General features: G+C 33.4%; 40 protein-coding genes and 1 pseudogene. 12 read left to right on the forward strand and 29 right to left on the reverse strand.

Annotated elements, in window-relative coordinates:
* The 4 genes from ACIQ2Z_RS05900 to prfB all read right to left on the reverse strand — a co-directional run bounded on the left by ACIQ2Z_RS05900 (position 1) and on the right by prfB (position 5,083).
* Positions 1-1,671 carry a pseudouridine synthase gene (locus tag ACIQ2Z_RS05900; RefSeq protein ID WP_396183225.1) on the reverse strand — a complete coding sequence of 557 codons (1,671 nt, stop codon included), beginning with the start codon at positions 1,669-1,671 and terminating at the stop codon, positions 1-3.
* 47 nt (positions 1,672-1,718) lie between these two features.
* Positions 1,719-2,147, reverse strand: a complete 429-nt coding sequence (locus ACIQ2Z_RS05905) for a hypothetical protein (protein WP_396183226.1) — start codon at positions 2,145-2,147, stop codon at positions 1,719-1,721.
* 41 nt (positions 2,148-2,188) lie between these two features.
* A complete protein-coding gene (locus ACIQ2Z_RS05910) occupies positions 2,189-3,817 on the reverse strand; it encodes an acyl-CoA carboxylase subunit beta (protein ID WP_396183227.1) in 1,629 nt (542 codons plus the stop codon).
* Between the two features lie 170 nt (positions 3,818-3,987).
* A protein-coding gene (gene prfB, locus ACIQ2Z_RS05915; RefSeq protein ID WP_396183228.1) for a peptide chain release factor 2 occupies positions 3,988-5,083 on the reverse strand; the annotation gives its coding sequence in 2 pieces (ribosomal slippage) (positions 3,988-5,019 and positions 5,021-5,083; 1,095 coding nt in all).
* Positions 5,084-5,131: 48 nt separating this feature from the next.
* Here prfB and ACIQ2Z_RS05920 point away from each other — a divergent pair.
* Positions 5,132-6,157 carry a threonine aldolase family protein gene (locus tag ACIQ2Z_RS05920; RefSeq protein ID WP_396183229.1) on the forward strand — a complete coding sequence of 342 codons (1,026 nt, stop codon included), beginning with the start codon at positions 5,132-5,134 and terminating at the stop codon, positions 6,155-6,157.
* A gap of 9 nt (positions 6,158-6,166) precedes the next feature.
* Here the strand turns inward: ACIQ2Z_RS05920 and ACIQ2Z_RS05925 are convergent, their stop codons facing one another.
* Positions 6,167-6,490, reverse strand: coding sequence for a YbaB/EbfC family nucleoid-associated protein (locus tag ACIQ2Z_RS05925; protein WP_396183230.1), 324 nt, complete (start codon positions 6,488-6,490; stop codon positions 6,167-6,169).
* 141 nt (positions 6,491-6,631) lie between these two features.
* Here ACIQ2Z_RS05925 and ACIQ2Z_RS05930 point away from each other — a divergent pair, with 141 nt between their 5' ends.
* On the forward strand, positions 6,632-8,692 hold the full coding sequence (locus ACIQ2Z_RS05930) for a S9 family peptidase (protein WP_396183264.1): 2,061 nt from the start codon (positions 6,632-6,634) through the stop codon (positions 8,690-8,692).
* Positions 8,693-8,770: 78 nt separating this feature from the next.
* Positions 8,771-9,811: a PLP-dependent cysteine synthase family protein gene (locus ACIQ2Z_RS05935; RefSeq protein WP_396183231.1), complete on the forward strand. Its 1,041-nt coding sequence runs from the start codon at positions 8,771-8,773 to the stop codon at positions 9,809-9,811.
* Between the two features lie 72 nt (positions 9,812-9,883).
* On the opposite strand, the gene ACIQ2Z_RS05940 is transcribed toward ACIQ2Z_RS05935, so the two are convergent.
* The 3 genes from ACIQ2Z_RS05940 to gcvT form a co-directional block, all read right to left on the reverse strand.
* Entirely contained in the window at positions 9,884-11,668 is a 1,785-nt protein-coding gene (locus ACIQ2Z_RS05940) for an ABC transporter ATP-binding protein (RefSeq protein WP_396183232.1), read from the reverse strand.
* A 123-nt stretch (positions 11,669-11,791) separates the two neighbouring features.
* Positions 11,792-12,502: a YebC/PmpR family DNA-binding transcriptional regulator gene (locus tag ACIQ2Z_RS05945; protein ID WP_396183233.1), complete on the reverse strand. Its 711-nt coding sequence runs from the start codon at positions 12,500-12,502 to the stop codon at positions 11,792-11,794.
* A gap of 89 nt (positions 12,503-12,591) precedes the next feature.
* Positions 12,592-13,674 (reverse strand): glycine cleavage system aminomethyltransferase GcvT, encoded by a 1,083-nt coding sequence (gene gcvT, locus ACIQ2Z_RS05950; RefSeq protein WP_396183234.1) that lies wholly within the window; start codon positions 13,672-13,674, stop codon positions 12,592-12,594.
* Between the two features lie 213 nt (positions 13,675-13,887).
* On the opposite strand from gcvT, the gene ACIQ2Z_RS05955 reads away from it, so the two are divergent.
* The 4 genes from ACIQ2Z_RS05955 (at position 13,888) to ACIQ2Z_RS05970 (ending at position 18,344) form a co-directional block, all read left to right on the forward strand.
* Positions 13,888-15,027, forward strand: a complete 1,140-nt coding sequence (locus tag ACIQ2Z_RS05955) for an alpha/beta hydrolase (protein WP_396183235.1) — start codon at positions 13,888-13,890, stop codon at positions 15,025-15,027.
* Positions 15,028-15,073: 46 nt separating this feature from the next.
* Positions 15,074-16,483 carry a leucyl aminopeptidase family protein gene (locus tag ACIQ2Z_RS05960; RefSeq protein WP_396183236.1) on the forward strand — a complete coding sequence of 470 codons (1,410 nt, stop codon included), beginning with the start codon at positions 15,074-15,076 and terminating at the stop codon, positions 16,481-16,483.
* 3 nt (positions 16,484-16,486) lie between these two features.
* Positions 16,487-17,704, forward strand: a complete 1,218-nt coding sequence (locus ACIQ2Z_RS05965) for an acetyl-CoA carboxylase biotin carboxylase subunit family protein (RefSeq protein WP_396183237.1) — start codon at positions 16,487-16,489, stop codon at positions 17,702-17,704.
* A 94-nt stretch (positions 17,705-17,798) separates the two neighbouring features.
* Complete coding sequence (locus ACIQ2Z_RS05970) at positions 17,799-18,344, forward strand: hypothetical protein (RefSeq protein WP_396183238.1); 546 nt, start codon at positions 17,799-17,801, stop codon at positions 18,342-18,344.
* Between the two features lie 63 nt (positions 18,345-18,407).
* Here ACIQ2Z_RS05970 and ACIQ2Z_RS05975 read toward each other — a convergent pair whose 3' ends face one another.
* From ACIQ2Z_RS05975 to ACIQ2Z_RS05995, 5 genes are all read right to left on the reverse strand, one after another.
* Positions 18,408-19,598, reverse strand: coding sequence for a hypothetical protein (locus ACIQ2Z_RS05975; protein WP_396183239.1), 1,191 nt, complete (start codon positions 19,596-19,598; stop codon positions 18,408-18,410).
* A 71-nt stretch (positions 19,599-19,669) separates the two neighbouring features.
* Positions 19,670-20,497 (reverse strand): type 1 glutamine amidotransferase, encoded by an 828-nt coding sequence (locus ACIQ2Z_RS05980; protein WP_396183240.1) that lies wholly within the window; start codon positions 20,495-20,497, stop codon positions 19,670-19,672.
* 277 nt (positions 20,498-20,774) lie between these two features.
* The gene (locus ACIQ2Z_RS05985) at positions 20,775-21,884 is read right to left on the reverse strand and encodes a carboxylate-amine ligase (RefSeq protein WP_396183241.1); all 1,110 of its coding nucleotides are present in this window, start codon (positions 21,882-21,884) and stop codon (positions 20,775-20,777) included.
* A gap of 49 nt (positions 21,885-21,933) precedes the next feature.
* Entirely contained in the window at positions 21,934-22,890 is a 957-nt protein-coding gene (locus ACIQ2Z_RS05990; protein WP_396183242.1) for a RimK family alpha-L-glutamate ligase, read from the reverse strand.
* Positions 22,891-22,933: 43 nt separating this feature from the next.
* Positions 22,934-23,647 (reverse strand): esterase family protein, encoded by a 714-nt coding sequence (locus tag ACIQ2Z_RS05995; RefSeq protein WP_396183243.1) that lies wholly within the window; start codon positions 23,645-23,647, stop codon positions 22,934-22,936.
* A 424-nt stretch (positions 23,648-24,071) separates the two neighbouring features.
* On the opposite strand from ACIQ2Z_RS05995, the gene ACIQ2Z_RS06000 reads away from it, so the two are divergent.
* Positions 24,072-24,746, forward strand: coding sequence for an META domain-containing protein (locus tag ACIQ2Z_RS06000; RefSeq protein ID WP_396183244.1), 675 nt, complete (start codon positions 24,072-24,074; stop codon positions 24,744-24,746).
* Here ACIQ2Z_RS06000 and ACIQ2Z_RS06005 read toward each other — a convergent pair.
* Entirely contained in the window at positions 24,743-25,147 is a 405-nt protein-coding gene (locus ACIQ2Z_RS06005; protein WP_396183245.1) for a glyoxalase, read from the reverse strand. The genes ACIQ2Z_RS06000 and ACIQ2Z_RS06005 overlap by 4 nt on opposite strands.
* Before the next feature lie 78 nt (positions 25,148-25,225).
* Positions 25,226-26,527, reverse strand: coding sequence for an OmpA family protein (locus tag ACIQ2Z_RS06010; protein ID WP_396183246.1), 1,302 nt, complete (start codon positions 26,525-26,527; stop codon positions 25,226-25,228).
* Positions 26,528-26,812: 285 nt separating this feature from the next.
* Here ACIQ2Z_RS06010 and ACIQ2Z_RS06015 point away from each other — a divergent pair.
* A pseudogene (locus ACIQ2Z_RS06015) lies at positions 26,813-27,175 on the forward strand (hotdog domain-containing protein).
* Between the two features lie 35 nt (positions 27,176-27,210).
* On the opposite strand, the gene ACIQ2Z_RS06020 reads toward ACIQ2Z_RS06015, so the two are convergent.
* Genes ACIQ2Z_RS06020 through nhaA form a run of 3 tightly spaced genes read right to left on the reverse strand, consistent with a single transcriptional unit; the run spans position 27,211 to position 29,466 of the window.
* Positions 27,211-27,489 carry a DUF3817 domain-containing protein gene (locus ACIQ2Z_RS06020; RefSeq protein WP_396183247.1) on the reverse strand — a complete coding sequence of 93 codons (279 nt, stop codon included), beginning with the start codon at positions 27,487-27,489 and terminating at the stop codon, positions 27,211-27,213.
* A gap of 1 nt (position 27,490) precedes the next feature.
* Positions 27,491-28,102, reverse strand: a complete 612-nt coding sequence (locus ACIQ2Z_RS06025) for a YqaA family protein (RefSeq protein WP_396183248.1) — start codon at positions 28,100-28,102, stop codon at positions 27,491-27,493.
* A 2-nt stretch (positions 28,103-28,104) separates the two neighbouring features.
* Positions 28,105-29,466, reverse strand: coding sequence for a Na+/H+ antiporter NhaA (gene nhaA, locus ACIQ2Z_RS06030; RefSeq protein ID WP_396183249.1), 1,362 nt, complete (start codon positions 29,464-29,466; stop codon positions 28,105-28,107).
* Positions 29,467-29,660: 194 nt separating this feature from the next.
* On the opposite strand from nhaA, the gene ACIQ2Z_RS06035 reads away from it, so the two are divergent.
* The 3 genes from ACIQ2Z_RS06035 (at position 29,661) to ACIQ2Z_RS06045 (ending at position 34,277) form a co-directional block, all read left to right on the forward strand.
* Positions 29,661-31,199, forward strand: coding sequence for a DEAD/DEAH box helicase (locus tag ACIQ2Z_RS06035; RefSeq protein ID WP_396183250.1), 1,539 nt, complete (start codon positions 29,661-29,663; stop codon positions 31,197-31,199).
* Between the two features lie 541 nt (positions 31,200-31,740).
* The gene (locus tag ACIQ2Z_RS06040) at positions 31,741-33,660 is read left to right on the forward strand and encodes a DUF294 nucleotidyltransferase-like domain-containing protein (RefSeq protein ID WP_396183251.1); all 1,920 of its coding nucleotides are present in this window, start codon (positions 31,741-31,743) and stop codon (positions 33,658-33,660) included.
* Positions 33,661-33,662: 2 nt separating this feature from the next.
* The gene (locus ACIQ2Z_RS06045; RefSeq protein ID WP_396183252.1) at positions 33,663-34,277 is read left to right on the forward strand and encodes a PolC-type DNA polymerase III; all 615 of its coding nucleotides are present in this window, start codon (positions 33,663-33,665) and stop codon (positions 34,275-34,277) included.
* Positions 34,278-34,280: 3 nt separating this feature from the next.
* On the opposite strand, the gene ACIQ2Z_RS06050 is transcribed toward ACIQ2Z_RS06045, so the two are convergent.
* The 11 genes from ACIQ2Z_RS06050 to acs all read right to left on the reverse strand — a co-directional run bounded on the left by ACIQ2Z_RS06050 (position 34,281) and on the right by acs (position 45,844).
* Positions 34,281-35,969 (reverse strand): putative transporter, encoded by a 1,689-nt coding sequence (locus ACIQ2Z_RS06050; protein WP_396183253.1) that lies wholly within the window; start codon positions 35,967-35,969, stop codon positions 34,281-34,283.
* A gap of 106 nt (positions 35,970-36,075) precedes the next feature.
* Complete coding sequence (locus ACIQ2Z_RS06055) at positions 36,076-36,564, reverse strand: 4'-phosphopantetheinyl transferase superfamily protein (RefSeq protein WP_396183254.1); 489 nt, start codon at positions 36,562-36,564, stop codon at positions 36,076-36,078.
* Positions 36,561-36,815: an acyl carrier protein gene (locus ACIQ2Z_RS06060; RefSeq protein ID WP_396183255.1), complete on the reverse strand. Its 255-nt coding sequence runs from the start codon at positions 36,813-36,815 to the stop codon at positions 36,561-36,563. The genes ACIQ2Z_RS06055 and ACIQ2Z_RS06060 overlap by 4 nt, the downstream gene beginning before the upstream one ends.
* Before the next feature lie 31 nt (positions 36,816-36,846).
* A complete protein-coding gene (locus ACIQ2Z_RS06065; RefSeq protein ID WP_396183256.1) occupies positions 36,847-38,118 on the reverse strand; it encodes a beta-ketoacyl-[acyl-carrier-protein] synthase family protein in 1,272 nt (423 codons plus the stop codon).
* A 1-nt stretch (position 38,119) separates the two neighbouring features.
* Entirely contained in the window at positions 38,120-38,593 is a 474-nt protein-coding gene (locus ACIQ2Z_RS06070; RefSeq protein ID WP_396183257.1) for a 3-hydroxyacyl-ACP dehydratase FabZ family protein, read from the reverse strand.
* Positions 38,571-39,353 (reverse strand): enoyl-ACP reductase, encoded by a 783-nt coding sequence (locus ACIQ2Z_RS06075; protein ID WP_396183258.1) that lies wholly within the window; start codon positions 39,351-39,353, stop codon positions 38,571-38,573. The genes ACIQ2Z_RS06070 and ACIQ2Z_RS06075 overlap by 23 nt, the downstream gene beginning before the upstream one ends.
* Entirely contained in the window at positions 39,347-40,399 is a 1,053-nt protein-coding gene (locus tag ACIQ2Z_RS06080; RefSeq protein WP_396183259.1) for a type III polyketide synthase, read from the reverse strand. Before ACIQ2Z_RS06080 ends, ACIQ2Z_RS06075 begins: the two co-directional genes overlap by 7 nt.
* A gap of 34 nt (positions 40,400-40,433) precedes the next feature.
* Positions 40,434-41,144: a methyltransferase domain-containing protein gene (locus tag ACIQ2Z_RS06085; protein WP_396183260.1), complete on the reverse strand. Its 711-nt coding sequence runs from the start codon at positions 41,142-41,144 to the stop codon at positions 40,434-40,436.
* Positions 41,144-42,262, reverse strand: coding sequence for an NAD(P)/FAD-dependent oxidoreductase (locus ACIQ2Z_RS06090; RefSeq protein WP_396183261.1), 1,119 nt, complete (start codon positions 42,260-42,262; stop codon positions 41,144-41,146). The genes ACIQ2Z_RS06085 and ACIQ2Z_RS06090 overlap by 1 nt, the downstream gene beginning before the upstream one ends.
* 168 nt (positions 42,263-42,430) lie before the next feature.
* Positions 42,431-43,681 carry a T9SS type A sorting domain-containing protein gene (locus ACIQ2Z_RS06095; RefSeq protein WP_396183262.1) on the reverse strand — a complete coding sequence of 417 codons (1,251 nt, stop codon included), beginning with the start codon at positions 43,679-43,681 and terminating at the stop codon, positions 42,431-42,433.
* Positions 43,682-43,936: 255 nt separating this feature from the next.
* Positions 43,937-45,844, reverse strand: a complete 1,908-nt coding sequence (gene acs / locus ACIQ2Z_RS06100) for an acetate--CoA ligase (protein ID WP_396183263.1) — start codon at positions 45,842-45,844, stop codon at positions 43,937-43,939.
* Between the last annotated feature and the right edge of the window lie 373 nt (positions 45,845-46,217).

Here is a 46,217-nt window from a genome sequence, read left to right on the forward strand (position 1 = left end):
TCAAAACCCAACCTCATCCACAACTTCCATTTCCTTCCCCAAAACCGGATGCCAAAACCCAATCAGTTCCGCATGCAAATACAAGCGGTCGGCTTTGGTGCCGTATAAATCATCGCCAACTATTGGGGTGTTCAAACCTTCGGGGTGGGCGGCATGCACCCGCAACTGGTGGGTGCGACCCGTGATGGGGTGAAAGTGAATTAAGGTGGTGTTTTCGCGTCGCTCAATCACGTTCCATTGTGTTTTGGCGGGTTTGCCGTGTTGATAGCAAACCAATTGATTGGGGCGGTTGTCTAAATCTACTCGCAATGGCAAGTTGATTTCACCGCTGTTTTGTTCAATTATTCCGGAAAGTACCGCAACGTATTTTTTTTGTACCGTTCGCTTCATGAACTGAGCTTGCAAATTCAAATAAACTTCGGTGGTTTTTGCAATAACTAAAATACCGGAAGTCGACATATCCAAACGATGCACAATCAGCGGACCGGTAGCTTCCGGAAATTTTTCTTTGTAGCGACTGTACACCGAATCTTGTATTGATTTTCCGGGAACGGATAAAAATTCTGCCGGTTTATGAACGACGGATAAGTAGTCGTCGTCGTATAAAAAAGTGAGTTCTTTTCCTTCTGCCGGATTTTGAATCAGAGGGTTTTCATCCATTGCAATGCCTTCCAACATATGAGCCAAAATAGGTTTGCATTTTCCCGTACAAGCCGGATAAAAATGTCCGTGTTTACGTATTTCCGATTTCGGTGATTGTCCCCACCAAAATTCGGCCATCGCAATCGGTTGGAGTTGGTGAGCAAATGCATACTTCAACAATTTCGGAGCCGCACATTCACCCGCACTTGCCGGCGGATTGTCTTCAAAAATAGCTCCAAGACTTTTGGAAACGCCGTATTGATTCAAAAAGGAATACTGTTGAAACAATTTCTGTTGCAACGCTGCCGAATTCGCTTTGCGTTCCTCTTTTAACTGATTGATTTTGGATTGAAAATCAGCCACTTTTTGTTGGGATTTGGCAATTTCTTGGTTCCAAAAGTGGTTCATTTGTTTGAGTTGAATGCTTTCTAATTGGCTTTCTTTACTCAACCTTTTTTGCAAGGTTTTATAGGATTCAAAATCCAATTCCTGTTCTGCTTTTTCTCGCAAGGAATCGCGAATAATTTTGTTTTGTTTGCTGAGTTCTTTCTTTTCGGCTTTGTCTTTTTCGGCATTCACAAGGGTAGAGGTGAGTTCATTTTGAAACAAAATAAAATCGTCATCGTTTTCTAATGCTTCGATTTTTCTATTGTATTCGTTTAGGATTTTTTCTTCTTGTTTAAAGAAACCGTCTTGTTTCAACATGTCAAAAACGGGTGGAACAAAGTGTTGGTGTTCGTTGCTGTCGGCTAATTTTCCGGAGAATGCGGCTAAATAACCGATTTCGCCTACTTGATTTTGCACGACCAAAACGCCAAACATTTTTCCGATTACTAAGCCTTTTTGTCCTTCTTGTAAACCAAAATTGTGTTCCCAATCGGTTTGGGTTTGCAGATAGTCTTGCAATTCGGAAGCCGCTATTTTACTCAATTGATGCGGTTCGTAGTAAAACGGAAAAGTGAATTTTTGAGGTAAATTGATACCGGAAATGTTTTGTTTGAAAGCGATAAAATGTGAGTGGTTTTTCATCGCTGTAAAGCTATAAAAGGAAATCGGAATTTTGTTCGTTTTGGATTTTATTCCTTCTTTGAAATTTTTAAGTTTTCAATCCAAAAAATGTTGGATTTATAGAATTGAAGAGCGGTAGGCACAATTTTGTCTGTTAAGTCTCTTGGTGATTTTTTGATTAAACGGGCTATTGTTCCTGCAAAGTTTAACGTGTTTTTTGTATCCAAATCATCCTCATTGGTTGAAAAATGAAGAATTTTATTTTCAATCTTCCAATCTCCTTTACCGTAACTGTTTTCTTCTTTGCAAACCGAACAAATGATGTTTCGGTAAAAGTGAAAAGTAAACGTTTGATCAGTGTTTAATTTTAATTCATACTTAATCACATCCCCTTTTACATCTTTACTATAAAATTCATAAGTCCCTATATAGTCTTCGTTTTGAGCAGCAACTGAAGCTGAAATGAAAGTAATCAGCAAAAAGAGAATTTTTTTCATTGCAATTGATTTTCATTTTTTAATTCAAAAACTAAGCCAATTTATACCTGAATCACACCCAAATTAAATTTCTTTTCAATAGGAGCGTGGTTGGCGGCTTCAATACCCATGGAAATCCAAGTTCGGGTTTCTAAAGGATCAATTATTGCGTCGGTCCACAGTCGTGCCGCTGCATAATAAGGTGAAACCTGTGCATCGTAACGTGCTTTGATTTTGTCGAATAGTTCTTTTTCTTTGATTTCATCAACCACCTCACCTTTTGCTTTTAAGGAAGATGCTTCAATTTGTGCCAATACTTTAGCGGCTTGTGTGCCTCCCATAACGGCCAATTCGGCACTTGGCCAAGCCACAATTAATCGAGGATCGTAGGCTTTTCCACACATGGCGTAGTTTCCGGCACCGTAGGAATTACCAATTATCACTGTGAATTTAGGTACGACGGAATTGGCCACGGCATTCACCATTTTAGCACCATCTTTAATGATTCCGCCGTGTTCGGATTTGCTGCCGACCATGAATCCGGTGACATCTTGTAAAAAAACTAACGGTATTTTCTTCTGATTGCAATTCGCAATAAAACGAGTCGCTTTATCTGCTGAATCGGAGTAAATGACTCCTCCAAACTGAATCTCTCCTTTTTTTGTTTTGGAAACCGTTCGTTGATTGGCGACAATTCCAACCGCCCAACCGTCAATTCTCGCATAACAGGTGATGATGGATTGTCCATAACCATCTTTGTATAAATTCATTTCCGAATTGTCTACCAAGCGTTTAATCACTTCCATCATGTCGTATTGATCGGCTCTTGATTTTGGAATAATACCAAAAATATCATCTTCTTTTAATGCGGGTTTTTCCGCTTTTTCACGGTTGAAACCGGCTTTGTCATAATCACCAATTTTTCCAACAATACTTTTGATGCGGTCTAATGCATCTTTATCATCTTTGGCTTTATAATCCGTTACACCTGATATTTCGCAGTGTGTTGTGGCACCGCCTAATGTTTCATTGTCAATATTTTCGCCAATAGCGGCTTTTACTAAATAACTTCCTGCTAAAAAAATGCTTCCGGTTTTGTCTACAATCATCGCTTCGTCACTCATAATAGGCAAGTAGGCACCACCGGCCACACAACTGCCCATTACAGCCGCAATTTGCGTAATTCCCATGCTACTCATCACCGCATTATTTCTAAAGATGCGTCCGAAATGCTCTTTGTCAGGAAAAATCTCATCTTGCATCGGTAAATACACACCGGCACTGTCCACCAAATAAATAATTGGCAAACGGTTTTCCATAGCTATTTCTTGGGCACGTAAATTCTTTTTTCCTGTGATGGGAAACCACGCTCCGGCTTTTACAGTCGCATCATTGGCCACCACAATACATTGTTTTCCTTTGATGTATCCTATTTTCACAACGACACCTCCGGACGGACAACCGCCGTGTTCGGCATACATTCCGTCGCCCACGAAACCGCCAATTTCAATGTTTTTTGCTTTCGCATCTAATAAATAATCAATCCGCTCACGGGCTGTCATTTTTCCTTCGGCATGTAGCTTGGCAATTCTTTCTTCGCCACCACCTAGTTTCACTTGGGCAAAACGTTGTCTTAAGTCGGATAGTAAAAGTTTATTGTGGTCTTCGTTTTTGTTGAAGTTGATGTCCATAGGTTTTTTGGTAATTTTTTACAGATTGCTAAAATACAAAAACGATTGAGAAAAGGAAAAAGAGAATAGAAGAAAGAGGAAAGAAAAAAGACCATTGAAGGTAGAGCGAAGGTAAAAGAAACTTAAAGACCTAATTTAGAACCTCAGAACCTTAATACCTTAGAACCTTTCTATTCCTCTTTTTGTCCCATCATCATCAAATAGGCTTTTAAAAATTCATCTATTTCGCCGTTCATGACGCCGTCAACATCGCTGGTTTCACAACCGGTACGAACGTCTTTCACCAATTTATAGGGTTGCATGACATAGTTTCGGATTTGTGAGCCCCATTCAATTTTCATTTTTCCGGCTTCAATATCGGCACGTTGAGCCATTTGTTTTTTCAATTCAATTTCATATAATTGAGAACGTAACATTTGCATCGCCCGTTGACGGTTGTCTTGTTGCGAACGCGTTTCTGAACACTGAATTTGAATACCGGTCGGTTTGTGGAATAATTGCACTTTCGTTTCCACTTTATTCACATTCTGACCACCGGCTCCACTGGAACGAGAGGTAATAATCTCTAAATCGGCGGGATTGATGTCAATTTCAATGGTGTCATCTACTAAGGGATAGACATAAACAGATGCAAAAGAAGTATGTCGTTTAGCATTACTGTCAAAAGGAGAGATTCGAACCAATCGGTGCACTCCATTTTCACCTTTCAAATAACCGAAGGCATAATCACCTTCAATTTCTAGAGTTACAGTTTTTATGCCAGCCACATCACCTTCTTGAAAGTTTAACTCTTTTAATTTATAACCTTCCTTTTCAGCCCACATCAAATACATACGCATCAATATGGAAGCCCAATCACAACTTTCAGTACCACCGGCACCGGCAGTTATTTGTAATACGGCACTCATGCTGTCTCCTTCTTCGGAAAGCATGTTTTTGAATTCCAGGTTTTCAAGCAAGGAATTAGTTTGTTCAAAAATTGAATCTACTTCCTCATCAGTGGCATCACCGTCTTTATAAAACTCAAAAACCATTTGAAGTTCTTCAGCCAGGTTAGTTCCTTTTTGATAATCTTCTACCCATTTTTTCTTTGAACGCAAGTCGCGGACAACAATTTCTGCTTCTTTGGGATTGTTCCAGAAAGTAGGGTCAAAGGTTTTTTCTTCTTCGTTAGCGATCTCAATTAATTTCTTGTCGATGTCAAAGATACCTCCTTAACGCACCAAGACGCTCTACAATACCTTTTATTTGTTCGGTATTTGTCATAAATTATGTAATTTTGTTTTCGCAAAAATAAGCTATACTTTTCAAATTATGGAAATAAATTTAGTTAGTGATACCGTTACACGTCCGAATCAAGAAATGCTTCAAGCCATGTTTCATGCAAAAGTGGGTGACGACGTATTCAAACAAGACCCTACGGTCAATGAGTTTGAAACTAAAGTAGCCCATTTATTTGGAATGGAAGCGGCACTTTTTTTTCCATCAGGAACGATGGCAAATCAAACAGCTATAAAATTACATACTAATCCGGGCGACCAAATCATTTGTGATAAATGGACCCACATTCACTTATATGAATCAGGAGGTGCTTCTTCTAATAGCGGCGTTAATTTCAATCTCTTAGATGGTGAAAGAGGTATTATTACTGCCGAGCAAGTAGAAGAAGGAATAAACGATCCTAATTTTTATCACATGCCTTTGTCTAAACTAGTTTGCATTGAAAACACAACCAATAAGGGCGGTGGAGCTTGTTATGAACTGGAAGAATTACATAAAATTAAGCGAGTTTGTGTTAAACACAATTTAAAATATCATTTAGATGGTGCACGATTGTGGAATGCTATGGTTGCTAAAAATCAATCACCAAACCAATACGGTGAGCTTTTCGACTCGATTTCGGTTTGTTTTTCAAAAGGACTAGGTTGTCCTGTTGGTTCAGTCTTGTTATCAGATAAAGAAACAATTGTTAGAGCCTTACGTGTTCGAAAAATTTTTGGGGGAAACATGCGTCAATCTGGTTATTTAGCTGCAGCTGGAATTTATGCTTTGGAAAATAATATAGCAAAATTAGCTGACGATCACCGCAGAGCTAGAGAATTAGAAAGCAAACTTGCCAGTTGTTCTTGGATTGAAAAAGTGGAGCCGGTGGAAACAAACATCATTGTTTTTACACCAAAATCGTTTGTTTCCGATGCAGTTGTCATAGAAAAATTAAAACAGAAAAACATTCACATTAGTTTGTTGGGTAAAGGGAAATTAAGAATCGTCACTCACTTAGATTATAAAGAAGTGATGCACACGTATGTGTTAGAAGTGCTTGAAAAAATGAGTTTTTAAACTAATACTTTATTTAAACAAATCCATACCCGGAATATTAGGCATGCCATCTTTGGTAACAGCAGCTAGTTCGGTCTCATTTAAATTGGAGGCTTTTGCTATTGCTTTGTTCATAACCAAAACCAAATAATCTTCTAATTGCTCTTTATCGTCTAATAATGCCGGTGCAACTTCGATAGATTTTATTAATCGATTAGCGGTTAAGGTTACTTTCAAAAGGCCGTCATTACTTTGTTCATCAATCAAAACGGAATCTAATCGCTTTTTTGTTTCTTCTATTTTTTGCTGGGTTTCTTTCAGTTTTCCCATCATTCCCATGAGGTCTCCAAACATGTTAATAATTTTTATAGTTAATGAATTACAAAAGTAGTATATTGCATAGTTTTGAAATAATATTTTTTTATGAATTATAAAGGAGTCATGAGTTTAGTTTGTATTATTTTTGCAACTTCTTGTGCAAAAAAAGAGACAAACATGTTAGAAAATAGTATACCGCCTGTTGCCGCAAAAAAAGATACCGTTCTTGAAAAACACGGAGACAAACGCATAGATTCTTATTATTGGTTTAACAACCGTGAAAACCCGGAAGTAATTCAATATTTAAAAGATGAAAACGCCTATTATGAGCAAATGACTGCTCATACTAAAGCGTTTCAAAAAGAACTTTTTGAAGAAATGAAGTCGAGAATCAAAGAAGATGATGAATCGGTTCCATACCTGTATAATGGGTATTATTACATAACCCGTTTTGAAAAAGGGAAAGAATATCCCATTTATTCCCGAAAAAAAGGAAGTCTTACTGCAAAGGAAGAGATTATGTTTGATTGCAACGAATTCGCAAAAGGCAAATCTTATTTTAAACTTAGCGGGTTGAGTGTGAGTGAAGACAATAAATTAGTCTCTTTTGCCACGGATGAAAAGGGAAGAAGAATCTACACATTGCAAATAAAGAATTTGGAAACGGGTGAAATTTTAGCGGATAAAATTGAAAATACAACCGGAAATTCTGTTTGGGCAAATGACAACAAAACGTTGTTTTACTCCACACAAGATAAAAAAACGTTGCGTTCAGATAAAATATTTAAACATGTTTTAGGAGATGATGAAAAAAAAGCAACCTTAGTTTTTCATGAAAAAGACGATACATTCGCTACAATTATTCTGAAAACAAAATCAAAAAAATACCTTGTAATTAACAGTAATAGTACTTTAACAACCGAATATCAAATTTTAAATGCCGATAAACCACAGGAAAACTTTAAAGTTTTTCAACCAAGAACAAGAGGTTTAGAGTATGATATTTCACATTTTAATAATCATTTTTACATTGTAACCAATAAAGATAAAGCAACAAATTTTAAAGTGATGAAAACGTCTGAAGCGGCTACATCAAAAGACAATTGGGTCGATGTGATTCAACACAAACAAGATGTTTTGATTGAAGGAATAGAAATTTTTAAAAATTATTTAGTAGTGGAAGAGCGTTCCAATGGCCTGAGTAAAATAAAGATTATGCCATGGAGTGGAGGAGGAGATTATTATTTACCCTTTGAAATTGAAACGTACTCAGCTTTTGTTGGAACAAATGTTGATTTTGATACCGAAATATTACGTTTTGGTTATCAATCTTTAGCGACACCTTTTTCGGTTATTGATTTCAATATGAAAACTAAAACGAAAGAAGTGAAGAAAGAACAAACTGTTTTAGGAGGTAAATTCGACAAAAATAATTATAAAGAAGAAAGGGTTTGGGCTACTGCTTCGGATGGAACTAAAATTCCAATTTCTATAGTATATCACAAAAAAACCAAGAAAGACGGAAACAGTCCTCTATTGCAATATGCTTATGGTTCATATGGTAATTCAATGGAACCGGGATTTGATTCCTCTATTTTAAGTTTATTGGATAGGGGATTCATTTATGCCATTGCACATATCCGCGGTGGGGAGGAAATGGGTAGACAATGGTATGAAGACGGAAAATTATTGAAAAAGAAAAACACCTTTACAGATTATATAGATTGTTCTAACTATTTAATCAGTCAAAAATATACCAATTCCAAACACCTTTATGCGGAAGGCGGTTCAGCCGGAGGTTTGTTGATGGGAGTTGTAGTGAACATGGCTCCACAATTATATAATGGTGTAATTGCTCAGGTTCCTTTTGTGGATGTTATGACAACCATGTTAGATGAAACAATTCCGTTGACAACCTCAGAATATGACGAATGGGGAAATCCTAATGACAAAGTATTTTATGATTACATGAGGTCCTATTCTCCTTATGATAACGTAAAATCTCAAGATTATCCAAACATGTTGGTTACCACCGGATTGCATGATTCTCAGGTGCAATATTGGGAACCGGCAAAATGGGTTGCCAAATTAAGAACGGTAAAAATGGATAGAAATTTATTATTTTTAGATACAAACATGGATGCAGGTCATGGCGGATCTTCAGGACGTTTTGAAGCATTGAAAGAGACTGCAAAAGAATTTAGTTTTTTATTAGATTTGGAAGGAATAACTCAGTAATTAAAATTTTTTTATACATTTGCAAAGTTTTAAGGTTGCCAAAAACAATAGAAGTTTGCCTTGACTAACATATTTTTTATGAAACAACAGATTAAAGCCTATAATAGTGTATTGGATTTAATAGGTAATACTCCCTTAATTAAACTCAATAAAGTCACTGAAAACCTTGACGGTAATTTTTATGCTAAGGTTGAATCATTTAACCCCGGCCATTCCACAAAAGATAGAATTGCATTATATATTATTGAAGAAGCTGAAAGGCAAGGTATTTTAACGCCAGGCGACACAATTATTGAAACTACTTCCGGAAACACTGGTTTTAGTTTAGCCATGGTAAGTATTATAAAAGGATATAATTGTATTTTAGCGGTAAGTTCAAAATCATCTCGCGATAAAATAGATATGTTGCGAAGCATGGGGGCAAAAGTTTATGTTTGTCCGGCACACGTTTCTGCAGATGACGAACGTTCTTATTACAATGTTGCCAAACGTTTGCATGAAGAAACAAAAGGTTCCATTTACATCAATCAATACTTCAACCAATTAAATATTGATGCTCATTACAAAAGTACCGGTCCGGAGATTTGGGATCAAAGCAACGGAAATATTACTCACTTAATTGCTTGTAGTGGTACAGGAGGTACAATATCAGGAACAGCTAAATTTTTAAAAGAGAAAAATCCAAATATTAGAATTCTAGGTGTTGATGCTTTTGGCTCAGTATTAAAAAAATACCACGAGACTAAAGAGTTTGACAACGAAGAAATATATCCTTACCGCATTGAAGGTTTAGGGAAAAACTTAATTCCTTCGGCTACAGATTTTGATATTATTGATAAATTCATGAAAGTAACTGACGAAGAAAGTGCTCATGCCACCCGTGAAATAGCTTTAAAAGAAGGCTTGTTTGTGGGATATACTTCAGGTGCCGTAGTTCAAGCTATTCGTCAATTTGCCGAAGAAGGTGAGTTTGATGAAAATTCAAATGTGATTGCTATTTTCCCTGACCACGGTTCACGATACATGAGTAAAGTATTTAGTGATGATTGGATGAACGAACAAGGATTTTTTGACAGTGTGAATATGGAAGAGGTTCAAAAGATTGAATTTATTAAGTAGAAGAAAGAAAATAGAATATAGAAAAACTCCAAGTGTAAAGGCTTGGAGTTTTTTTATTGCAAACTATTGTTTTTAGTATTCTGAAAACTGAAGGTTACTCAGATTTTTGTAAATCCCTTTTTCAACTTCAAGCAATTCTTTATGCGTGCCTTGTTCAGCAATGACTCCATTGTTTAAAACTAAGATGTTGTCAGCACTTCTAATGGTAGCTAATCGATGCGCAATAATAATACTGGTTCTTCCTTTCATTAAGGTTTCTAGAGCTTCCTGAACCAGTTTTTCACTTTCACTGTCTAAAGACGAGGTGGCTTCATCTAAAATTAAGATACTCGGATTTTTCAATAATGCTCTGGCTATGGCAATGCGTTGCCGTTGACCACCGGATAATTTAATTCCACGTTCACCAACTAAGGTCTCAAATTGTTCCGGAAACCCATTGATGAATTCTAATGCGTTGGCTTGTTGAGCAGCAACTTTTATTTCTTCAAAAGTAGCATCGGGTTTTCCGTAGGCAATATTCTCTTTAATACTTCCGCCAAATAAAATAACATCTTGCGGAACAATACTCATATTGCCGCGAAGTTGCTCCAAATCGTAGTCGTATATGTTTTTATCATCGATAATAATCTCACCGCTATTCAAATCGTAAAATCGAAGGAGTAGGGCTGATATAGTTGATTTTCCGGCTCCACTCGGACCAACGAGTGCAATTTTCTGACCAAATTTTGCCGTGAAAGAAACATCTTTAAGTACTTCAATTTCTTTCCGAGAAGGATAGCTGAATCCCACATTTTTAAAAGTAACATTTCCTTTAATTTTCTCTGTGACAACTGGTTTGTTACCGTTGATGTTTTCAGGTTGTTCCTCCAATAATTCAAAAACACGTTCTGTAGCACCCACCGCCTTTTGAATTTGTGCATATAATTCTGCAATTCCACCAAAGGAAGCACCTACAAATGTTGAATACAAAACAAATGTAATTAATTGGCCTACAGACATTTCTCCTTTAATGCTTAAAATAACTCCAAACCAAACAACAGCTACAATTGCACCAAACAAGCAAAAGATAATAAACGAAGCAAAATAGCCACGATATTGACCTCCTTTAATAGCAATATTTACTATTTCTTTAATTTTGCTTTTGTATCGGGCTATTTCATACCATTCGTTGGCAAAAGCTTTTACGTTGCTGATACCTTGTAAGGTTTCTTCAACAATCACTTGACTTTCCGCCACTTGGTCTTGTACTTTCTTGGAGTATTTCCGGATGAAACGACCGAATATAACTGCAGCAAAAGCGACTAAAGGGACGACAGCTAACATCATTAAGGTTAATTTAATGCTTTCGCTGGCTAATAAAATTACACCACCAATAATCAGGATAAACTGTCTTAAAAATTCGGCTATAGTGGTGGTTAATGTATCTTGAATTTGATTTATATCCGAACTGATTCGGCTGTTTAATTCACCAACCCTTTTTTGAGAAAAAAAATTCATCGGGAGTTTTATTAAATTTGAATATAAGGCAAAACGTAGATTTGCAAGTGTATTTTCAGTAAAATTCACAAATAAATATACTCTAAAAAACGAAAAGAACGACTGCAAAAATAATATACCAATTAGGCCTAAGGCAACATTATTAGCTGCATTTATGTCTTTGTCTTTGACACAATCAACTAACATTCCCATTAGTTTTGGGAAGGCTAGGGCAGTACCCCCGGTTAGTAATAAAAATATCAAGCCAATAAAAAATTTCCATCTATGAGAATCAGCATATTTAAAAACCAACAATGCTTTGCTGAGTGACGAGGCGTTTATTTTTGCTTTAGGCAAATCGTTTTCTTTGAATCTAGCCATTTTTTTTATTGTAAAGTAAAGAATTAATAGGGGTTTAGATGCATGAACAAATGATAAATTCCAATCATTTAAAAACTAAAAAACTCCCTTTGCAGAGAGTTTTATAGAGCTTTTTGCTTTCAATTATTCTTGCATGGTGTGATACACATTCATCACATCGTCGTCTTCTTCAATTTTTTCCAGTAATTTTTCTACATCGGCCATTTCTTCGGGTGTAAGCTCTTTGGTAATTTGCGGAATACGTTCAAAACCGGAAGATAAAATTTCAATGTTGCGATTTTCTAATTCTTTTTGAATAGCACCAAAACTTTCAAAGGGAGCATACATTAAGATTCCATCTTCGTCAGCAAAAATTTCTTCTACGCCAAAATCAATCATTTCTAATTCTAATTCATCCACATCTTGACCTTCAGAAGGAATTCTAAAATTACAGGTGTGATCAAACATAAATTCAACCGAACCTTGTGTTCCCATTGTTCCGTTGCATTTGTTGAAGTAACTTCTAATGTTTGCTACTGTTCTATTATTATTGTCTGTTGCGGTTTCAATTAAAATGGCAATTCCATGTGGAGCATAGCCTTCAAACAAAACCTCTTTAAAGTTAGCGGTATCTTTGTCGGATGCCTTTTTTATCGCACGTTCCACATTGTCTTTCGGCATGTTGGCGGCTTTGGCATTTTGAATAACGGCACGCAAGCGAGAGTTAGTTTCCGCATTCGGTCCACCTTCTTTCACAGCCATTACAATGTCTTTTCCTATTCTGGTAAAAGTTTTAGCCATTGCTGACCAACGTTTCATTTTACGTGCTTTTCTAAATTCAAACGCTCTTCCCATTGCTGTTTATTTCAATATTCTTTTTTCGTTGTTCAATGTTCAAAATTTGACTGCAAAAATAACACTTAAACTGTTATTTCAAAAAATTATTACTTCTTATAAAAGGGTAATTTTACTACTTTCGCGGCTACTTTGTTATTTCTTATTTGAATAAAAATTTCACTTCCTTCAGAGGCAAATTCAGTTTTTACATAACCCATTCCAATTCCTTTCCCAAGAGATGGAGCCATTGTTCCCGAAGTTACAATTCCGATGTTGTTTCCATTTGCATCCACAATTTCGTAATCGTGACGCGGAATTCCGCGTTCGATTAATTCAAAACCAACCAATTTTTTTGTCACACCTGCTTCTTTTTGTTTTTTTAGATTTTCAGAATTAGTAAATTCTTTAGTAAATTTTGTAATCCATCCCAAGCCTGCTTCCAATGGGGAAGTAGTATCATTGATATCGTTTCCGTACAAGCAAAAGCCCATTTCTAAACGCAAAGTATCACGAGCGGCTAGTCCGATAGGTTTGATTCCAAAAGATGCACCGGCTTCAAAAACTTTGTTCCAAATTTGTTCCACTTCCGAATTTTTGCAATAAATTTCAAATCCGCCAGATCCTGTATAACCCGTTGCGGAGATGATTACATGCTCGATTCCTGCAAAATCAGCTACTTCAAAATGATAGTATTTTATTGCTGCTAAATCAACAGTTGTTAATGATTGCATGGCTTCTTCAGCTTTTGGACCTTGAATGGCCAACAATGAATAATCGTCCGAAAGGTTTTTCATTGAAGCTCCCATTATATTTTGCGAAGAAATCCAATGCCAATCTTTATCAATATTTGACGCATTGACTACCAATAAATATTTTTCATCGTTGAATTTGTAAACAATCAAATCGTCCACAATTCCGCCATTTTCATTAGGTAAACAAGAATATTGAGCTCTTCCGTTGGTTAAAACAGCAGCATCATTCGAAGTTACTTTTTGAATCAAAGCCAATGCATTCGGACCTTCCAATAAAAATTCACCCATGTGCGATACGTCAAAAACACCCACGCTGTTGCGAACGGTTTCATGTTCTGCGGTAACTCCCTCATATTGTACCGGCATATTGTATCCGGCAAACGGAACCATTTTTGCTCCTAAACTTTCGTGAATGTGTGTTAAAGCTGTATTTTTCATGTTGCTGTATTGTAATTTTGATGGGCAAATTTATTAAAAATAATGAAATTTTTGAGTGAAATACGCTGTCAAATTTATTTAATTGTTACTTTTTTATTTGATTAGTCATTATTCTTGCATAAATCAGATTTCTGTCCAAAAATATTTTCATTCACAATCCTAAAAACATATATTTACTTTTTTAATAATTAATACATTCTATTTTTTAATAGCATGAAGCAAGAAGAAAATATATTACCACAACACATTGAAAAAGAAATTATTGAACCCCAACTCAATTTACTTTTAACTACCGATGAAGATGACGATCGGCCGGTTTATATATCCGGAAATTTTAACAATTGGATTACGCAAGACAAACATTTTTTAATGGAAAAAGTCATAAAAGGCCTTTATCATTATAAATTCCCACTAGATTTTAAATATCCCGATGAATTGCTTTATAAATTTACTCGAGGCGATTGGAGTGAGGTTGAAATTGATAAGTACGGAAACCGTACCGAAAACCGTTCGTGCAAACAGCATAAGGGTCTAAAAAAAGAGCATGTTGCCAAATGGAGAAAAAATTGGTTACCCTTTAAAACTAATTTTTTACCAAAGGTTCATTTAATTTCTAAAGAGTTTGAGATTCCACAGTTGAATAAAACCAGAAAAGTTTGGGCTTTGTTACCGCACGATTATGAAACTTCAACCGAGCATTATCCGGTGATGTACTTGCAAGATGCTCAGAATTTATTTAATGAGAAAGCAAAGTACGGCAATTGGGAAATTGATAAAAAATTAGCCGTAATGGCGGAATACAAAATAGGAAACATTATAGTTATTGCAGTTGAACATGCCGATAATGAACGTATTTTGGAATACAACGTAGGTAATACGGTCTTAGGAATCGGTCAAGGGAAGAAATACATTCGTTTTTTAACCGATACTTTAAAACCATTCGTTGATGCAAATTTTAGAACTAAACCTGAACGTGAGCATACCGGTATCGGCGGAAGTTCTATGGGTGGATTGGTGAGTATTTTTAGCGGCATTATGTATCCGGAAGTCTTTGGAAAATTAATGATTTTTTCACCCTCGTTGTGGGTAGTTCCTAAAATTAAGTTATCTTTTTTAGATATGGAAGAGCCACAAGACACCCGCATTTATTTGTATGCCGGAGGAGATGAAAGTGCCACAATGATTGATCATGTAAAGAATTTTAAAAAAAGACTACATAAAAAAGATGCTATTAACGACAAAATGAAAGTACGATTGAGTATCAACGAACATGGAAAACATAACGAAGTGTATTGGAGTGATGAATTTCCAAAAGCGATAGAGTGGTTATTTTTTAGTACAAAAGAGGATTGAAAATATCCCTTTGAATGTCAAAAATTAAATAAAAAATTGTTAGGTTATGAAAATTCAATATACAAATAATCAATCCTTAAAAAAACTGAACTTAATCCCATATTTTGAAACGGAAGAAAGTATTGTTTTTAATGAAATTAAACTTTCAAAGTCAGTTTTCTCCGGAAAAAAAGACAGTCTTCACCTTCTTGAAATGGATGAAAACCTTTTTCTATTCGTCGGATTAGGAAAGGAACCCGACTATAAAATTATTAAAACTACGTTTAGAAGATTATCAGCCAAGCAGATTTTGCATTTTAAAGAGGAGGCTAAGCTTTTTCTTTCCGCTGATTTCTCCAACGAAAATGTGGAAGCAATTATCTCAGGACTTTGGTTAGGAACCTATCAATTAGGCCATTATAAAAAAGATAAAAAGCAGCATCCTTTGGAAAACGATGATTTTGATTTTGAAATCAATTCAGCATTAGAGGTTAAAAATACTGTTATTAAAGGTTTAAAAATTGCCAAAGCTCAATTAGAAACGTATCATTTAGTTGATTTGCCTCCTAATAAAATTACCCCAAAACATTTAGCCGATTGGGCTATGCAAACGGGTAAAAATTATGGCATTGAGGTTACAGTAATAGGTGCTGAACAAGCCTATATTTTAGGTTTAAATGCCTTTGTTTCGGTAGGAAAAGGAAGTGCTAACGAATCGCAGTTTATTATCATGGATTATCATCCTACGAATGCTAAAAAGCACATAGGTTTGGTTGGTAAAGGTATCACTTTTGATACCGGTGGTTTAAATATAAAAACGGCCGGAATGGTTCATATGAAATGTGATATGGCAGGCGGAGCGGCTGTTTTAGGGTCTATGCTACTGATTGCCGATTTACAATTGCCCTATCGGGTTACTGCTATCGTTCCTGCTTGTGAAAATTCGGTAGATGCTAATTCTTTTTTACCCAGCGATGTAATTGGAAGTTACAGCGGTCATTCCATTGAAATCATTGATACCGATGCAGAAGGAAGACTAATTTTAGCGGATGGATTAGCATATTTAATCAAAAATTACAACCCGGAAACTGTTATTGATATCGCTACTCTAACCGGAAGCAGTGTGGCTACTTTTGGATACGAATGTGGAGCGTTATTCAGTAAGAATGATAAGTTATTGAAACAGTTGCAAAAGTCTGGTGATATTACAGGTGAACGGCTTTGGCCTTTGCCGTTATGGGATGTTTATAAATCAGATATTGAAAGTGAAATTGCCGATGTAAAAAATTATTCAGGAAAACCGGTTGCCGGTGCTATTTCTGCTGCAAAATTTTTAGAATTTTTTACTGAAAATCATGTTTCATGGGCACATCTCGATATTGCTGGCGTTTCATTTGTAGATGATGAATTTGCCAAAACCAAGCATGCTTCTGCATTTGGTGTGCATTTAATTACTAATTTTATTGAAAACCTATAGTCTATGAAAAACACTGCTAAAACATTCATTTGTATTTCTAATTATTTTAAAGGGAATGATTTTTTAATCAATATGAAGAAATTGGGTAACAAAGTTTATCTCATAACTTCAGAAAAATTACAGAACCAACCTTGGGCTTATGAGTCAATTGAAGAAATTTTTTATATGCCGGGACAGGATGTGGATTGGGATTTAGATATGCTATTGCACGGGGTAGCCGGATTAATGCGGAAGGAAAAAATTGATGCAATTGTTGCCTTAGATGATTTTGATGTGGAAAAAGCAACTTTTTTACGTGAAAATATCCGTATGGATGGAATGGGACAAACGACCGGTCGTTATTTCAGGGATAAATTAGCCATGCGGGTAAAAGCACAATCGGAAGGCGTTCCGGTTCCTGCTTTTAGTGCGTTGTTCAATGATGAATATATCAATCATTTTGCCGATACCGTTTCGCCTCCATGGGTTTTAAAGCCGCGTTCAGAAGCATCAGCAACCGGAATCATGAAAGTGCATTCGAAAGAAGAATTATGGCAAAAAATTCATGAATTGGGAGACAATCGTATTAAGTATCTGGTTGAACAGTTTAAACCCGGAGCAGTCTACCATTGTGATGGATTGAATTTTAACTCTAAAGTGTTGTTTAGTTTGACTTCGCAATATTTAGCCACGCCGATGGAAATTTCACAAGGTGGCGGTATTTTTAGAAGTGCCAATATTCCGTATAATTCTGCCGATGACAAAGCCATCAAAAAAGTGAATGAGCAAGTGATGAAAGCGTTTGGGATGAAACACGGGGCTACGCACACCGAGTTTATCAAATGCAATGAAGACGGAAAAATTTACTTTTTAGAAACGTCTTCTCGAGTAGGAGGTGCTCATTTAGCCGAAATGGTGGAAGCCGCATCCGGTATCAATTTATGGGGAGAATGGGCTAAAATTGAAGATGCACTTGTTCGTGGAATCGAGTACAAAGTACCCTCTCCAAAGAATCAGTTTGCTGGAATTGTCTTGACCTTATCCAAATATGAACACCCTGATTTGAGTGGGTTTAATGACCGTGAAATTTGTTTTCGGGTTCCGTTGGAATACCATGCCGGTTTGATTGTAAAATCAGATAAACCGGAACGTGTTCGTGAATTGTTAGATGATTATGCAGATCGACTGGTTCAAGATTTTTCTACTGTTTTAAAACAAAAAGAAGTAAAGAAATTTCATTAAATTAAAACATAGTAATTTTTATTTACCATATCAGTCATATCAGTTTTTTTATGTTTTAAACTTAAATGACTTATTTGGTTAAAAATAATTTAGATTGAAAACTTACCACCAAAATAACTTCCACAAACACACTTTTTGCCTTTGGAAAGAAGTTTCTCAAGCTGATTTTGAGTTACAAAAATCGCATTTCAAAAGTAAGTCGGGTAGTGAATATTTTTTTACCGAAGAAGGGGTTTATCGCATGAGCAATCATTGGGGACGAGCTGCCAATTGTCGCTGGCGACTCGTGTCACAAGGAAATTATAAAAGTCAGCATACCATAGTAGGTTTTGCAAAATGGACCGATTTTTATCCGAATGATGAAACTGCAAAATTGTTTTTTATTCAAGTTGATTTTGAACAAAAGTCAGTCGATTTTTATCACAAAAACATGCCTCTGTACGATGGCAAAGCTATTTTACGAAACGCAACTGAAACAGCCAAAACTATTAAAAACATTAAACAGGTTTTAAATGAAGAGGATTGGGCGAAGTATTTGGTGTATGAGGATTTGGAGGAGTTGAGGATGGAGATTGTGGAACAATTGGTTCATTCGAACCTGAATTTTAATGAAATTAAAAAAACATTCTATAGTATTTAAACATTAAGTAAAAAAGAATGATTAAGAAATTCATTAAGCCTTAATTTCTTATTGTTAAAAAAATTACTTTTCAAACATCCCAATCGTTCCACCCACCCAATCTTTGTCTTTGTTGAATTTAACACCAATCATTTCGCCTCGGCTGAGTCGCACTAAGTTGGTTACTAGAGTAGGCGAGGGAGCGTCTTTTTTCCAAACGGCTAACAGGCGGACTTCGGCTTTTACTTTGCCATCCGGTGATTGAATAATGGGAAGATAGTTCACTTTCTTCTGGAGAATGTATAAATCTTTTTCTGTAACGGCTTCGATGTCTTCTTTTTTGACGTGAAAGATTACGCCACTTCCGGAAAATGAAAACAACGGTTTGAGTACATAGTTTTCTAAATCAGTTGGAATTTCTTTTAAATCGCTTAATAATGTGGTTTCGATGAAATATTTTCCTTTTAAATAAGGCAAAATAAATTTACTGATGCGGAAAAACCAATTCGGATGTCCAGCCCATTCCACGTCTAAATCGGCAGAAAAATCAAAGTTGAGTTGTAAATCGGTACGCAAATCCAATTCGTCAAAAATTACTCGGTTATAAATGCGTTTTACTTCAACTTTAAGTCCTTTATCATTGGTGTAATATAGTTTTCTTGCTTTTTGAATTAATTCTGTTACACAAACTATCGGAATTCCAATGTCACGTTTGCAGTAATAAAAATCAATTTTGGTATTTTGCTTTTCCGGTTCAATTTCTAATAGAATTACGTTTTCTTTCGGATAATTATTACAAATTACTTCTTCAATTAATTTCAAATACGATTCATTATCCAAACCATTTAGAAAAGGAGTCAATTCATTTAGAAAAGGGTAGAGGTCAGCAAATTTTTGTGACAATTGATTTTGAAAATTAAACAACGAAGGAAATCCTTGTACTTCAATTAGTTTTGGTATGATGTTTCCGTTTTCTTCACAAATTCCAAAATCAATGGCTAAAAAGGTAGTATGGTTATCTTCATTTGGAACTTTTCTGTTTAATTCTAATGCTATGTTTGTTAATTCTTTAAAACCATCTTGTTGAATAAAAGCGATCACTTCATTGCAGCCTTCTAACAATTGATTTTTTAATGTATTTGAGATGAAAAAAGGCGTTTCACCAATTCTAAATGTAGGTCTATAGTTAAAATCAGTTGTTATCGAATCGATTAATTGATTGTATTTTTCGGTGGTAAATTGTTCGTTGAATTGTTTTCTGTACGCTATATTCATATCAAAATTATTTTTAAAAAAGGCACAAAAGAAAATACTAGTGTGCCTTGTTGAAATTTAAAATTATAAACCTAGTTAGAGAGTATTTTTTTATGTTTCAACAAATCGTTGATGGCAATTCTAAGAAAATTTGGAATGATTGTTTCGTTGGTAAGGTAAATTTTATCTTCTTCCACTAAATATTCCAACATTTTCAAGAATTTAACCCGACCTTTCATGGCAATAATTTTTTCACGGAAAGCCCTGTTTTTCATGTGAGCTAAAAAACTGATAGGATCTGCTTCTGGATGAAATTGTAGTCCAACGATTTCATTAGAAAAACGAATACCCATAATAGCACGTTCGTATTGCACATGGTCTCTTATTTTTTCTAAGGCGATAATTTCAGCACCCATTTTCTTGAAAAGTTTCAAATGTGGTTGCACTACTTGATAATCGCGACTATCGATTGAAAAGAATGGATTGTTTAAGCCTTCAAATAATGGGTCGGTTAAACCATTATTCACTTTATGCATTGTCATCACACCAAATGAAGTATCTTTCCGTTTATTGATTTCTGCCATACCAAAGTGTTTGCAAGCCATTTGGAAGGAATGACAAATGAACAACACATGTTTTTTCATTTCATTTTCTTTATTCCATTTCCATATCGAATCGATTAAATTATAATAGTTTACATCCCAAACTCCATCACCTTCCAAAGGATTACCAGGACCACCGGTTGAAATATAAATATCAAATTTACTGATTTCCGGTAATTCATTTTTTCCCCGAACATCAAAGATTTGAAATGAAACCATTTGATTGAATCGGTTAATGATATCGATGATACATCGCATTCCCTGATTGGGTTCGCCGTCATACATATCTAATACCGCTATTTTGATTTGTGTATTCATTTGATAACTATTTATTGATGCAAAGATAATGTATTTGATTTAGTGGCTTGTAAGGTTTAATTTTCTTTATTCAATAGAAATTAACAATTTAAAATGGAACACTGATTTTATGGATTAAATGGATTTAAGCAGATTTCTCTTTGAAGTTTCGCTTAATGGATTTTAAAGGATTTCGTTGTGCTAATATTTTTATTGGTTTGCAAGAGATTGCTCCGCCAGTTCACAATCGCTCGTGTCCTATTGCGATTTCGTCATCTTTCGGATGACAAAAATGCTTTTAAATTCCTTTTGTAAACTCGCTTGTGATGAAATCGACTACTTTGGTTAAATCTTGGGTCTCTTCGAAAATAGCTAATTGTTTGGCGGCTCCGGTTCCTTCTCTAAGGATGGTGTGAACGTAATTAATTTCGTCTCGGCTTCCCAATTCATCCACGACATCATCAATAAATTCTAGTAGTTCCAAAATTAGCTCTTTGGTTGGTACTTCTTTTTGCAAACCAAAATCAATCATATTTCCTTGCACACCATAACGGGCGGCACGGAATTTATTCTCTTTTATCAATGCCAAACGATACACATTAAAACTGGTGTTAGCCATGTTTAATCTATATAATTTTGCTACAATTGCCTGAATAATAGCTACAATACAAATCGTTTCATCCACCGTTAAACTCATATCACAAATACGAAATTCTATGGTATTATAAAAAGGATGCAATCTTAAATCCCACCATATTTTCTTGGGATTATCAATACAATTTGTTTTAACTAAGGTTTCTAAATAATTATCATATGACTGAACCGAATCAAAATATTCCGGTAAACCGGTTCTTGGAAATTTGTCAAAAACTTTCGTTCTAAATGATTTGTATCCCGTATTTCTACCTTCCCAAAAAGGGGAGTTTGTTGATAAGGCAAAAATGTGAGGTAGAAAATAACAAGCTTGATTAATTAGTTGTAAACCAATTTCTCTGCTTTCAATGCCGACGTGACAATGCATTCCGAAAATTAAATTTGAACGGGCAGCGTCTTGTAATTCATTTACAATGGTGTGATACCTTGGATCATCTGTAATAGGTTGATCTTGCCATTTAGAAAAAGGATGAGTTCCGGCTGCACCAACAACTAAACCTTGATTAGCAGCTAATTCAACGATTTTTTTTCTTAAAAAAGTGATTTCTTCTCGAGCTTCTTTTACATTTTTACAGATGTTAGTGCCTACCTCCACAACGGATTGATGCATTTCAGCTTTCACTTGTTCCTGTAAAATAATTTTTGCTCCATCGACAATTTTCGACATGTGTGAACGTAAATCCCTTGTTTCCGGATCAATAATCAAATATTCTTCTTCTACACCAAGTGTAAAAATTGGCAATTCTTTCTTCATAATCATTTTATTAAAAAAACTGTTACTTATTTAAAATAAGCTATTTGTATTAAAATCGTTTTGCATCATTTACAGAGCCTTTCATAAAAGTACCCCAAGTAAGGTTCATTTGTCCGTCTTTGTGATTTTTAGCATATTCTATAGCCATTTTAGCGGCTTCTTCAACAACCCATTCAAAGTTTTCTTTACCCACGGAAGTCAATTCAGCATCAGGAGCTGGATTTCCAAAATCAATAGCGTATGGAATTCCATCACGAACGGCAAATTCTACAGTATTAAAATCATAGCCCAATCCCTTACAAAGGCGAAGTGTATAATCTTTTACTGTAGCCAATAGTTTTTTATCAGCCGGAGGACCATCGACAACATATCTTAAATGATGGGGATTACGGGGTTCATAAGACATAATTCGAACTGCTTTACCACCTAAACAATAAACACGGAAATATTGGTCGAAAACAATTTCTTCCTGCAAAAGCATAACCAATTGTCCGGTTTCACGATGAATTTCCCAAAACATATCACGATCTTCTAATCGATAGACGTTTTTCCATCCACCACCGGCATAGGGTTTCATGTAGGCAGGAAATTTTACATAGTCAAAAATTGCTTCCCAGTCCATAGGGTATTTTAAATTTCTAAATGATTTGCTGGTTGTATCCGTTGGATGTTCTGCAGAGGGAAGAATTACTGTATTTGGTAATGGAACGCCCAATACATCAGCTAAACAATTATTAAAAAATTTATCATCAGCACTCCACCAAAATGGATTATTGATAACTGCAGTTCCGGTTAAAGCAGCATTTTTTAAATAGGCACGATAAAATGGAACATCTTGAGAGATTCTATCAATTATCACGGCATATTCTGTTGCTTTATTTTGAACTACTTTATCAATGGAAACGGCTTCAGCAATGATTCCTTTTTCATTTTTTGAATTAACACGATTTATAAATGCTTGTGGGAAGGTATCTTCCATTCCGAATAAAATTCCAATTTTTTTCATTTTGTATTAATTTAATTATGATTAAATAATGCTTTCTTTATTGTTATAAAAACTTAATTCTTGATAAATAATGAGGAAACATTTCTTTCCAAACCGGCCAATCATGTTCGCGGTTTTGACGAATATCAAGCCAATGAGGAACATCACGTTGAGCAAGAATTCGACTTAATTTGAGATTTGCATCAAAACAAATATCCCAATTCGAAGTACCCAAAATAATATCCATATTCCATAATTCACGATCGTTCAAACCATGCAAATAATCTTCGGGACTATTATAAAAAACATTGTCATCATGATGACCATCCATGAAGTTTTTAATGTTAAATGCTCCTCCCATTGAAAATAGATGACTTACATAACCCGGGTGGCGAAATGCAAAATTTGCCGCATGATATCCTCCAAAACTACATCCGGCGACAGCAACTTTACCGGAATAGGTATTATTTTTGACTCTTTCTACAATTTCATGACAAATCATTTTATCATACCAAACATGGTTTTGAATCCGATGTGTGGGGTGAATATTTTTATTGTAAAAACTTTCTTTATCAATGCTGTCCGGACAAAATATTTGAATTAACCCTTGTTCAATATACCATTTTGCGGATTCAATCAAACCTTGATCTCTATTTTCATAAAAACTTCCCATCGAAGTTGGAAACAAAATAACCGGATATCCTGCATGACCAAAAACTAACATTTGAATCTCTCTTCCTAAGTTAGGGGAGTGCCATTTGAAATACTCTTCTTTCATGTCATAGGTTTTAACAATAATACTGAATTTTAGGCAGAATATAACATGAGGAATTGTGATTTTGTGATTTTTATGATTATATGTTTATGAATATGAAATGAATATATAAAACACAAAAAACACCGCTAAAATCGTACTACCTTTCAATAATTTGCAATAAAAATGATGCTTTTTATATTGATTACGAGTTGTTTTAAGTACCAATTATACCTTTTTAATTAAAAAATCATTTAAGAATATACAATTTGGGCAGTAAAATGAAGTAAAAAATGCGTAAATTTATTGAACATAAAAAGAAATTTATCCATATATAAAAATCAAAAGGATTATGAAAAATGTGACATACATATACTTAGTTCTGCTCTTAATTTTTTCCTGTAGTCCAAAAATTATTCAAAAGAGTGAGAGTGTTAATGAAGCTACATTGATAAAATCAAAAAATACAGGTTATTTTCATGCAATTGGTAGGGAGCCTTTTTGGAATTTAGAAATAGCTGAAAACAGTATTCGATTTAAAGAAGTAAATGCTGAAAACGAAATTAATATTTCTCATGTGGAACCTGTTAAAGTGATGGATGCAAATATAAAGATGTATATATCCAATTCAGAGGAACAAGAAATGAAAATAATAATAGAACAAAAAGATTGCACTGATAAGATGTCGGACAATAAATACTTCTATCAGGTTAAAGTAGAATTAAAGAAAAAAAATCAAACTGCGATTACTACTTTTTACGGATGTGGATATTATATTGCTGATTATAGATTATATGATAACTGGGTTCTTGAAGAATTAAAAGGAAAAAAAGTAAGTAAAGATAATTTTGCAAATGAAGTTCCGCTTTTAGAAATCAATGCTTCTGATAAAAAAATCATAGGATATGCCGGTTGTAATCGAATCAATGGGACTTTATTTCAAGAGCGTGAATTACTTCGATTTACAAATATTATCAGTACTAGAATGGCTTGTGATGAAGCAAATTTAGAACAGGAATACTTGAAATGTTTGCAAAGTTCTACTCGATATGAAATAAAAAACAATAGACTTTATTTATCTACCCCATCCGAATTGCTAATTGTATTTAAGAAAATAGATTAGGATAAATCTTGAAATTCAAAAATTTGCATATTGCTTTTCAATCGTTCGATCAACATATTCATCATTCTTTTGTTGAGATTGGAGGAATTTTGAATATATTCTGCATATTCATCTATTGTAAAAAGGCCAATGACCATACCTTTTAGAGAGTTTCTGAATTTGATGTCTTTTTGAATAGCATTTTCTATGAATAGCATTTTCTTCTCAATAGAATAAGAATAGAAATCATTTTTATGTTTAGAAACGTAATTTTTGAATACATCAATAAACAAATCATTCTGCAATTTTAGAATAGGGCGGATGGTTAAATTTTGAAATTTTTCCTCTTTTGAGGATTGTACAGAAACAACTCCCAATGCTTCGCCTCTGTTTTTGATAATATAAAGATCACGAGTATTCATTTTTTTCTTTTAAAATTATAAAAAAACCTCTGTCGTTAAACAGAGGTTCATTTATAGTTATCAAGAATGAATTGTTAATTATTTCACTTTAAAAGTTACTCTTCTTACCAATCTTCTTGCACCGGCTGAATCTTTATCAACAGACGTATCTTCACCTTCAGAAACAACATTCAATCTATCTTCAGTAATACCGGCTTTCATTAAAATTTCTTTAACACTGTTTGCTCTTGTTGTAGCTAACTTATCATTATATGGATTTTTACCAATTTCATCTGCATGACCAATAATATCTACGGTGGCAGTTGGGTTATTTCTTAAATAAGTTAAGATAAAATCAATTCCTTCAGTAGAAACATTTGTAGGTTTCGTTTTGTTGAAATCAAAATAAGTAGCTACATAGCCTTCGTTTATTAATTTTTTAACGGTTTCTTTTTCAGAGTTAACTAGCATTTGATTGGTAGTATAAGTACTGTTTAAGTATCTTTCCATTTCGTCAGGAACACCGTTTTTGTTCAAGTCAACCATTCTACCTTTCGTGTCTACAGCAACACCGGCAATTGAATTTGGTTCAGCATCTAAATAATCAGGCACACCATCTTGATCAGTATCAGCCATATTATTTTCAATTTCACCAACACGTTTTTCAAGAGCTTCAATTTCTTCTTGTTGTTTATCTCTTAACACAGCCCAGTCTCCGTGAATTTTTTGAGCACCAAAAGAGAAGGAAGCTCCTAACGATATAGTGTATAAACTTCCAGCTAAATTATTATTTGGATCAGAATAAGCTCCATCCCAATTGAAATGTTGCCTTACATTAGAATTCATTGTAAAATCAGCATTCATGGCTAAATTTTTAGTGATTCTGAATTCAGGAGTAAACCCAAACATAATACCGCCATTCCATTCATCTCTATCTTTATTAATACCCATTTGAGGAGTCATTTGTGCCACTTGAATACCTCCATGGAATAAGAAACCAAATCTTCCTAATGGTTCTTGTATATCAAATAAGCGCGCCGCATTAACAACACCTTGAACACCAAAACGTATATGTTGCATCTCAAAATCTAAACTTTCTTTGCTTAAATTTTCTAAACGATCAAAAGCTATGTCTGCTTTTAAACCAAACTTAGGACTAAACATATAACGAACACCACCACTATAATGGTTTAAGGTTACTGAACCAAATGATTTATTTGGATCACTCCCAAAATAACCCTCTGAATATGGTTTTATTCCTTTGCTTTGTCCAAGGTTGAATTCAAAAGACCATCTGTTGAATTCATCATTAAGATCAGTTTTTAGGGTATCTTTATCTTGTGCGAAAGATTGTGTAAGGGTCAAAACTGAAAATGAAATTAATAGTATAAGTTTCTTCATTTTAAATTATATCAAGTTAGATTTATTAATTGCTACAAATATATAGCAAATGTTGAAATAATCAAGAAAAATTGTTAAAATAATAAAATTAAACAGTTAATTGAAAACAAGTTAGAATGTTAGAATTGAATTAATATGAATATAAACCATGAATAATTAAATATTTTTTTGTAAAAGTATAGTTACAATGCTATATTAATAAAAATTCCGAAATCTTCTTCGGTTAATTATTTCATAAAATAATATATTTTGCTTAAAATTAAAAGATTAATTTACCTAAAAAACATGAAATTTCATATTATAAAATGGGATAAGCCAAAAGATTTAAATCCGAAAGGGACTTTATTTTGAGGAAGGTTATTAGCATGGATTGATGAAGAAGTGGCTTTGTATTCGATTATACAATTAGAAAATCCGAGAGTAATAACTAAACACATGTCTAAAATAAACTTTAAGAGTTCAACTAATACGGATGATATTGTTGACATCGTAATCGATGACGTAAAATTCGGAAATACCTCAGTTGTTTTAACTTGAGAAGTCCGTTTTATCATGACAAGAGAAACAATAATTACTGTTGATTCTATTTCAATGGTAAATTTTTATTTTGAAATTAAGCCATTAGTTTTTAGAAAAATACAAATTTAATTATTACCGAGCGATTAAATTAATAATCAAATCAATTAATCTTTATTCAAGTATTTACTTTCAATGTAAAATGTTCCAAACGGAATAATGGAAGCTAAACAAATTATACCAAACTTTTTATAATTCCAAGGATTGGAAAACTTCAAGGTTATTGCTAATAGCATATAAACAATAAATAGCAAACCGTGAGCCATTCCGATGGTTTTTACAAAAATATCCTGACCTGCCAAATACTTCATTGGCATGGCGAAAAATAAGAGTAGAATGAGTGAAACCCCTTCAAACCATGCTGTTTTCCTAAAAATTTCTAGCATGTTATAGCATTTGATAAATAGCAAAACCGTAAATTACAAATCGCATTAAACGCAATAAGGCAAATAAAAGAAAAATTTTGAAATTGAATTTTATCATACCCGCAGCTAAGGATGCCATTGCAAAAGGCAATGGTAATAACGCCCCAACAGCAATCAATAAACCACCCCATTTTCGCATATTGCCAATATGTTTTGTCATTTTTTCAGACATGAATTTATTTACCGATGGAATATAAAGAATAGCTTTTCCTGTTATATAAGATACAACTCCACCTAAATATGAAAGAATGGCTAACAACGAAAGATAAAGAATGGGAGAGTCGGTATTTTTTGTCCAGGCTATAAAAATATCAGGTGGTAGAAGACCAAGAATGGATTCAGAAATAAAAAACACGGAAAATATAGAAAAATCACTATATCGTTCTGTTAACATAATTAAAGCTTCATTTATATCTATCACATAATAATGAACATAAAATAAAGCACCTAAAATGAGTAGGGTAGGCCAAAAGGCACTTTTAATCCCATCAAAAATGAATTTATAAAATCCGGTGTAAGTGTAATAAAGGTGAAGTTGTCTCCACTTATTTTTTTTAATTCGTTCTCTTTGCATAATTAATGAATATCTCTTTCTTTAATGATAATTGTTGCTTTTGGTTTATTATAATATAAAAATATGAATCCAATAGTTCCACCAGTTAAAGAGGCAATAAGGATCCCGATTTTAGCTTGTTGAATTAATTCGTTATTGTCAAAGGCTAAATTTGAAACAAATAAGGACATGGTAAATCCGATAGAGGCTAATAAACCCACACCAATTAAATGTTTAAAATTCATTCCTTCCGGTAATGATGCCAATTTTAATTTGAGAAACAAACTTGTTACCCCAACAATTCCTATGAATTTTCCAATTAATAGCCCAAAAATCACTCCAATTGCTACATAACTTGAAGTTGTAGTAGCTGTTTCCGATGATAATGTAACTCCGGCATTGGCAAGTGCAAAAATGGGCATAATTATAAAAGTAACTACAGGATGAAGGCCATGCTCTAATCGTTGAAGCGGCGTCATTGCTTGTTTAGACAAAGTACGCATATCTTCTAGTATATGAAGTTGTTCAGGAGTGACAGTTGGAACTCCATTAGGGTCGGCTTTTTTAAATTTTTCTAAATACATTTTCATTTTTTCCGAAAAACCAATCTCATCTATTTTGACATTTGCCGGAATTGTAAAAGCCGCTAAAACACCAGCAATAGTGGCATGAACTCCGGAGAGTAAAAAAGCCATCCATAATCCACCTATACCTAGTATACCATAATAAATTGAATTTCGGACACCAACCAGATTTGAAATAATTAATAACAGAAGAAAGGCAGTTCCAATAATTAAACTAGTAAATGAAATGTCTGATGTATAGAAAAAGGCTATGACCAATACAGCTCCAATATCATCAGCTATCGCCAAAACTGTTAAAAACAGTTTCAAGGAAGTTGGAACTTTATCACCCAATAAAAATAAAACACCCAGAGCAAAAGCAATATCGGTTGCCATTGGTATTCCCCAACCGTTCTGAGCTTCCCCGGTGGAATTAAAAAGTAAGTAAATTAAAGCCGGAAAAATCATTCCACCAAATCCTGCCGCTACAGGTAGAAAAGCTTTTTTTGGATCTGACAGTTCACCACCAATTATTTCACGTTTTAATTCAAGTCCAACCACAAAGAAAAAAATAGCCATTAAACCATCATTTATCCAATGATGTAAATCTTGGTCTAAAAGGTATTTTCCGTCAAAGCCTAAACTGAATTTGTGTTCCCAAAAATGATGATAACCTTCTTTCCATGGTGAATTTGCTAAAATTAAAGCAACAACTGCAGCTAAAAAAAGCACAATTCCGCCTGTTGTTGATTTACCAATAAAGCGATTGACAGGGTTGATTACCCATTTATCAATTGGCGTTATTTTTAATCGGTATTTCATTAATTAGCCTCATTTTTTTTAAGGGTTGTAAAAATAGGAAACTTCATTGATTATAAAGAATTTTAAAAGTTATTTCCTCTCAATTTATATTTAATTTAACCTTTGTCACTATTTTTTTTAATTTATTAACCTTAAAATTCGTTTTCAGGGTTATATCTCCTTATTTTTGCAAAATTCAATTTTTCAATTTTATAATGTCAAAAAAAGATATATTGCTTGAATATGAAGAGAAGAAAAAACTCTACAGTTATCAATTAGGTGATATTGACCTTATTTTTGACAAAATTGAAACAGCACCTCATAATTATCATTTACTATATCAATTGCCAACCGGCGGAGGAAAAACTGTCATTTTTTCAGAAATAACTCGGCGATATTTAGAAAAATATCATAAAAAAGTGGTTGTTTTAACCCATCGAATAGAACTTTGTAAGCAAACTTCAAAAATGCTGAAGGGTTTTGATGTGAAAAATAAAATCATCAATAGCGTTGTTAAAGATTTGCCCGATCAAAATGATTATTCTTGTTTTGTTGCCATGGTTGAAACCTTGAAAAATAGGTTAAATGATGAAAAATTGCATATTGATAATGTTGGATTATTAATAATTGACGAAGCCCACTTTAATTCATTTCGAAAATTATTTCATGCTTTTAAAAATACATTTTTCTTAGGCGTTACAGCTACTCCGCTCAGTTCAAATATAAAATTGCCTATGGGCGAAAATTATCATGAATTGGTTGTTGGACACAGCATTGCTTCCTTGATTGGCAAAGGTTATTTGGCTAAAGCAACTACCTATAGTTATGATGTTGGATTGACCTCTTTGAAAATAGGTATTAATGGCGATTATACTGTGAAATCATCTGATGAATTGTATACCAACTTGGCCATGCAAGAAAAATTGATTTATGCCTACACTGCCCATTCTATGGGGAAGAAGACGTTGATTTTTAATAATGGAATCATTACGTCGTTGAGTGTTCTTGATACTTTTAGGGAAGCGGGATTTAAAAACATAAAACATCTTGACAATACTAACTCTAACGAGGAGCGAAAAGATATTTTAAAATGGTTTAAAGACACCCCGGATGCTATATTGACCTCGGTTGGAATTTTAACCACCGGTTTTGATGAGCCAACCGTAGAATCGATTATTTTAAATAGAGCAACCAAATCACTGACGCTTTATTTTCAAATGATAGGAAGGGGGTCCCGTAAACTTCCTAATAAAGATGCTTTTTCAATTATAGATTTAGGAAATAATGCTGCTAGATTTGGTTTGTGGACAGATAAATTAGATTGGCAGCATATTTTTAAATATCCTGAAAAATATATTCACAACCTCAAAGGAGATGTGGAAATTGAAATGAATTTTCATTACACAATGCCTGAGGAGTTAAAGGCTAAATTCAGTAATACTCCGGACATAACTTTTGATGTAGAAACGGAATATAGAATAGCCTTATCTAAAAATTTAAGGCCTAAAGTTGTTATTGAAAAATCGATTGAACACCATGCTTCTATGTGTGTGGATAATTCAGAAACATTGGTTGAAGCTAAACAATTAGCAAATGAATTAGCAGAAGATATCGAAAGCAGAGTTCGACATTTTACAAATTGTTTAAGTAGTTCTACTAAAAACTACAGAGAATGGTTGATTGAAGATTACAAAACAAGACTGACTGTAATAATTGGTCGAAAATTCAGAGAAAAAATCTTTTCGATGGACTAAATCTATCCGTTTTTAATGTTAAAACTTGATTCTTTATCTCTTTTATTTTAATTTGATTCCCGATAATCGGTACAATAAGTTACTGTCTATAGTACTATGCATTTCGTCGATGAAATTAATGTTTTTAACAGATTTCTGCACTTTTATTTTGTGCTCACTAGATTTAAATCTTTTATTAATAATCTAAATATTGCTATCTTAAATGTTTTAAAGAGTCATTTTCTAGTCTGATTTTCTATAGCATCAATTATATTTGATTGATACATTTCGGATTTATTTTCTAAGTATTTATACCATAAATAAAAACTATAATTTATATTATGTAAAATAGAATTATTCTGTTTGTACCATAAATACTCCTATTTAATTGATGATATGCTATTTCTTTCGAAGTAATAAATTTGATATAGTGTTCGATTTTAGATAAAGTTGTAGCTAAATAGTAATCCTATTTGTAATCTAATAAGTTAATAAATTCAAATAAATGAATATCAATTAGAATCATAATTTATGTAACTTTATAAAATATATTCTTATCTATATGAAAAACTCAATTGCTGAACGTATAGCAGATTTTTTGAAAAATTTTCCTCCATTCAACAGTTTGACTTATCTTGATTTGGTCAAAATTGCCAATGAAGTTCAAGTTGTTCATGTTGATAAAAACAACGTACTTTTTAAAGTTGGCGATAAAACGCATTCTTTTTTCTACATTGTTAAAGAAGGTGCAATTGGCCTTTCTGTAACTTCTGATGCTGAAGAAGCTTTAATTGATAAATGTGATGAAGGTGATATTTTAGGTTTACGTCCATTTTTTGCAAAAGATAATTATCTAATGACGGCAAAAGCTAGGGAAGAAAGTTTATTATATGCTATTCCAATTGAAGTTTTTAAGCCTTATGTGTCACAAAATCAAGATGTTTTAAGTTTTTTATTAGAAAGTTTTGCTTCTAATACTCGCAACCCTTATGATAAAGAAAATAAAGGAAAATTAATTTCTGAGAATATCATCTATGATGAGCAAAGTTCTGAAATTCAATATTTTCAGCCCATTTCATATACCAAAAAGCCCATTACAGCCAACCGAAAAGATATTGTAAAATTTGTGGCTCAAACAATGACTCAAAGTAAAATTGGGAGTGTAATTATTGAGGAAAACCAACTTCCACTTGGAATTGTGACTGACAAAGATTTGCGATCAAAAATCGCAACAGGTCTTTTTCCTATTGATGTTTCAGTTGACCAGATTATGTCGGCTCCGGTAATTACTGTTACGGAAAACATTTCAATTGCTGAAACTCAAATGATGATGTTAAAACACAATATTGGGCACTTATGTGTTACCATTGATGGTACAAATAAATCTAAAATTATGGGAATTATTTCCGAGCATGATGTTGTTGTTGCCCAGGCAAATAACCCCGGAGTTTTATTAAAACAAATAAAGCGTGCTACCCGTTCCAAAGAATTAAAAGCAGTTCGCGATAAATTAACTGATTTAATTCAAAATTCATTAGATAAAAATATTCCTATCCAACATATTTCCAACATTGTAGGCGAAATCAATATTGCCATTACTAAAAGAGCAATAGAATTAACCATCGAAAAAATGGACAAACAACCCCCTACTCAATTTGCTTGGTTAAATATTGGTAGTCAAGGCAGGAAAGAACAATTGCTCATTACTGACCAAGATAATGCTTTAATTTTTGAAGATGTAGAGGAAGAGCATTACGACGAAGTGAAAAAATACTTTTTAGAAATGGCTGAAAAAGTAACAAAAACATTGAATAAAATTGGCTATGAATATTGTCCGGCAGAAATGATGGCAAGTAATACAATATGGTGTAAATCATTGACAGACTGGAATAAACAATATAATACTTGGATTAATACTCCGGGAGAAAAAGGAATTTTAATGTGTTCTATTTTCTTTGATTATGATTGCATTTATGGTGATGAAAAACTTGTCGATTCTATAACGGATAATATTTTTAATCAGGTAGCCAACAACCAATTGTTTTTTGCTTATTTGGGTACAGATGCATTAAAAAATCCACCACCATTAGGTTTTTTCAGACAGTTTTTAGTTGAAAAAGATGGTGAACATAAAGATACGTTTGATATAAAAAGCAGGGCTTTAATGCCGTTAGTTGATGCCGCTCGTTTATTAACGTTAAGTTTAAATGTAAAAGGTATAAATAACACCTATCATCGGTTTAAAAAATTAGCAGAATTAGAACCTCAAAATGCCGAACTTTTTGAAAATTGTGCAGATGCATTTTCTTTATTATCTAAATTTAGAACAGAAGAAGGTTTGTTGAATAATTCAAATGGTAGATATTTAAATTTAAATGAGTTATCAAAATCCGATAAAGTAAAACTTAAGAATGCATTTCAGCCTATTCATGACATTCAGGATGCTATTAAAAATCGTTTTCAACTAACTTATTTTACTTAAAAATGGCTTGGAACTGGTTTAAAAAAATAGCAAAAGAATATCCTAAATTTTGGGAAAACTATCTCAATTATTTTGAGAAAGAACCTAATGAAACAAAACCAAAACGTTATGTTGTTTTTAATTGTGAAACTACCGGTTTGCATTTCAAAAATGATGTAATTCTCTCCATTGGAGCTGTTGCGGTAATTGACCACTCCGTTGTTGTAAATGATCACATAGAATTATATTTAAAACAGGAAATTTATAAATCAGAAACTGCCGCTATTCACGGATTATTAAAAGAAGGTAAAGAAGAAAAAATTGTTGAAGCGGAAGCTATAATTAGATTCTTAGAATTCATCAAAGATTCAACGCTTGTTGGTCATCACGTTAGTTTTGATATTGAAATGATTAATCAAGCCTTAAAAAGACTTGACGTTGGAAAACTTAAAAACGACAGTATGGATACAGATGCAATGTATCAAAAATTTAAAGGTTTACAAGAAGATCAACATTCCAATTTAGACGAATTATGCAAAGTTTTGAAAGTCGAAAAAAGAGACAGAAATACAGCCTCCGGTGATGCTTATATTTCAGCTTTACTCTTCTTAAAATTAAAAAACCGATTGAAAATTTAGTTTTTACATTAACAACAGAATTAAAAATTGTGCAGTAAATATCCTGAATAAAGTTACCAATGGATAAACGGTTGCATAAGCTTGTGTAGGCACATCTGAATCTAAATAATTACCACTGAATGCTAATGCAGCCGGGTCTGTATAAGTGCCACTCAATAGACCGCTTAACTGCAAGAAATTAATTTTTAAGTAATAATGACCCACAAGAACCATGAATACTAATGGGATAAATGTGATGAAACTACCATAAAATAACCAAAGCCATCCATTATTTTCAACAAAATTGGCATAAAAACTTTCTCCGGCATGAATACCAACTGCAGCAAAAAATAAGCAAACACCTAAATCTTTCATGAAATAGATTGCTCCGGTATTAATAAACGAATGTATTCCTCCTATTCCACCATAGCGACTGATTAATAATGCTGCAATCAGTGGTCCTGCAGCAAAACCGAGTTTAATTGGAACCGGTAAAGATGGAATAAGAATTGGTATAGAACCAATTATGATTCCAATCAAAAGTCCTCCGAAAAGTGATAAGAAATCTGGTTCTAATAATTTCTTTTCTGAATTTCCAATCAATTCTTCAGCAACTTGAATAGCTTCTTTATTTCCTACAATTCGCAATTTATCGCCATAAAAAAGTTCCAATGATGGTGAGGCTAATAATTCTTTTCCTGAACGATAAACGCGGGTAACTTTTAAATCATATTTGTTATAAAGATCTAATTCAGCGAGTTTTTTATGAGTAGCCGCTTTATGGGTTACAAAAATGCTTTTCGAAATTACATCTTGTTCAGATTCAATGAATAAATCGGTCGAAATTTTACCTGTTTTTTCAATAAAATCATTGATGGCGTGTTGAGTACCAACGAGCATTATCACATCTTTATGTTCAACTTTTGTATCTAAAGTAGGTGAAAAAACAGTCTTTGAACCACTGTGTTTTAATCGAGAAATCACTATTTTATCATGATTGGTTTCTTTTAAAATTTGATAAATACTTTTTCCAATAAATTCAGGTTTTGTGATTCTGCATTTTTGATGAATTAAAACATCTTCTGAACTTTCCTGTTGTAGAATATTCGATTTTTCTTTATTAACGTCAATTTTTAAAAATGTTTTTGATAGAATAATAACTAAAATCACACCCAAAACCCCCATTGGATAAGTTATGGCGTAAGCAATGGTTGGGTCATTGAATATTTTGTAAGGAAATTGATTTTGATATTCTTGAATTACTGATTTTGCGGCTCCTAAACCCGGCGTATTTGTGACAGAACCGGATAATAAACCAACTACATTTTCAATTTTTATTTGTGTACTTAAGTAAATAATGACTGCAATTAAAGCTCCAAAAAGAACAGTGGAAACGGCTAGTATATTAAATTTTAAGCCTTCTTTTCTAAAGGATGAAAAAAAGGAAGGGCCCACTTGAATCCCAATTCCATAAACAAACAAAATCAATCCTAAATCACGGATAAAAACCATGATATTGCCATTGACTCGGTAGCCAAAATGCCCTAAAAATAACCCGGCGAACATCACTGCTGAAACACCTAATGACACTTTGCCTATTTTTAATCGGCCAACAAAAACACCAATCCCAATGATTATCATAACGACCACTAACGATTGAGTAATATCAGGGTTTTCAGTGGGAACAAACAATTTATAAAACCATTCAAACATGATAAATAATTTAATGATGTAAAATTAGGTATACGATTTTAGATTTTAATGATATAAATCATGCAAATCAAAACCAATGTATTGAAAACGTTATAGTGAATAAGTTTTATTTTGTAGTGTCCTTTCTTAAATAAATACTTCGTTCAAACCTCCCGTGATGACTTTTAGACATGAAAAAACAATTTCCGTTTTCCAAATAAAAAGGTATTTCATATTTATAAATACTTTCTTTTAATTGTTTTAATTCACTGATGTATTCAAAATCAATTACAGAGGTTACGGCAATAGTGTGAATACAATTATTTCTAATTTGAGTAGTTGAATAAAAAACGAAATCTTTATAAAAAACCAATCCATTCTCATGACTACAATTAATTAACAAAGGATAAAATCCACGGGATTCACCTTTTTGCCGGAGTATTTTATAAACAGCTTCCTTCCTACTCCACAATGTCCAAACCGATATGTCTTGATTTTCAGAATCAAAAATGATGTTTTGCTCGCCTTTGGTAAATACTTTATCTAAAAAACCTTTTCGTTGCCAAATACTTTCTGTTTTTGCTAAAGTTAAATCAACCACGTCATTGCCAATCATTTTTCAGCTAATTTAGTTTCGATGATTTCTATGGCTGATTTTACATCAAGCATTCGTTCCATGGAGATATTGTCAATCTCAATATCAAAAACTTCTTCAATATCTAAAATTACATCAACCAGATTAGCAGAATTTATCTTTAAATCAGTTATAAAATCTGTTGTTTCAGTAAGATTGTCAAAAGCTTCCTGATTTTTTATATAGGGCTTTACGAGAGCTTTCAATTTTTCGATAATTTCTGCTTTGTTCATGATTTAATTTTTGACTAAGATAAGCATCTATTTAATACTTTTTAAAAACAACACAGGCATTTACATCGCCAAAACCAAAACTAGCTTTTATTATAATATTTAGTTCTTTTTTTATTAATTGTTGTGGAATTTTAGAAGAATCAATGACTTCAATTATGGCAGGATGTAAATCATCACAATTGATATTCGGAAATAGAAATCCATGGTATATTTGTAAAATAGAAGCTACACTTTCCATACTGCCGGATGCAGAAAGACAATGACCAACCATTGATTTTAATGAGTTGATAGGTGGAAAATCTTTTACGGATAAACCTAAAGCTTTACTCCAGTTGAGAATCTCCAAGCTATCTTTAGATGTGGCAGTTAAATGCCCATTTATACTATCAATATCCTTTGACTTTATTCCTGCATTTTTCATTGCTTCAATGATACATCTTTGAACAGCAATAGAATTAGGTGCCGTCATAGTTCCTTCGCCGCGTTGTCCGCCCGAATTTACATTTCCACCTAAAACTTCGGCATAAATGGTTGCTTTTCTAGCCAAAGCAGTTTCTAATTCTTCTAAAATCAAGGCCCCTGCTCCACTTCCCGGAACAAATCCTGAAGCGGTAGCACTCATTGGTCTTGAGCCTTTCTCTGGCGATTCATTATGTTTGAATGTACAAACTTTCATGGCGTCAAAACCTGCCCAAATATAAGGACCGCTATCACTCGTGCTTCCTACTAACATTCGGTTGGCTTGACCTGAAATAATTCGGTCATAACCCATCAATATACTTTCTGTTCCGGTTGTACAAGCACAGGAATTCGTAGAAACCTGGTTTCCTAAGCCTAATTTACCCGCTAAATAAGCGCTTATGCCACTGTTCATTGTTTGTGCAACAACAGTACTACCCAATCTTCTGGTTTGAAAATCATCAATTTTATAAATACTTTCTCTGAATTTTTCAATTCCTGATGTTCCTGAACCAAAAATAGTTCCACTATCCCAATCCGGATTTTCGTTATTTTGAATAGGCAAACCTGCATTTTTCCATGCTTCTACTCCGGCAATTACACCATATAATATTCCACTAGAATTAAAATTGCGAAGTTCTAATTCTGTAAAATACTGAATTTTAAGTTCTTCAGAAATAGTTGGTTTTCCGGCAATTTGACACGAAAACTGTAATCGTTCTAATTCAGCATCATGCTTTATTCCCGAAATTCCATTTTTAATTGCATGTGTAAAAGCAGTCAAGCCAACTCCATTTGGGGCAACAATTCCTAATCCGGTAATAACAACTCGCTTTTTTGACATTTTATTGATTTATTATCATTCCGGATAAAGTTCCGCTACAAACTTCTACATTTTCACTATTCAACATACACACGTTGCATTTTAACTTTCCAAAACGGAAATAAACTTTCTTAGAAACAACTTTTACTTTTTCATTAGGATAAACGGGTTTTAAAAATTCAATTTCTGAAGAAATAAAAGCAATTTGTGTGAAATTATCATCCAAAGTCAAGTATATTCCTAAGCAAACTAATCCAATTTGGGCCATGGTTTCAATTAATAAGACGCCGGGTGTAATCGGATTATCTTTAAAATGACCTTTATAAAAATCTAACCCTTCACTAAAAGTAAACGTGCCTTCTACTCCATTTTCATCAATATGCAGAATTTCGTCCACAAATAAAAAGGGGTTAGAATAGGGTAATTTATTGATAATATGTTGGTTGCTATTCTCCACAAATTTAAAAAGGTATTTATTGCAAACTTTCCCCTCCATCTACTTTTATGATGGTACCGGTTATCCATTTTGCCTCTTCCTTGCAAAGCAAATAAACAACATCGGCCACATCTTCCGGATTAGTAAGTCGTTTAAATGGATTTCTTTTTTCAACGTAAGCTTTAATTTTTTCACTGGATGGAATCATTTGAAAGGATATTGTATTGGTAACTCCGGCTTGAATACAATTTGAACGAATTCCAAAAGGAGCAAATTCTAAAGCGATTTGTCTCGAAATTGCCTCTAAAGTAACTTTTGCAGCACTTACAGCTCCGTAATTTTGAATTGGTTTTGTGTTTCCCTCGCTGGTAAATGAAATAATTCTGGCATCAGTACCAAATAAGTTAGCATCAAAAACCGCTTTTGTCCAATCATAAAGTGAAATAGCCATCGCATTTAAAGTTATTAAAAAATCATCATTGTTAAGGGAATTTTCGCCGGTCATCTTCTTTAACGAACCTTTTGCAATGCTGTGAACCAAGCATTTTATTTTTTTATTTCCAATTTTAGATTGAATTTCATTGACACATTCAATTCTTTTTTCAATATTGGTTGCATCTAAATTAAAATTTAAAAACGAAATCTCCAATGCTTTTAACTCTTCAAAATCTTCTTCTATTTTTGGCAATTCAGCACGTGAATTGCGATGAATAATACAAATATTCATCCCTTGTTGTGCTAATTTTTTAGCTGTAGCTAAACCTAAACCACTACTACCACCTAAAATAATTGCCCATTGATTTTTAAATTCGCTTACCATTCTAATAATATTCGTTGTGCAGTAAAACCGGGTCCAAAACTCAACATTAATCCTTTCTCTCCTTTTAAAGGTTTTTTGTTCATAATTTGTTCCAAAACATATAATACGGTAGCACTGGACATATTTCCGTACAACCTTAGTATTTCTTTCGTATCAATAATATCTTTACCAAAATCTTTAAATAATTCTTCCACTAAAAGTACGATTTTTTTACCACCGGGATGAAAAATTAAATGATGAATATCAGCAATTGATAAGTTATTTTTTTCTAAAAAAGGATGAATAATAGCAGGAAAATGTTCGTCAATAGTTTCGGGAACTTCAATGTCTAAGACCATTTTTAAACCATTGTTTGTCAAATCAAAACCCATCATTTTTTCTTTATCATAGAAATGATACATTGCTTCATCAACAACGGTTGGGCCATTTTCATTTTCATGCGATGATAACAAAACACAGGCTGCACCATCACCGAAAATTGCTGCACTGACAATATTAGCCATTGAAAAATCATCCAATTGAAAGGTTGCAGTTGGACTTTCCACAGTAATAACCGCGGCTCGTTTATTAGGATTCGCTTTTAAAAAGTTTTTTGCATAAATGATGCCTGAAACACCGCCCACACAACCCATTTCAGTCACCGGAAGCCTTATAATATCTTGCTTAAGCGATAACCGATTAATCAAATAGGCATCTAGAGAAGGAATCATAATTCCGGTACAACTTACCGTGATAATAAAATCGAGTTCAGTTGGACTCCAATTAGCTTGTTTTAAAGCTTTTTGTAACACTTGCTCGCCTAGTACAATCATTTCTCGAGAATAAATAGCATTGCGTTCTTCAAATGAAGTTAAAGTAAAAACTTCTTTTGGATCCATAATGGAATAGCGTTTATCGACTTGAGCTCCTTCAAATATTTTTTTTACTTTTCGAATAAAACGCTCTTCCTGACCTTCCAACCAAATATCCAAAAAGGGTAATATTTCTGAAGTCTCACGAGAATATTTTGGAAGTTGTTTGGCAACTGTAATAATTTTTAACGGCATATATTATATTTTGAAAAGTGAATGGTTTACTAATTTATTTCCAAATAATCCATTGGTAACGGAAAGCCCATTTCCATGAAATTGTTTGTTTTTTTGCTTGTATTTTTTTTGAAAAATCTTCTAATTCTTTCTTTTTAAATCCGCGTAATATGGAAGTTAATCCATCTTCGCGTGACATTCGATTGAGTTGAAAGACAGAACATACCAATTGAAATAAACGATAGGCAAGTTTGCTCCTTTGCAAATCATTGATCACAATACCAAGACTCGCTTGCTTTTGAAATACATTTAAAATAGTATCAATTTCTTCATTTTTAAAATGATGTAATGTTAATGTACACAATAAGATATCATATTTTACTTCAGTAAATGCTTCAGAAAAAATATCTTTACAGCTATAACTGATTGTGGCATACTCTTTAGACAATAAACGGGCATGTTCAATAGTAAATGCATTGGCATCTATTCCGATGAGTTGAAAAATATAATTATTTTCATTGGCGAAATCTGCCATCAATCGAAGCATATCACCGTTGCCACAACCTACATCAACAATAGTAATGGTTTTTGTTTCATCGCATTCTTTCAACAACTTTTTAATACCTTGTAAAGTTAGCTTGTTTCCTCCTAAAAGTTGATTAATAGAGGCTATTTTATCCAAAGCTTCACGTAATTCTTCTCCTTCTAAGGAAAAATCATCCATGATTTCAATTGCTTCTGTACGATACTGGGTATGAATAGCCATTAAGAAATTGGTTTTCCGTGGGTTTTACGAATGATTAAAGTCAACCATATAGGAAATGTAAGCAATAATTTCATCAGTATTCTATTCATGAATTGGTTTAACAATAATTTTGACAATTGTTTACCTGTTTGTAGCCTACTCTTAAAATAATGATTCCATTGAAATGTATATTTATTTTCCATTTCTTCTCTCGTTTGCTTGTTATCTAAAAAGGAAATTACACACTCACTGGCAATTTTAGCACTGTGAATAGCCATAGCCATTCCATTACCACAAAGCGGATGAATGAGTCCGGCTGAGTCCCCTAACATCAATAAATGGTTTTCCACTCGTGCTTTTTTTTCAAAAGAAATCTGACTAATGCTTAAGGGTTTATCAAATAATAATTTTGATTGTTTAAAAATGGTTTTAAGTTCGGGATTTTGATATAATACATTCGTTTGAAATTCTTCAATATTCTTGTACTTCTTAAATACTTCTAATTTAACTAAATAGCAAATATTGATGTGGTCGTTTTCAACTTTTGAAACACCACAGTAACCGCCTTCAAAATTATGTAAGGCCACTAAATCAGTTGGGAAATCTCCCGAATAATGTGCTTTTACAGCTAACCAAGGAGATTTTTTTTGAATAAAATCACGTTTCAGATGGATATCTAAATTGGAACGTTTTCCAAAAGCACCTAAAACAATTTTTGCGTTAAAAACTTCTTGATTTTCTGTTGTAATACTAAACTCATTTTCAAAAAATGTAACTTCATTTACATTTTGATGAATGATTTTACATCCCAATTTAATGGCTTCCTGATATAGATAATTATCTAATTGATATCTACTTATACCAAATCCGCCCAAAGGTAAATTTCTATATATTGATTGACCGGACACAATTGAAATGGTAGTTGAATTTATGGATGTCGGTTTTAAATGGGAAATAGCTAATCCCAATTGATTAAAATAAGGTAACACTTCATTAGAAATAAATTCACCGCATACTTTGTGTTTGGGATAGCAATTTTTCTCAAATAGAACAACATTTTTTCCTTGTTGACACAAATGAATTGCTGCAGTTAAACCCGCAAGACCTCCTCCAATAATAACTACTTGACTCTCTTTCATATCAATGTAAATTTAGGAAATTTGATTGAGAAAAGTGTTGTATAATTAGATTAAAAAAATTATAAAGTTATTCATAAAAAAAATATAATAATACTATATGTTAGACCAATTTTTGAATAGAAATTAAAGCTAAACGACTTTTTCAGTTGCTTAAGCCTAAGAAAAAAACTAATTGACTACTATTTTTTGAGTAAAAGTTGTTCCGTTATGAACTAAATTGAAAATATAAACTCCATTAGACAATGAGCTGACATCTATAAAATCATCCTTAAAAACCATTCCTGAGTGAATTGTTTTACCTAACAAATCAATGATTTTATATTCTCCGGAGTTTCCTTCAAAACTAACTTGAAAACGACTACTTACCGGATTAGGATTTATTAATACTTTATTTGAATTGAATTGATTTAAGGACAAAGTTCCGTATTTTGATACCGCATAAGAAGAATTATCACACTCCATTTCATTAATAACATTACCTAGAAATGGTAAAATTTCATAAGTTGCTGTTGAAGTATTTACCAAATACAAACCTGCATCATAATTTGCATCAAAACCAACAAATAGTATGGATTCTGTATCTTGATCATAAGTTCTGTTTGAAAAAAGATAACCAAAAATATTTTCTAAAGTCATTATTGTAGATAATTCACCCGTATTAGGATTTAAACTACCAATCTTAATTTCATCATTAACATTATTGTTTTGATTATAAACTGAATAAACTGTAAAAATAGTGTTAGTTTCATTGCTGAATTCTAGTCCGATGTTTCCGCTATATTCAGAATTTAATATAGGTATGACAGTATAAGTGAATGGTTGTGATGCAACGGAAGCTGTTACTAATTTAACTTGATTTCCTTCTAAAATTAAAAAATAATATTTTTTTGAATTACTGTCATAACATGTAGAATCAGGGAAAAAATTTGTTCCTTCTCCAAAATTAAAATAGCCCAAAATGGATTGAATTCCGGATATTGGATCAAATTTATTTAAAAAAATATTGTCATCAATATCACCATCATAAGAGTAGACAAAACCAGTTTGCATATCAACTTCAGAACCCCCATTAAGTGAACTCTCAAATGGTGAAAGCGATATGTTTTCAGAATTAGTATTGAACTCAATCATTCTTGCTTCAACAGATCCGGTTGTATTATCTAATACACGGGCAAAATAATTCGATCTTCTCGAGTCGAATGTAGAAGAAGCTGAAATAATACCTTCCACGTTCGTTGAATAAATACTGCTGAATTCGGTGTCGCCAGCATTCCACCTAACTATCTTTGTTCCTTCTTCTGGACTATAATTGAATGCTATTAATTTAATGTTTGAAGACTGTGCTAAGGAAAAATTGGTAATTGACGATAAAAAAATAACAGTTCCAATTAACATCTTTTTAGTAATTTTATTTATCATAACACTCTTAATTTTAGATAGTTTGACAAAAATAAGGTAAAAAAAATGTAAACTAGATAAACAATAGTTAAAACAAAAGTTATTTCCTGTAAAACAAACTAAATTTCCTTTATTTTTTATAGTAATTCTCACGGTTAATAATTTTAAAATTTGAATTAAATATAAACTGTCATTCAAAATTAGTTGTTATTGTTTAAATTAGAAAAACCGCTTTATTGCAGAAACGGTCTTTTTGAGTAACCAATATAACTAAAATTATAATTTCCCTACTTTAATCTCTTCCACAATTTCGGGATTTAACAAAGTTGAAATATCTCCAAAATTGCTAAAATCGCCTTCCGCTATCTTACGTAAAATGCGACGCATGATTTTTCCGGAACGTGTTTTTGGTAAGCCACTTACAAACTGAATTTTATCTAATTTGGCAATAGGTCCGATTTGATCGGATATTTGTTGGTTAATTTCTTTTCGAAGATTTTCTTTATCACGAGTGGCTCCTATTTCTTTTAGAATTACAAATCCGTATAATGCATTGCCTTTTACGTCATGTGGGAAACCAACGATTGCACTTTCCGCTACTGCCGGATGTTCGTTGATGGCATCTTCAATAGGTGCTGTGCCTAAATTGTGACCGGAAACAATGATTACATCATCTACTCGACCGGTAATTCGGTAATAACCAACTTCATCGCGTAAAGCTCCATCACCAGTGAAATATTTACCCGGGAAAGCTGTAAAATACGTTTCTTTAAATCGTTGGTGATCACCCCAAATCGTTCTGGCCATTGCCGGCCAAGGGAATTTGATACACAAACTACCGGTGACTTGATTGCCTTCAATTTCATTGCGAAGTTCATCCATTAAAACAGGTTGAATTCCCGGTAATGGCAGTGAAGCGTAGGTTGGTTTAGTTGGTGTGACAAATGGCAGTGGCGATATCATAATCCCTCCCGTTTCGGTTTGCCACCACGTATCAACTAGCGGACAACGCTTTCCTCCTACATGGTCATTGTACCAGTGCCAAGCTTCTTCGTTAATCGGCTCTCCTACAGAACCAATTACTTTTAAGGAACTTAAAGGGAATCGTTGAACGTAATCCAAATTTTCTTTGGCTAATGCACGGATTGCTGTTGGAGCCGTGTAAAATTGTGTAATTTTATGCTTTTCAATTACTTCCCAAAAGCGACTGAAATTAGGGTATGAAGGAACCCCTTCAAAAATTACAGTTGTTGCTCCGTTTAAAAGCGGACCATATAAAATATACGAATGTCCGGTAATCCAACCAATATCAGCGGTACACCAATAAATATCGTTTTCTTCGTAATTAAAGACGTTTTTAAACGTGTATGCGGTGTAAACCATATAACCTGCCGTGGTATGTAACATTCCTTTTGGCTTTCCTGTTGAACCGGATGTGTATAAAATAAACAATGGGTCTTCGGCATCCATAATTTCTGCGACATTGTTTGGAATGGCTTCGTCTAATAATGGTTGCAGCCATAAATCACGACCTTCTTTCATTGTAATTTTTTCATTGGTGCGTTTGACAACCAACACTTTTTCAACAGACGGACATTTTTCAAGTGCTTCGTCAATGATTCCTTTTAAATCAATGGTTTTGTTTCCTCTAAAACCGCCATCGGAAGTAATGACCATTTTGCAGTCGCTATCGTTGATTCGGGTGGCAACAGCCGTGGCTGAAAATCCGGCAAAAACTACCGAATGAATGGCTCCAATTCTTGCACATGCCAAAACGGATACAGCCAATTCGGGAATCATTGGAAGGTAAATGCAAACGCGATCACCTTTTTTAATTCCTTGTTCGCGAAGTACATTTGCCATTTTTGAAACACGAGCATACAGTTCGTTGTAAGTTATGGTTTGTGCTTCCTCGTTGGGGTCATTCGGTTCGAAGATAATAGCGGCTTTTTCGCCTCTTTTAGCCAAATGACGGTCAATACAGTTTTTGGTAATATTTACTTTCGCATCCAAAAACCATTTGAATTTAGCTTCTTGCATATCAAATTCAAATACTTTGTCCCATTTTTGATACCAAGTAAAGTTTTCTTCGGCAATACGGTCCCAAAACTTTCGGGGTTCGCGAACCGATTTTTTATACATTTTAAAATAATTTTCTAAATCGTAGATTTTATAATAACTCATGTTAACGACTTTTTAATTATTGTAAATATAGGAAATATTCGTTTTGTATTTTACTAAGGTCACTAAATTCTATTGTCGGTACTTTGTTTTACGTAAAACATAATCTTTAATTTTTTACTCATAAATTTATTGAGTCCGCATTTTTTTTGAGAAAAAATTATATAAAGTATATTTTTGTACAAATTATTGCCCAACAGTAATTTACAAGTTATCAACTTGTTTAAGGATAAATATTGCTACACTATGCATCAAACATCGCTACTATTTTCTTTAATTTGTAAAAACAAAACTGACTCATGCTATTTGAAACAAACAAAACAGATGCTTCTGTTTTATACAAATTGTTAACGGGAATCATCATTCCACGACCCAT

The sequence above is a fragment of the Flavobacterium sp. genome, from assembly GCF_044361015.1.
In the GTDB taxonomy this organism is placed as follows: domain Bacteria; phylum Bacteroidota; class Bacteroidia; order Flavobacteriales; family Flavobacteriaceae; genus Flavobacterium.

Coding starts and splice junctions, on each gene's coding strand:
- ACIQ2Z_RS05900 (WP_396183225.1), bottom strand. CDS start 1,671: ATGAAAAACCACTCACATTTTATCGCTTTCAAACAAAACATTTCCGGT.
- ACIQ2Z_RS05905 (WP_396183226.1), bottom strand. CDS start 2,147: ATGAAAAAAATTCTCTTTTTGCTGATTACTTTCATTTCAGCTTCAGTT.
- ACIQ2Z_RS05910 (WP_396183227.1), bottom strand. CDS start 3,817: ATGGACATCAACTTCAACAAAAACGAAGACCACAATAAACTTTTACTA.
- ACIQ2Z_RS05920 (WP_396183229.1), top strand. CDS start 5,132: ATGGAAATAAATTTAGTTAGTGATACCGTTACACGTCCGAATCAAGAA.
- ACIQ2Z_RS05925 (WP_396183230.1), bottom strand. CDS start 6,490: ATGTTTGGAGACCTCATGGGAATGATGGGAAAACTGAAAGAAACCCAG.
- ACIQ2Z_RS05930 (WP_396183264.1), top strand. CDS start 6,632: ATGTTAGAAAATAGTATACCGCCTGTTGCCGCAAAAAAAGATACCGTT.
- ACIQ2Z_RS05935 (WP_396183231.1), top strand. CDS start 8,771: ATGAAACAACAGATTAAAGCCTATAATAGTGTATTGGATTTAATAGGT.
- ACIQ2Z_RS05940 (WP_396183232.1), bottom strand. CDS start 11,668: ATGGCTAGATTCAAAGAAAACGATTTGCCTAAAGCAAAAATAAACGCC.
- ACIQ2Z_RS05945 (WP_396183233.1), bottom strand. CDS start 12,502: ATGGGAAGAGCGTTTGAATTTAGAAAAGCACGTAAAATGAAACGTTGG.
- gcvT (WP_396183234.1), bottom strand. CDS start 13,674: ATGAAAAATACAGCTTTAACACACATTCACGAAAGTTTAGGAGCAAAA.
- ACIQ2Z_RS05955 (WP_396183235.1), top strand. CDS start 13,888: ATGAAGCAAGAAGAAAATATATTACCACAACACATTGAAAAAGAAATT.
- ACIQ2Z_RS05960 (WP_396183236.1), top strand. CDS start 15,074: ATGAAAATTCAATATACAAATAATCAATCCTTAAAAAAACTGAACTTA.
- ACIQ2Z_RS05965 (WP_396183237.1), top strand. CDS start 16,487: ATGAAAAACACTGCTAAAACATTCATTTGTATTTCTAATTATTTTAAA.
- ACIQ2Z_RS05975 (WP_396183239.1), bottom strand. CDS start 19,598: ATGAATATAGCGTACAGAAAACAATTCAACGAACAATTTACCACCGAA.
- ACIQ2Z_RS05980 (WP_396183240.1), bottom strand. CDS start 20,497: ATGAATACACAAATCAAAATAGCGGTATTAGATATGTATGACGGCGAA.
- ACIQ2Z_RS05985 (WP_396183241.1), bottom strand. CDS start 21,884: ATGAAGAAAGAATTGCCAATTTTTACACTTGGTGTAGAAGAAGAATAT.
- ACIQ2Z_RS05990 (WP_396183242.1), bottom strand. CDS start 22,890: ATGAAAAAAATTGGAATTTTATTCGGAATGGAAGATACCTTCCCACAA.
- ACIQ2Z_RS05995 (WP_396183243.1), bottom strand. CDS start 23,647: ATGAAAGAAGAGTATTTCAAATGGCACTCCCCTAACTTAGGAAGAGAG.
- ACIQ2Z_RS06005 (WP_396183245.1), bottom strand. CDS start 25,147: ATGAATACTCGTGATCTTTATATTATCAAAAACAGAGGCGAAGCATTG.
- ACIQ2Z_RS06010 (WP_396183246.1), bottom strand. CDS start 26,527: ATGAAGAAACTTATACTATTAATTTCATTTTCAGTTTTGACCCTTACA.
- ACIQ2Z_RS06020 (WP_396183247.1), bottom strand. CDS start 27,489: ATGCTAGAAATTTTTAGGAAAACAGCATGGTTTGAAGGGGTTTCACTC.
- ACIQ2Z_RS06025 (WP_396183248.1), bottom strand. CDS start 28,102: ATGCAAAGAGAACGAATTAAAAAAAATAAGTGGAGACAACTTCACCTT.
- nhaA (WP_396183249.1), bottom strand. CDS start 29,466: ATGAAATACCGATTAAAAATAACGCCAATTGATAAATGGGTAATCAAC.
- ACIQ2Z_RS06035 (WP_396183250.1), top strand. CDS start 29,661: ATGTCAAAAAAAGATATATTGCTTGAATATGAAGAGAAGAAAAAACTC.
- ACIQ2Z_RS06040 (WP_396183251.1), top strand. CDS start 31,741: ATGAAAAACTCAATTGCTGAACGTATAGCAGATTTTTTGAAAAATTTT.
- ACIQ2Z_RS06045 (WP_396183252.1), top strand. CDS start 33,663: ATGGCTTGGAACTGGTTTAAAAAAATAGCAAAAGAATATCCTAAATTT.
- ACIQ2Z_RS06050 (WP_396183253.1), bottom strand. CDS start 35,969: ATGTTTGAATGGTTTTATAAATTGTTTGTTCCCACTGAAAACCCTGAT.
- ACIQ2Z_RS06055 (WP_396183254.1), bottom strand. CDS start 36,564: ATGATTGGCAATGACGTGGTTGATTTAACTTTAGCAAAAACAGAAAGT.
- ACIQ2Z_RS06060 (WP_396183255.1), bottom strand. CDS start 36,815: ATGAACAAAGCAGAAATTATCGAAAAATTGAAAGCTCTCGTAAAGCCC.
- ACIQ2Z_RS06065 (WP_396183256.1), bottom strand. CDS start 38,118: ATGTCAAAAAAGCGAGTTGTTATTACCGGATTAGGAATTGTTGCCCCA.
- ACIQ2Z_RS06070 (WP_396183257.1), bottom strand. CDS start 38,593: ATGGAGGGGAAAGTTTGCAATAAATACCTTTTTAAATTTGTGGAGAAT.
- ACIQ2Z_RS06075 (WP_396183258.1), bottom strand. CDS start 39,353: ATGGTAAGCGAATTTAAAAATCAATGGGCAATTATTTTAGGTGGTAGT.
- ACIQ2Z_RS06080 (WP_396183259.1), bottom strand. CDS start 40,399: ATGCCGTTAAAAATTATTACAGTTGCCAAACAACTTCCAAAATATTCT.
- ACIQ2Z_RS06085 (WP_396183260.1), bottom strand. CDS start 41,144: ATGGCTATTCATACCCAGTATCGTACAGAAGCAATTGAAATCATGGAT.
- ACIQ2Z_RS06090 (WP_396183261.1), bottom strand. CDS start 42,262: ATGAAAGAGAGTCAAGTAGTTATTATTGGAGGAGGTCTTGCGGGTTTA.
- ACIQ2Z_RS06095 (WP_396183262.1), bottom strand. CDS start 43,681: ATGATAAATAAAATTACTAAAAAGATGTTAATTGGAACTGTTATTTTT.
- acs (WP_396183263.1), bottom strand. CDS start 45,844: ATGAGTTATTATAAAATCTACGATTTAGAAAATTATTTTAAAATGTAT.